The sequence below is a fragment of the Aeromicrobium sp. PE09-221 genome (assembly GCF_002174305.1).
GTDB lineage: Bacteria > Actinomycetota > Actinomycetes > Propionibacteriales > Nocardioidaceae > Aeromicrobium.
In genome coordinates, this window is sequence record NZ_MIJB01000006.1 from 1 (window position 1) to 55,124 (window position 55,124).

59 protein-coding genes and 1 pseudogene (1 of these 60 running past the window's edge) are annotated in these 55,124 nt (G+C 67.0%); 30 read left to right on the forward strand and 30 right to left on the reverse strand.

The window, feature by feature from the left end:
• Both BHE97_RS20575 and BHE97_RS03350 read left to right on the forward strand, forming a co-directional pair.
• A partial coding sequence (locus BHE97_RS20575; protein WP_236757507.1) for an integrase core domain-containing protein occupies nt 1-219 on the forward strand: 219 nt, incomplete at its 5' end.
• Between the two features lie 995 nt (nt 220-1,214).
• On the forward strand, nt 1,215-2,381 hold the full coding sequence (locus BHE97_RS03350; RefSeq protein WP_087622612.1) for a nucleotide sugar dehydrogenase: 1,167 nt from the start codon (nt 1,215-1,217) through the stop codon (nt 2,379-2,381).
• 41 nt (nt 2,382-2,422) lie between these two features.
• Here BHE97_RS03350 and BHE97_RS20005 read toward each other — a convergent pair whose 3' ends face one another.
• Together BHE97_RS20005 and BHE97_RS03360 are read right to left on the reverse strand one after the other, a co-directional pair.
• Nucleotides 2,423-2,644: an IclR family transcriptional regulator C-terminal domain-containing protein gene (locus BHE97_RS20005; RefSeq protein WP_087622613.1), complete on the reverse strand. Its 222-nt coding sequence runs from the start codon at nt 2,642-2,644 to the stop codon at nt 2,423-2,425.
• A 517-nt stretch (nt 2,645-3,161) separates the two neighbouring features.
• Nucleotides 3,162-4,412 (reverse strand): DUF4143 domain-containing protein, encoded by a 1,251-nt coding sequence (locus tag BHE97_RS03360; RefSeq protein WP_087622614.1) that lies wholly within the window; start codon nt 4,410-4,412, stop codon nt 3,162-3,164.
• A 113-nt stretch (nt 4,413-4,525) separates the two neighbouring features.
• Between BHE97_RS03360 and BHE97_RS20580 the strand changes: the two are divergent.
• Nucleotides 4,526-4,673, forward strand: a pseudogene (locus BHE97_RS20580) (IS3 family transposase); the annotation flags it as partial.
• Nucleotides 4,674-4,761: 88 nt separating this feature from the next.
• Here the strand turns inward: BHE97_RS20580 and BHE97_RS03365 are convergent.
• The 10 genes from BHE97_RS03365 to BHE97_RS03410 all read right to left on the reverse strand — a co-directional run bounded on the left by BHE97_RS03365 (nt 4,762) and on the right by BHE97_RS03410 (nt 13,542).
• The gene (locus tag BHE97_RS03365) at nt 4,762-4,992 is read right to left on the reverse strand and encodes a hypothetical protein (RefSeq protein ID WP_087622615.1); all 231 of its coding nucleotides are present in this window, start codon (nt 4,990-4,992) and stop codon (nt 4,762-4,764) included.
• Nucleotides 4,993-5,153: 161 nt separating this feature from the next.
• Nucleotides 5,154-5,741 (reverse strand): MarR family transcriptional regulator, encoded by a 588-nt coding sequence (locus BHE97_RS03370; RefSeq protein ID WP_087622616.1) that lies wholly within the window; start codon nt 5,739-5,741, stop codon nt 5,154-5,156.
• Between the two features lie 92 nt (nt 5,742-5,833).
• Nucleotides 5,834-6,769, reverse strand: a complete 936-nt coding sequence (locus BHE97_RS03375; RefSeq protein WP_170931241.1) for an NADP-dependent oxidoreductase — start codon at nt 6,767-6,769, stop codon at nt 5,834-5,836.
• A gap of 48 nt (nt 6,770-6,817) precedes the next feature.
• Nucleotides 6,818-7,753 carry a carbon-nitrogen hydrolase family protein gene (locus tag BHE97_RS03380; RefSeq protein WP_087622618.1) on the reverse strand — a complete coding sequence of 312 codons (936 nt, stop codon included), beginning with the start codon at nt 7,751-7,753 and terminating at the stop codon, nt 6,818-6,820.
• Complete coding sequence (locus BHE97_RS03385) at nt 7,750-8,712, reverse strand: LysR family transcriptional regulator (protein ID WP_087622619.1); 963 nt, start codon at nt 8,710-8,712, stop codon at nt 7,750-7,752. Before BHE97_RS03385 ends, BHE97_RS03380 begins: the two co-directional genes overlap by 4 nt.
• Nucleotides 8,709-9,773, reverse strand: coding sequence for a phenylacetaldoxime dehydratase family protein (locus tag BHE97_RS03390; protein ID WP_087622620.1), 1,065 nt, complete (start codon nt 9,771-9,773; stop codon nt 8,709-8,711). Before BHE97_RS03390 ends, BHE97_RS03385 begins: the two co-directional genes overlap by 4 nt.
• Nucleotides 9,770-11,059, reverse strand: coding sequence for an MFS transporter (locus BHE97_RS03395; protein ID WP_201791295.1), 1,290 nt, complete (start codon nt 11,057-11,059; stop codon nt 9,770-9,772). Before BHE97_RS03395 ends, BHE97_RS03390 begins: the two co-directional genes overlap by 4 nt.
• 206 nt (nt 11,060-11,265) lie before the next feature.
• A complete protein-coding gene (locus BHE97_RS03400) occupies nt 11,266-11,697 on the reverse strand; it encodes an organic hydroperoxide resistance protein (RefSeq protein ID WP_087622622.1) in 432 nt (143 codons plus the stop codon).
• Nucleotides 11,698-11,761: 64 nt separating this feature from the next.
• Nucleotides 11,762-12,847 carry an acetamidase/formamidase family protein gene (locus BHE97_RS03405; RefSeq protein ID WP_087622623.1) on the reverse strand — a complete coding sequence of 362 codons (1,086 nt, stop codon included), beginning with the start codon at nt 12,845-12,847 and terminating at the stop codon, nt 11,762-11,764.
• Complete coding sequence (locus BHE97_RS03410; protein WP_087622624.1) at nt 12,844-13,542, reverse strand: FCD domain-containing protein; 699 nt, start codon at nt 13,540-13,542, stop codon at nt 12,844-12,846. The genes BHE97_RS03405 and BHE97_RS03410 overlap by 4 nt, the downstream gene beginning before the upstream one ends.
• A 100-nt stretch (nt 13,543-13,642) precedes the next feature.
• Here BHE97_RS03410 and BHE97_RS03415 point away from each other — a divergent pair, with 100 nt between their 5' ends.
• From BHE97_RS03415 to BHE97_RS03470, 12 genes are all read left to right on the forward strand, one after another.
• A complete protein-coding gene (locus tag BHE97_RS03415) occupies nt 13,643-14,332 on the forward strand; it encodes a YoaK family protein (protein ID WP_087622625.1) in 690 nt (229 codons plus the stop codon).
• The gene (locus BHE97_RS03420; RefSeq protein ID WP_087622626.1) at nt 14,329-15,276 is read left to right on the forward strand and encodes a carbohydrate kinase family protein; all 948 of its coding nucleotides are present in this window, start codon (nt 14,329-14,331) and stop codon (nt 15,274-15,276) included. Before BHE97_RS03415 ends, BHE97_RS03420 begins: the two co-directional genes overlap by 4 nt.
• Nucleotides 15,273-16,220, forward strand: coding sequence for a hypothetical protein (locus BHE97_RS03425; protein ID WP_087622627.1), 948 nt, complete (start codon nt 15,273-15,275; stop codon nt 16,218-16,220). Before BHE97_RS03420 ends, BHE97_RS03425 begins: the two co-directional genes overlap by 4 nt.
• 35 nt (nt 16,221-16,255) lie before the next feature.
• Nucleotides 16,256-17,080, forward strand: a complete 825-nt coding sequence (locus BHE97_RS03430) for a BMP family ABC transporter substrate-binding protein (protein WP_087622628.1) — start codon at nt 16,256-16,258, stop codon at nt 17,078-17,080.
• Nucleotides 17,081-17,234: 154 nt separating this feature from the next.
• Nucleotides 17,235-18,302 carry a class I SAM-dependent methyltransferase gene (locus BHE97_RS03435; RefSeq protein WP_170931235.1) on the forward strand — a complete coding sequence of 356 codons (1,068 nt, stop codon included), beginning with the start codon at nt 17,235-17,237 and terminating at the stop codon, nt 18,300-18,302.
• A 40-nt stretch (nt 18,303-18,342) separates the two neighbouring features.
• Nucleotides 18,343-19,425 (forward strand): hypothetical protein, encoded by a 1,083-nt coding sequence (locus BHE97_RS03440; protein ID WP_087622630.1) that lies wholly within the window; start codon nt 18,343-18,345, stop codon nt 19,423-19,425.
• A 12-nt stretch (nt 19,426-19,437) separates the two neighbouring features.
• Complete coding sequence (locus BHE97_RS03445) at nt 19,438-20,511, forward strand: ABC transporter substrate-binding protein (protein ID WP_087622631.1); 1,074 nt, start codon at nt 19,438-19,440, stop codon at nt 20,509-20,511.
• A 13-nt stretch (nt 20,512-20,524) separates the two neighbouring features.
• Nucleotides 20,525-21,301: an ABC transporter ATP-binding protein gene (locus BHE97_RS03450; protein WP_087622632.1), complete on the forward strand. Its 777-nt coding sequence runs from the start codon at nt 20,525-20,527 to the stop codon at nt 21,299-21,301.
• Complete coding sequence (locus tag BHE97_RS03455) at nt 21,298-22,083, forward strand: ABC transporter permease subunit (RefSeq protein WP_140399946.1); 786 nt, start codon at nt 21,298-21,300, stop codon at nt 22,081-22,083. The genes BHE97_RS03450 and BHE97_RS03455 overlap by 4 nt, the downstream gene beginning before the upstream one ends.
• Nucleotides 22,080-22,913 (forward strand): ABC transporter permease subunit, encoded by an 834-nt coding sequence (locus tag BHE97_RS03460; RefSeq protein ID WP_087622634.1) that lies wholly within the window; start codon nt 22,080-22,082, stop codon nt 22,911-22,913. The genes BHE97_RS03455 and BHE97_RS03460 overlap by 4 nt, the downstream gene beginning before the upstream one ends.
• Nucleotides 22,910-23,860 (forward strand): carbohydrate kinase family protein, encoded by a 951-nt coding sequence (locus BHE97_RS03465; RefSeq protein WP_087622635.1) that lies wholly within the window; start codon nt 22,910-22,912, stop codon nt 23,858-23,860. Before BHE97_RS03460 ends, BHE97_RS03465 begins: the two co-directional genes overlap by 4 nt.
• A gap of 25 nt (nt 23,861-23,885) precedes the next feature.
• Nucleotides 23,886-24,761, forward strand: a complete 876-nt coding sequence (locus tag BHE97_RS03470; RefSeq protein ID WP_170931236.1) for a MurR/RpiR family transcriptional regulator — start codon at nt 23,886-23,888, stop codon at nt 24,759-24,761.
• Nucleotides 24,762-24,769: 8 nt separating this feature from the next.
• Here the strand turns inward: BHE97_RS03470 and BHE97_RS03475 are convergent, their stop codons facing one another.
• A complete protein-coding gene (locus BHE97_RS03475) occupies nt 24,770-25,816 on the reverse strand; it encodes a hypothetical protein (RefSeq protein WP_087622637.1) in 1,047 nt (348 codons plus the stop codon).
• A complete protein-coding gene (locus BHE97_RS03480; RefSeq protein ID WP_087622638.1) occupies nt 25,813-26,982 on the reverse strand; it encodes a methylenetetrahydrofolate reductase C-terminal domain-containing protein in 1,170 nt (389 codons plus the stop codon). The genes BHE97_RS03475 and BHE97_RS03480 overlap by 4 nt, the downstream gene beginning before the upstream one ends.
• A 221-nt stretch (nt 26,983-27,203) precedes the next feature.
• Here BHE97_RS03480 and BHE97_RS03485 point away from each other — a divergent pair, with 221 nt between their 5' ends.
• Nucleotides 27,204-27,926, forward strand: coding sequence for a GntR family transcriptional regulator (locus tag BHE97_RS03485; RefSeq protein ID WP_087622639.1), 723 nt, complete (start codon nt 27,204-27,206; stop codon nt 27,924-27,926).
• 104 nt (nt 27,927-28,030) lie between these two features.
• On the opposite strand, the gene BHE97_RS03490 is transcribed toward BHE97_RS03485, so the two are convergent.
• The 4 genes from BHE97_RS03490 to BHE97_RS03505 all read right to left on the reverse strand — a co-directional run bounded on the left by BHE97_RS03490 (nt 28,031) and on the right by BHE97_RS03505 (nt 32,382).
• Nucleotides 28,031-29,572, reverse strand: a complete 1,542-nt coding sequence (locus BHE97_RS03490) for an AtzH-like domain-containing protein (protein ID WP_201791296.1) — start codon at nt 29,570-29,572, stop codon at nt 28,031-28,033.
• Complete coding sequence (locus tag BHE97_RS03495) at nt 29,572-30,438, reverse strand: ABC transporter permease (RefSeq protein ID WP_087622641.1); 867 nt, start codon at nt 30,436-30,438, stop codon at nt 29,572-29,574. Before BHE97_RS03495 ends, BHE97_RS03490 begins: the two co-directional genes overlap by 1 nt.
• Before the next feature lie 16 nt (nt 30,439-30,454).
• Entirely contained in the window at nt 30,455-31,234 is a 780-nt protein-coding gene (locus tag BHE97_RS03500) for an ATP-binding cassette domain-containing protein (RefSeq protein WP_087622642.1), read from the reverse strand.
• Between the two features lie 65 nt (nt 31,235-31,299).
• Complete coding sequence (locus BHE97_RS03505; RefSeq protein WP_087622643.1) at nt 31,300-32,382, reverse strand: ABC transporter substrate-binding protein; 1,083 nt, start codon at nt 32,380-32,382, stop codon at nt 31,300-31,302.
• Nucleotides 32,383-32,738: 356 nt separating this feature from the next.
• On the opposite strand from BHE97_RS03505, the gene BHE97_RS03510 reads away from it, so the two are divergent.
• The 5 genes from BHE97_RS03510 (at nt 32,739) to BHE97_RS03530 (ending at nt 37,335) form a co-directional block, all read left to right on the forward strand.
• Nucleotides 32,739-33,200, forward strand: coding sequence for a cupin domain-containing protein (locus tag BHE97_RS03510; RefSeq protein ID WP_087622644.1), 462 nt, complete (start codon nt 32,739-32,741; stop codon nt 33,198-33,200).
• Nucleotides 33,197-33,997, forward strand: a complete 801-nt coding sequence (locus BHE97_RS03515; protein WP_087622645.1) for a creatininase family protein — start codon at nt 33,197-33,199, stop codon at nt 33,995-33,997. Before BHE97_RS03510 ends, BHE97_RS03515 begins: the two co-directional genes overlap by 4 nt.
• Nucleotides 33,994-34,743: an isochorismatase family cysteine hydrolase gene (locus BHE97_RS03520; RefSeq protein WP_087622646.1), complete on the forward strand. Its 750-nt coding sequence runs from the start codon at nt 33,994-33,996 to the stop codon at nt 34,741-34,743. The genes BHE97_RS03515 and BHE97_RS03520 overlap by 4 nt, the downstream gene beginning before the upstream one ends.
• A 55-nt stretch (nt 34,744-34,798) precedes the next feature.
• The gene (locus BHE97_RS03525) at nt 34,799-36,187 is read left to right on the forward strand and encodes an amidohydrolase family protein (RefSeq protein ID WP_087622647.1); all 1,389 of its coding nucleotides are present in this window, start codon (nt 34,799-34,801) and stop codon (nt 36,185-36,187) included.
• A 158-nt stretch (nt 36,188-36,345) separates the two neighbouring features.
• Nucleotides 36,346-37,335 carry a patatin-like phospholipase family protein gene (locus tag BHE97_RS03530; RefSeq protein ID WP_087622648.1) on the forward strand — a complete coding sequence of 330 codons (990 nt, stop codon included), beginning with the start codon at nt 36,346-36,348 and terminating at the stop codon, nt 37,333-37,335.
• Between the two features lie 46 nt (nt 37,336-37,381).
• On the opposite strand, the gene BHE97_RS03535 is transcribed toward BHE97_RS03530, so the two are convergent.
• On the reverse strand, nt 37,382-39,412 hold the full coding sequence (locus BHE97_RS03535) for a serine hydrolase (protein WP_087622649.1): 2,031 nt from the start codon (nt 39,410-39,412) through the stop codon (nt 37,382-37,384).
• A 421-nt stretch (nt 39,413-39,833) separates the two neighbouring features.
• Here BHE97_RS03535 and BHE97_RS03540 point away from each other — a divergent pair, with 421 nt between their 5' ends.
• Nucleotides 39,834-40,079, forward strand: coding sequence for a superinfection immunity protein (locus BHE97_RS03540; RefSeq protein WP_087622650.1), 246 nt, complete (start codon nt 39,834-39,836; stop codon nt 40,077-40,079).
• Nucleotides 40,080-40,250: 171 nt separating this feature from the next.
• Here the strand turns inward: BHE97_RS03540 and BHE97_RS03545 are convergent, their stop codons facing one another.
• The 4 genes from BHE97_RS03545 to BHE97_RS03560 form a co-directional block, all read right to left on the reverse strand.
• Nucleotides 40,251-40,616 (reverse strand): type II toxin-antitoxin system VapC family toxin, encoded by a 366-nt coding sequence (locus tag BHE97_RS03545; RefSeq protein WP_087622651.1) that lies wholly within the window; start codon nt 40,614-40,616, stop codon nt 40,251-40,253.
• Nucleotides 40,613-40,864 (reverse strand): AbrB/MazE/SpoVT family DNA-binding domain-containing protein, encoded by a 252-nt coding sequence (locus tag BHE97_RS03550; protein WP_170931238.1) that lies wholly within the window; start codon nt 40,862-40,864, stop codon nt 40,613-40,615. Before BHE97_RS03550 ends, BHE97_RS03545 begins: the two co-directional genes overlap by 4 nt.
• A 117-nt stretch (nt 40,865-40,981) precedes the next feature.
• Nucleotides 40,982-41,764 carry a DeoR/GlpR family DNA-binding transcription regulator gene (locus tag BHE97_RS03555; protein WP_087622652.1) on the reverse strand — a complete coding sequence of 261 codons (783 nt, stop codon included), beginning with the start codon at nt 41,762-41,764 and terminating at the stop codon, nt 40,982-40,984.
• A gap of 65 nt (nt 41,765-41,829) precedes the next feature.
• Nucleotides 41,830-42,576, reverse strand: a complete 747-nt coding sequence (locus BHE97_RS03560; protein ID WP_087622653.1) for an SIS domain-containing protein — start codon at nt 42,574-42,576, stop codon at nt 41,830-41,832.
• Between the two features lie 131 nt (nt 42,577-42,707).
• On the opposite strand from BHE97_RS03560, the gene BHE97_RS03565 reads away from it, so the two are divergent.
• From BHE97_RS03565 to BHE97_RS03595, 7 genes are all read left to right on the forward strand, one after another.
• On the forward strand, nt 42,708-43,610 hold the full coding sequence (locus BHE97_RS03565; RefSeq protein ID WP_087622654.1) for a sugar isomerase: 903 nt from the start codon (nt 42,708-42,710) through the stop codon (nt 43,608-43,610).
• A gap of 1 nt (nt 43,611) precedes the next feature.
• On the forward strand, nt 43,612-44,790 hold the full coding sequence (locus BHE97_RS03570; RefSeq protein WP_087622655.1) for an amidohydrolase family protein: 1,179 nt from the start codon (nt 43,612-43,614) through the stop codon (nt 44,788-44,790).
• Nucleotides 44,787-45,707, forward strand: coding sequence for a hexose kinase (locus tag BHE97_RS03575; protein ID WP_170931239.1), 921 nt, complete (start codon nt 44,787-44,789; stop codon nt 45,705-45,707). The genes BHE97_RS03570 and BHE97_RS03575 overlap by 4 nt, the downstream gene beginning before the upstream one ends.
• 4 nt (nt 45,708-45,711) lie before the next feature.
• Nucleotides 45,712-46,563 carry a class II fructose-bisphosphate aldolase gene (locus BHE97_RS03580; RefSeq protein ID WP_087622657.1) on the forward strand — a complete coding sequence of 284 codons (852 nt, stop codon included), beginning with the start codon at nt 45,712-45,714 and terminating at the stop codon, nt 46,561-46,563.
• A gap of 61 nt (nt 46,564-46,624) precedes the next feature.
• Entirely contained in the window at nt 46,625-47,113 is a 489-nt protein-coding gene (locus BHE97_RS03585) for a PTS sugar transporter subunit IIA (protein WP_087622658.1), read from the forward strand.
• Nucleotides 47,110-47,391: a PTS sugar transporter subunit IIB gene (locus BHE97_RS03590; protein WP_087622659.1), complete on the forward strand. Its 282-nt coding sequence runs from the start codon at nt 47,110-47,112 to the stop codon at nt 47,389-47,391. The genes BHE97_RS03585 and BHE97_RS03590 overlap by 4 nt, the downstream gene beginning before the upstream one ends.
• Before the next feature lie 50 nt (nt 47,392-47,441).
• Complete coding sequence (locus tag BHE97_RS03595; protein ID WP_087622660.1) at nt 47,442-48,866, forward strand: PTS ascorbate transporter subunit IIC; 1,425 nt, start codon at nt 47,442-47,444, stop codon at nt 48,864-48,866.
• A gap of 73 nt (nt 48,867-48,939) precedes the next feature.
• Here BHE97_RS03595 and BHE97_RS03600 read toward each other — a convergent pair whose 3' ends face one another.
• The 7 genes from BHE97_RS03600 to BHE97_RS03625 form a co-directional block, all read right to left on the reverse strand.
• Nucleotides 48,940-49,245, reverse strand: coding sequence for a DUF3618 domain-containing protein (locus BHE97_RS03600; RefSeq protein ID WP_087622661.1), 306 nt, complete (start codon nt 49,243-49,245; stop codon nt 48,940-48,942).
• Nucleotides 49,235-49,639: a phage holin family protein gene (locus BHE97_RS20340; protein ID WP_201791298.1), complete on the reverse strand. Its 405-nt coding sequence runs from the start codon at nt 49,637-49,639 to the stop codon at nt 49,235-49,237. Before BHE97_RS20340 ends, BHE97_RS03600 begins: the two co-directional genes overlap by 11 nt.
• A gap of 3 nt (nt 49,640-49,642) precedes the next feature.
• A complete protein-coding gene (locus BHE97_RS03605; protein WP_201791299.1) occupies nt 49,643-50,752 on the reverse strand; it encodes a YihY/virulence factor BrkB family protein in 1,110 nt (369 codons plus the stop codon).
• A 410-nt stretch (nt 50,753-51,162) separates the two neighbouring features.
• Entirely contained in the window at nt 51,163-51,600 is a 438-nt protein-coding gene (locus tag BHE97_RS03610) for a PTS sugar transporter subunit IIA (protein WP_170931240.1), read from the reverse strand.
• A 170-nt stretch (nt 51,601-51,770) separates the two neighbouring features.
• Complete coding sequence (locus BHE97_RS03615; protein WP_087622663.1) at nt 51,771-53,234, reverse strand: PTS fructose transporter subunit IIBC; 1,464 nt, start codon at nt 53,232-53,234, stop codon at nt 51,771-51,773.
• Nucleotides 53,235-53,247: 13 nt separating this feature from the next.
• On the reverse strand, nt 53,248-54,234 hold the full coding sequence (locus tag BHE97_RS03620; RefSeq protein WP_087622664.1) for a 1-phosphofructokinase family hexose kinase: 987 nt from the start codon (nt 54,232-54,234) through the stop codon (nt 53,248-53,250).
• Entirely contained in the window at nt 54,231-54,986 is a 756-nt protein-coding gene (locus BHE97_RS03625) for a DeoR/GlpR family DNA-binding transcription regulator (RefSeq protein ID WP_087622665.1), read from the reverse strand. The genes BHE97_RS03620 and BHE97_RS03625 overlap by 4 nt, the downstream gene beginning before the upstream one ends.
• Before the next feature lie 100 nt (nt 54,987-55,086).
• Here BHE97_RS03625 and BHE97_RS03630 point away from each other — a divergent pair, with 100 nt between their 5' ends.
• Nucleotides 55,087-55,124, forward strand: the start of a protein-coding gene (locus tag BHE97_RS03630; RefSeq protein ID WP_087622666.1) for a class II fructose-bisphosphate aldolase. The gene runs 784 nt beyond the window's last position; the window shows 38 of its 822 coding nt (coding positions 1-38); it begins with the start codon at nt 55,087-55,089; the stop codon falls past the right edge of the window.

Consider the following 55,124-nt stretch of genomic DNA (forward strand, 5'->3'; position numbering starts at 1 on the left):
ACACGGCCATACCGGCCCCAAACCAACGGCAAGGTCGAACGCTTCAACCGAACCCTGATGGACGAGTGGGCATACGCCCAGATCTACCTGTCTGACGAGGACCGCTCAGCGACCTACGCCGACTGGTTGCACTCCTACAATCACCACAGACCCCACACCGGAATCGGAGGCTTCGTCCCCGCCGACCGCGTTCACAACCTCCCGGGGAACTACAGCTAGCGATCGGATGTTCAAAGGCCGCGGCATCCAGAATACTGAGCGGAAATCCCTCGTAGCGAGCGGTGTGGAAATACAGTGATGGGCGAGCCAGCACAGCGGCCATTTCAGATTTCGAGAGCCAACCAGTTACCTCGACTCCCGTCTCTTCGAGGTGCTTTCGCGTTGCAGTATCCCCATCGCCAACCCACAAAAAACGAACATCGTCCAACTCGCCACGCACGTGGTGAACCATTTCCGCGAAGAAGTGGGGGTCCTTCTGACGGCTGAGGCGACCGATCATCATCACGTTCCGTTCGGTACGGTATCCGGTCAGAGCCTCACCTCTCGTGGGGCGCACCGAAGCAACGTTGGGGAGAAACCAGGTCGGGACGTCCCGGCCGAGTGACCGCGCGAGCTTCTCTTCATGCGGCGAGAGAACCACCGTGCAGTGGGTCCTTCGCAGAAGCATTTTTTCCGCAAGACGATAGGAGGCACGGAGAAATTTCGGCTGCGTCGCGTCGTCAAATTTGTAACAATGCGGCTCATACAGAACCGGAACCCCCAAGTCGGTGACACGGGAATAAAGACCTGCCCAACTTGAGTGAACATGAACGATATCTGGTCTCACTCGTTTCACGGCGCGCCGAACCGTCGACACAGCAGCCCAGGGCGGCCTTGGCATGCCCTCAATACTTCGATACGAGACCGCGGTGCTGGGTGATTCGTCACCACTCCAAACAAGATGGTGCTCGACATTCCCCGCGAGGGCGACCAGCGTCTCTATGGCCTTGCTCACACCACCCGCGTAGCACTCCGTCACATGCAGAACCCGTCTAGCTCGCGCCACAACCCACCTCCAGTGCGAGGACGCACAGTACCACGGCAAAAATAGCGTCTCTTTACGATCAAGGGACGCCCCGGCCCAAGCCACGATGGCGCACCTGAGTGCACGAGCCGCGGCTGAGATTCTGCGTTCTTCGTTCATCGCGACCACACGGAGCCTCTACGGTTGGACCATGAAGATCGCCGTCGCCGGCTCCGGGTATGTGGGTTTGTCGAATGCCATCGTGCTCGCGCAGCAACACCAGACATACCTCGTCGACATCAACGAGGCGAAAATCGACCAGGTCAACCGGCGTGAGTCTCCCATCGAGGATGCGGACATCGAGCGCTACCTGGCCGAGATTCCACTGAAGCTCACCGCAACCCTCGATCCAACCGAGGCCTACACCGACGCCGACTTCGTCATCATCGCGACACCGACCGACTACGACCCCGAGACCAACTACTTCAACACTCGCTCCGTCGAGGCTGTGATCGACGACGTACTGCGCATCAACCCCGGCGCACACCTCGTCATCAAGTCCACCGTCCCGGTGGGTTACACCGCCGCGCTGCGCGAACAGCACCCCGGCGCGTCGATCATCTTCTCGCCCGAGTTCCTGCGCGAAGGCAAGGCTCTCCACGACAACCTCCACCCCTCGAGGATCGTCGTAGGCGATCGCAGCGAGGCAGGGCAGCGGTTCGCCGACCTGCTCGTCGAAGGCGCCCTCGACGAGGACGTCCCCGTTCTCCTCACCGACTCCACCGAGGCCGAGGCCATCAAGCTCTTCGCCAACACCTACCTGGCCTTGCGCGTCGCTTACTTCAACGAGCTCGACACCTACGCCGCCCACCACGGCCTCAACACCCAGCAGATCATCGAAGGCGTCGGCCTCGACCCCCGCATCGGCAGCCACTACAACAACCCGTCCTTCGGCTACGGCGGTTACTGCCTGCCCAAGGACACCAAGCAACTGCGCGCCAATTACGACGAAGTCCCCCAGAACCTCATCCAGGCCATCGTCGACGCCAACACCACCCGCAAGGACTTCGTCGCCGCCGACATCCTGCGCCGCAACCCCACCACCGTCGGCGTCTACCGACTCGTCATGAAGGCGGGCTCGGACAACTTCCGGACCTCCTCCATCCAGGGCGTCATGAAACGCATCAAAGCCAAGGGCGTCGAGGTCATCGTCTACGAACCCACCCTCGACGACGACCTCTTCTTCAACTCCGAAGTCGTGAACGACCTCGACGAGTTCAAGAAGCGCGCGGACGTCATCATCGCCAACCGCCGCACCGCCCACCTCGCCGACGTCAGCGACAAGGTCTACACCCGCGACATCTACGGAACGGACTGAGCGGCTCAGTCGTCAGCGGGCCCGCCGCGCTGGTGAGACGCTCAGTGACCTGTTTGATGTAACGCTGCTCTGATCGCGGCATCGGAACGACGACCGCCAGCGCACCCATCCACGATCCGGTTGCGGAACACCGGCGCCGCCACGGACCAGGACTCCACCGTGGACTCACGACCGCTGAACGCATAACCCTGCTCGCGGATCGTCACGCACTCCGCCGTCAGCTCCACCAGCATCCGCGTCGCACCCGACTCGGTCCGCGCCATCCGCCGACGACGTGTCGGCGAACGGCGGCGAGGTGTGGCCGTGAAGGACCCGCCCGCCGCAGCCACAGCGACGTGCTGAACCGGGCCACCTTGATGCAGCACGACGCCGAGTCGCCGGCAGCCAATGGAAGTAGCCGAACCGCTCAACCGGCGGGCTTTCACGGATAGAGTTACGGTATCGACTCCAGGAGGTGCCTCGTGTCCCCTCGCGTCGAGGTCTCCCCGATATGCTCCGGTGGGCTGTCGCATGCGCCGGATGGGATCACCGCCTGCTCGTCAACGCGTTCCCCGTTTCGAGGCGCGGTTGAGCGGCGAGACATCGCCCACCCTGAAGCAGCTCGAGAAGCTAGGCCCATTCAGTGTCGGCACCACCCGGGCTCACCGGCACCAGTACGAGCTAGTCTCGGTCCTCGCCTGCGCGGAAGGACAGCTTTACCGCCATCGGCGCGCGTCCCCGTTTCCTATGCCGCCCAGCTGGACCCGGACATACGCAAGATATGCGACAAGGGCCCGCGCATCAGGGACCGAGGCAACCTATCGGGATGACGTGGACACCGTCCTCGCGTAGACCGCCTGCGCCGGTGCTCGTAATGACACCCAGGCAGGACGGCTCGCCGTGTCGAGACGTGTCGATATTCGCCGCGAATCGCAACAGCGCCGCCGCAGCCTCGTCAACAGCATCGGGGCTGAGCTTGACCTCGAATGCCGCCCATCTGCCGGACCCCGCTGTGACGACGGCATCGATCTCATTGCCATTGGAATCACGCCACGCGTCGACCCTCGCATCAAGCAGCTGTGCGTAGACACGAAGGTCCCGGATGACGAGCGCCTCGTAGTGCAAACCCAAGACGTTGAGATCGGAGGACAACTCCCTCGTGCCTACACCCAGCGCGGCGGGACCGAGGGACGGGTCGACGAAGTACCGGACTGGCGCAGTGCGAAGGCGCGCCCGCGAACGCATGTGCGGACGCCAGGCCTGGGAGTTCTCGATCAGGTGCAGACGTTCTAGCGCGTTCACGTAGGCCGACAACGTCTCCTTCGCGATCGGGCCAGCCTCGCCTCCGACATCCTTGGCAAGCTCAGCCGCCTTGGTTGCCTGTCCCACGGACCGCCCAAGCGACTCCAAGAGTCGTCGTAGATTGCCCGGATCACGTCGCGACCCGAGCTTCTGAATGTCGACCTCGACGATATTCGCGAGGTAATCGCGCAACCACCGGCGGGCACTCGTCTCGTCGGCGTCGATGAGCCCCGGCCACCCGCCGATCACGATGCGATCGAGGAGCTCATCGAAAGAAATATGTGTGCCTAACCCGGTCTGCCGCTCACCGTCCAAGAGCTTGGCCAGCGACATCTCGCCATTGGAGTGCCCGGACTCGAAGAGACTCATCGGGCGCATCGACATCACCGAGAAGCGTCCCGAGCCCGAGTGTCGAGCGGCATCATCCGAGGGTGTCGCCGAACCGGTCAGGATGAAGACGCCTTTGCCGTCGCGGTCGTCGACTTCACGGCGCACCTTGTTCCAGATCGCCGGCTCGACCTGCCATTCATCGAACAGGATCGGAACGGGATTGCCGAACAGCCGTTCGGGGGCGAGCTTCACAAAGCTTCGGGCGGTCTCATCCTCGTCGAGCCGGAACACAGTCTCGGCGTGTTGGGTAGCCGTCGCGGTCTTCCCACAAGCCTTCGGACCCTCGATCAGGACGGCACCGATATAGCCGAGCCGCGCGTCGAGTTCACGATCGGCGATTCGTGATCGATAGGTAGCCATAGCCATATTCTACTGTTTGCATATCCTCCAGTCGACCTTTTGCATGCATCGTAGTCGACCTTTCGCAAGGCAGTCGTTCAAACATAGGCCGCCGAGCTCCCGCAGACGATCATGGTGACGAGACGCCGGGGCAGAGGATCGCCCGACTCGAAGCCGAGAACACGGCGCTGCGGGCAGAGACCACGGAGCTGACCACCGAGCGGCGGAGCATTTCGCCGGGGACACGCGCTGAAAAGCAAACTCACATACCTGCTCGCCGATTACACGCTCGTTCGCGAGCACGTATTCGCCGATGAGTTCATAGGAATGCGGCCAAGTCAGAACGGCCCCACGGGCGATACCAGTTTCCTCATCGCCTCGACGATGTCGCTTGCCGCAGGAAGATCGGGTAGTCGGCCTCATGTCTCGTGATGCGCATGCGGTTGAATGCCCCAACAACATGACGCAGCCTTCCGAGCTGGGCTTCAATCGCATGCTGCGCAGCCAGATGCCCGCCCTGTGAGGTCGCCCGCAGTCCCTGCTTCGCCAGAACGGCCGCCAACGCCTTGCGGGCCGCCGCATAGAGGGAGTCGTAGGCCATGGGCGGGTCGCCATCGGCCAACAATCTCAGCAGACCGCAGATGACGCTCGGACTCCGTCAACAATCGCTCCGCGTGCACCTCGGAGGCCGCAACCCTCTCAAGCTCACCCGATTCGATCATCGACACAATGGTCGCGGCGCCTTCGGCCCACCGTCCCGGCTCAGCCATGCCCTCTCACATCCAATTCGATCAGCGGACGCGACTTAACCGTTGCCACAAACGGATCTGATTCCTCACCCCAGACCTCCGGCGAGATCCGACGGATATTGACCTCACGCCGCACGCGCCGGCTAGCCTCCTCAGCCACATCGAACAAGGCCTCGCGCGGAACCCGCCCGACCACGAGCACGTCGATGTCCCGTGGCGTACGCCCCTCGTCCCCCGCCCGTCGAGCGGCATAGGAACCATAGACATAAGCCCGTTCGATACCCGGAACCTCCGACAGCAAGCGCTCGACCACAACCACCGGCCCGTACGTCACCGCCAGCAATTCAGCCAACGGCTGGAATGCGGGATTGGACTGGTCCGCACGCACCAGCCGAGCCGTGCCCACTCGCCGCTCAGTCACCAGCCCCGCCCGAACCAGCCTGTCCACCTCACGCATCGCCGTAGCTGGAGTAACGCCCGCCTCACGCGCGATCTCCGTCAACGAGCGCTCCTGCTCCGGGTCCAGCATGATCCGCGCAATGATCTCCCCCTGCGCCTCAGAGCGCAGTAACGGCAGGAGCACCGGACCAGCTGTTTTCATAAAACAACATTAGCAGATCAAGTAATGAAAAGATTGCCTCGGCGGAGACTCAGGGACCGCCACCTCGGGCCTGGCTGCGCCCGGACCGGCGCTCAGTCCTCGCTGATGCGGAGGACGACCTTGCCGCCGCCGTGTCCTTCCTGATTGGCGCGCAGCGCGTCGGCGGCCTGCTCCAGCCCCTCGAACTCGCGGGTGATGTCGATCTCGACGCGGCCCGTTGCCACCAGCTCGACGAGCCACTGCAGCTGCTCACCATCGGGGCGCACCCAGACGATCTCATCCTCGATGCCCGGCACATCGTGCTCGGCGATCGACGCGTGCCGGCCACCGCCGGCGAGCACCGCCCGCGTGACGTCATAGACACCGCCGACGAAGTCGGCCACGGCGTCGACACCCTCCGGTGCGATCTCGCGGACCCGCTCCGCAAGACCATCACCGTAGACGACCGGCACCACGCCGAGCTCCCGTAGACGATCATGGTGACGCTCCGACGCCGTCCCGATGACCGTGCTGGCACCCAGCACCCGCGCGAGCTGCACACCGATGCGCCCCACACCACCGGCCGCGTTATGCACGAGCACGACATCTCCCTCACCCACGTCCAGACGATCACGGATCGTCCGCGCAGCGGTCTGACCCGCGAGCGGCAGGGCTGCCGCCTGCTGCCACGTCAGCTCGCGCGGCTTGTGCGCGATCGCCCGCACCGGCACGGAGACCAGCTCGGCGAACGTGCCCGCCTGGACCCAGTCCTTACGCCCATACGCCAGCACATGGTCACCCACCTGCACCTCGGGCGTATCGGGACCGACGGCTCGCACGACACCCGCGACATCCCACCCCGGTATCACCGGGAACCGGACCTCCATCAAAGGATCCAAGCCTCCGGCCATGACCTTCCAGTCGACGGGATTGATGGACACCGCACGCACCTCCACGAGGGCCTCCCCCGGACCCACCCGAGGGTCCGGCAGCTCCCCGACCTGCAGCACATCGACGTCACCGTACGATTCATAGAACGCAGCACGCATATCCATCACAGCGCAACACCATCCGTCAGAATTCCCCGGAGCACCTCGTCAGCCGGCGGTCCCCTCCGCCCGCTGGACCGCCCGCTGGGGGCGGGTATCGACCTCGACCGAGAAGATATCGGCCCGCGCATAGTGGCCAGCGACATCGAAGTCGAGGCTCTGGCGCACCAGCTCACGCGAGTCGATTTCGGCGTACAAGAGGCACTCCTCCCCGAACACCGGACCGGCGAGGACCTCACCGGTCGGCGCGATGACCGCACTGCCACCGCGCATCATCAGGTCATCGGGGGCCGCGTCGATCGCGGAATCGTAGTCGTCCGGGTAGTCACGGCGCCGCATGACCTGACAGGCGGAGAGCACATAACAGCGCCCTTCCAGTGCGATGTGCTGCATGCTCGGCACCCAGGTGTCGCGATCATCGGCCGTCGGAGCACAGTAGACCTCGATGCCCTGGCCGTACATCGCCGTGCGCAGCAGCGGCATGTAGTTCTCCCAGCAGATGACCGTGCCGAGCCGGCCAGCCGGAGAATCCACAACCGGCAACGTCGACCCATCACCGAAGCCCCATACGAGGCGCTCCGCCCCCGTAGGCATCACCTTGCGATGGTGGCCCGCGAGCTCACCGTTCTCATCGATCATGACCGCCGTGCAATACAGGGTCCGCCCCCACCGCTCGATGACACCCACCACCACGAAGACCCCCGCGGCCCGGCAGGCCTCTGCCAACTGCGCGATCTCGGGACCGTCGAGAGCGATCGCGCCCTCCCAATACCGGAGGTACTCGTCGCGGCCCTCCTCCGTGCGCCGCCCGATCGGGCTGCCGAAGGTCAGGCCCTTCGGGTAGGTGCCGATGAATGCCTCGGGGAAGACGACCACGCGGGCGCCTTCGGCGGCCGCCTCGGTGATCGCGTCGACTGCCTTGTCCGCGGTGGCCTTCGGATCGAAGGCCACCGAGCCGAGCTGAGCGATGGCGATCCTGGTCATGCTGGTCCTCCTGGGAGATCGAGACCGTTCGGGCGCATGCATCCGGCCGAGCTCCTGGCTTGCTCCCGGAGCCACGCGATCCGCGGGTCGTTGTCGTCACTGCCGTGCCACACCATCGACACACCGAAGCGGGGCAGGTCGATGGGCGGCGTCGTCACCTCGAGGCCGGACATAGTCGCGAAGACCTCGGCGGCGTGTCGGGGGATCGTCGCCACCGCGGCAAGCCCCGACAGCAGCAACGGCACCATCGCGAAGTGCGCCGTGGACGCCACCCGCCGGCGGCGGTGTCCGGACTCCGCCAGCACGTCGTCGACGATGCCACGCGTCGCATCGGCCGACACCATCAGGTGGTCGACCGCCAGATACTCCTCGAAGGTCAGGGCACCGGCGCGTCCGAGAGCTTCACGGTCGTAGACGCAGGCATAGCCGGACTCGAATAACGTGGAGCTGCGGATACCCGACCCCCACGACGACGAGGCCGCAACACCCAGCTGGACCTGCCCCGACTCCAGCAGATCCACCAGGGTCATGCGATTCGCCTGGACGCAGAAGACCGAGGACCCCGGACTCGCCGCGGTGACCCCCCGGATCATCGCCGGGAGCAACAGCGCCTCCAGATCATCGGACATCGCCACTCGAAACTCCATCGGATCGGCAACCGGGTCGAAGACCGGCTCACCCGCGATCGCCACACGCAGACGTCCCAGTCCCTCACGGACCGGATCCACGAGCCGCAAGGCCTTGACCGTCGGCTCCACCCCGTGTGACGCACGCACGAAGAGCGGATCGTCGTGCATCTTCCGCAATCTCGCCAACGCCGCGCTCACCGCTGCCTGGCTCATCCGCAGACGTTCCGCCGTACGGGTCACGTTCCGCTCCTCGATCAACGCGAGAAAGACCACGAACAGGTTGAGATCGTGCCCTCGCAGCTCGACGGGCACATCATCGGACGGGGTCATGGCTCCACCGACGACACCGAGACCGCATACGGGAGGATCCCCGTCTCCTCGTGGCAGTTGACATACTCATAGGCCGTCGACGCCACCATCGCGAACACCTCATGCCAGGTGACCACGGAGCGCTCATCACCGTACTCGCGCTTCTTCTCGATCGCGTGCTCGTAGATCGCGGCATGGGTCTCATGGCCCTCCGCCCAGCGCTCCAGCAACTCCATCTCCGCGAAGTGGCCGAGCACCGAAGTCTCCCGGCGGGGGCGCAATGTCTCCACATCCAGACTCGTCATGATCCGCAGCGACATCACCCCCTGCTGATCGGCGTGCTCCTGCAGGAATCTCATGCCGGTCATCAACTTCGACTGCAGATTCTCCTCATAGTCCACGAGCTGATCTCCCTCGGACTCCTCCCAGTACTGCCCCGAACGGATCGCGATCGCATTGTGCCCGGACTCCGCCCGCAGCCGCCGACCTCGCGAGGGAGCCAGCGGCTCCCTGCGTCGGTGCGGTGTGGGCGCCTCCAGCCGATCGATGGCCGAGACCGGGAAACGGTCGCGTGCCGCGCCGAAGTACCCGTTGGTCGTCATCGGGACCCGCTCGGTACCCGGGCACCCCGCCATCCCGAAGGGCCGCGCCGGATCGGAGTAGATCGTCTCGAACCTGTCCATCGGCACCTGGATGACCTCATGCCACATCCCGAACGACAATGTCCTCGGCTCGAGGCCGGCGAACCACCGCGGCAGATCCGCCGTCAGGCACCAACGCGCATGCTCCGTCGCATCGCGCCAATAGCCGAGCGACACGAGGTTGAGGGCACCCTGCGCGTCGACGAAGGCCAGCAGCTCATACGACTCCGGCGCATGGTCCTGACCCCAGGAGGCGCGTGCCGCCGCGAGGAACTCCTCGACACCCGCCGCCTCCATGGAGTCGACCTGGATCGCGAGATAGTCGCTGGTCAGCAATGACGTGGGCTCGTCGAAGCTCAACGTCCACCGCGGCGCTCGCGGCGTATGGCCCTCGGGACGACGGGCCGGAACCCTCCGCGGATACTCGGTCTGCCAGCTCATGAGCTCTCCCGATCCTTCGTCAGATCCCTTCTGAACGGGCTCCGCACCGCTCCGAGGTCCACGCCCTTGGTCTCCCGCACGAGCACACCTCCGATGATGGCCATCGACGACAGCACACCCACCCAGACGAAGAAGACCCACTCGACATCGTTCTGGCTGAACCATGTCATCAGATAGGGCGCCGTGCCACCGAACAGTGCCACCGACACCGAGGTCGCGAAGGCGACGCTGGTAGCCCGGATCTTGGTCGGGAACAACTCGGAGCTGAAGGCGGGGTACATCGCCGCACCCATCGCCCAGATCGTCATGCCGGCGGCCTGGGCCACGAACAGCGTCCACGGCGCATCGCTGATCAGCAACGACAGCGGGTAGTAGAACAGGATCGCCGCGACACCCATCGCGATGATCATCGGACGCCGACCGACCTTGTCCGAGAGATGTCCCCACACCGGCAGCATGACCAGAGCGACCGCCTGAGCGAGGAGGCTGGCCACGAAGGCGCTCTGCGCGTCCATGCCACGAGCCGAGATCGCGAAGGAGGCCGCGAAGGTCGCCCACACGTAGTATGCACAGTTGTGCCCGCAGGCGAGCATGATCACCAGGAGACCGGATTTGAACGCCAGCGACGGCGAGACCTCTTCCTCCTCGTCAGCCTGCGCGAACTCACTGGTCTCCTCCGCTGTCCGGCGGAGCCACAGGACACCGAGACCGAGCACTGCCCCCACGACGAAGGCCAGACGCCAGCCCCAGTCGTCCATCGCCTGGTCACCCAGGGCCACATTGAAGATCGCGCCCAGCGCGGTCGCGAACATGACGCCCATCGTCACGGCGAAGAACACCGAGCTGGACCACAGGCCACGTCGTGCAGGAGGGGCGATCTCCGAGACATAGGTGTAGGCGACCCCCGACTCACCACCGTGCGCGAGGCCCTGCAACAGCCTCAGGACCACCAGGATGACCGATGCCCATACACCGAGGCGTTCATATCCGGGTGCCACTGCGATCCCGAGGCTCGCCAGCGACATCAGCGAGATCGTCACGATCAGCACGAACTTGCGACCGCGCCGATCGGCGATCCGTCCGAACACCAGTCCGCCGACAGGGCGGGCGAGGAAGCCGACGGCGAACACGGCCAAGGTGGAGAGCAAAGCCGAGGACGGATTATCGTCATTGAAGAAGTGCGCCGCGATATAGGTCGAGAACACGGCATAGAGAGTCCAGTCGAACCATTCGAGGACATTGCCGGCGACGGCGGCCCGCAGCGAGGCGAGCTGCCCTCGGCTCACCGTCGTAGATCGCTCAGGGGCGGATGAATCAGCGCTGGTCGACATGTGATCGTCTCCGGGATCGAAGTTCGTCTGAGTCGAAGCCCTCCGTCGAGCACCGACCTGGCGAAGCTACCCCGCACGCCTGGTTTCAGGGAAACAAAAGATTCGAATCCACATCATCGAGCAAGCTGATAACAGTGCGGTGATCGGCACCGCACCCGCGACTAGGCGATGTCGACTGTGAGCGTGACCTCGATATTGCCGCGGGTGGCATTCGAGTAGGGGCAGACCTGGTGTGCGGCCTCCACGGCACGCTGCGCCTCCTCCTGTGAGACACCTCCGCCGAGTTCGACATTCAGCGTCACCGCGAGTTCGAAGCCCCCGCCCTCCTTGGGCCCGATACCCACCTCGGCGGTCACCGCCGAGTCCACGATGTCGACCCCATGCTGCTTGCTGCTGGCTTTCAAAGCCGAGTGGAAGCACGCGGCATAACCGGCGGCGAAGAGCTGCTCAGGATTCGTCGCACCGCCCTCGCCCCCCATCTCCGCCGGAGTACGCACCTCGGTGTCGATATGACCGTCGCTACTGCGGACGTGGCCATTGCGGCCATCGCCGGTGGACGTGGCGGACGCGGTGTACACGATCTTCTCGGGCATAAGCGATCTCCCCTCTCCGATGGACGTCCCATCGATCCAAACACGGATATCGCTGCTCGGCAGGTCACCGAAAGTCCGCCTTACGGATGCGGGCGTGGACCCCCTTGACGAGATCCACGACTTGAGAGATGTCGAAGTCCGTTGCGGCGCTCAAGTAGGCGTACGCATGGGCCTCGTCCATCCCGTACGCCACCTGCAACAACCCGAGCGCGGAGCGCACGCAGTTCTGAACTGCCACATCGAGGTCCTCATCCAGGCCCGTCGGGATCAGGAAGTCGACCGTCTCCCCCAAAGGCCCAGCCACCTCACCGAAACGCTCCGTGGCCTCACCCGCTGCGAGCACATCGAAGCGCAGCGTCGCACGCAGCGATGCCTCCATCGCGGTCAGCGCCACCTCCCCGTCGCCCTGGGCAAAGTGCGGATCACCGACATAGGCCAACGCTCCCGGCACCCGGACCGGCAGATACAGGGTGCTGCCGACGGTGAGCAGATTGATATCGATATTGCCGCCGTGAGCCCCGGGCGGCACCGAGTGGGGGCGCTCCCCACCCGGGACCGCCACCCCCATGATCCCGAGGAACGGCCGCAACGGAATACGGACGTGCTCCGAACCGCCCGACCGCCGCAGCATCCGGGCGAACGCGGGAGCCGAGCCATCGTCACCAGGTGACTGCTCGACCTCGGCGTAGACGCTGAACGTGCCCGGCGCCCGGGGCAGCTGACCGGGCAGAGCCCCACGGCCATGACGATTCGACACGATGCCGTATGGCACGCGACGGTGGGTCGAGAGGACCGTGATCGCCAGCAGATCACCGGGTTGCGCCCCGAGAACCTCGACAGGGCCCGTCACCACATGCGGCCCGTCCTGGACGCCACGACGCACGAAACGCCCGGAGGCGAGATCACGAGCCTCCGGCAAGACAGCGTCGGGAGCGACCCCGGAACGCCCGAAGAATGCCACCGGATCGCTGCCCTGGTCCTCGAGGATCCCCTCATGCGAGACCGTGTCGACCGTGACCGATGTCCCCGCCCGTACCGACAGCACAGGGGTATCCGCGGCACAGGGGAGGCGGCCCCAGAAGAGCTCCTGGGGCCGGGCTGGGAGGTACTCCTGTCCGGGACAGGGACCCTCACCCGATCGCAACATCATCGGCCATCCCCGAGTATTCCGGACCCGAGAGCGGCGACCTCACCGAGGTGCGCGACCATCGCCTCGCAGGCCGCATCGGCATCCCCTGCCCGCACCGCCCGGTAGATGATGCGGTGCCCTTCGAGGGACCGCTCTCGTCCCGCCGTGGTCCGATGCGAACAGGTCCGCACCTCGCGCACCCACTCACTGGTCAGAGCGCACAATGGCTCCAGCAAGGGATTGCGACTCGCGGTTGCAAGCTGCAGATGGAAGCGGATATCGAGCTCCAGAGAGGTCTCCGCCGTCAATTCGCCAGCCGAGTCGGCGAGGATCCGCTCCAGCGCGAGAAGGTCGCTCTCCCCCGCGCGACGGGCCGCCAGCGCGGCCACCTGGGGTTCGACGATCAACCGCAATTCGGCAGCATCAGTATGCCGCGCAGCCTCCTCGGCGAGTCTCTCTTCCAACTCGCCGACATGCTCCGGCGGTGCGAGGACCGTCGTACCGCGCCCGGGCCGCCGATCCACCAAGCCGCGCTGGTGCAACTCGGCCAGGGCGTCACGGACCGATGTGCGCGAGACACCCATGCTCGCGGCCAACTCGCGCTCCGGAGGGAGCCGATCCCCGGGCTTGAGCTCCGTAGCGATGAGCTTCAACAGGTGGGCGCCGACCACACCACCGATGGTGCCGACCGGCCGTTCGATCCGTGGGATCTGCATGAAGGCACCTCCAGATGACGGCCACGGCGGGTCCGCAGCGATACAGCCGTACTTGGTCTTGTTGGTACTTTGGTTGGACCAAGTGCATACTAGCATCACCATGAGTGCTCCCCCCCGACCCGCGCACCTCCCTCTAATGCTCGCGCTGACTTTCTCCGCCGGAGTCGTCGATGCCATCGGCTTCCTCGGCCTCGATCGCGTCTTCACCGCGAACATGACCGGAAATATCGTCATCCTCGGCATGGGCCTCGCGCAGGCCGACGGCCTGCCCGTACTCGGCCCGGCGTTGGCCCTCGCCGGGTTCCTGGCAGGAGCCACGGTCGCCGGTCGGGTACAGCGCCAGAACCCCGCCGGGTGGACCGTTCAGAGCTCCGCGATCTTCACCTCGGTCGCCACCCTCCTGGCCATCACCGCGACCTGGTTGCTCATCGCCCCCGGATACGACGAGATCGGTGCCGCCACGATCACCGGCAGCCTCGGCATCGCCATGGGACTCCAGGCCGCGACCGCCCGGCAACTGGCCGTGAAAGACGTCACCACCGTCGTGGTCACCTCCACCATCACGGGTCTGGCCGCCGACTCCAGCCTCGGCAACCGCCGAGGCGCCCCCCACGCTCGGCGCCGCATAGCGGCGGTGCTGTTCATGCTCGCGGGCGCGGCCACAGGCGCGCTCCTGCTCCAACTGCACCTCGGAGTGGGTCTCGCCGCGGCCGCCCTGCTGACCGCGGCGGTCACGATTATCGGCGAGGTCGAGAGGCGACGCTCGATACCACCGAAGGGAGCACCGTGACGGCCCCGCGCGAGCAACAGCCCGACCCGCGAACGTCGCGGCCCGAGATCCTCGTGATCTCACGGCTGGTCCTCGACGAGTTCAAGGACTCCGGACAGGTCGCGCTCGGAGGATCGGGATTCTGGGCCGCCTTCGGTGCCGCGGTCGTATCGGACTCCGTCCAGCTGGCCTCACGTGTCGGGGACGACCTCGATCCATGGCGCGACGACCTGATCGGACTCGGCATCGGTACCGACGCCCTCCTGCTCGACGGCGCCCAGACCTCCAGGACCCTGATCAGCTATCCCGAACCCGAACAGCGCCTGGAGGAGCCGCTACCGGATTGGACCGCCCACGTCCGTATGCGAGCCATGCTCACCGATCTCCCCGAGCCGATCCGCTCACCGCTCGCGTATTACGTATTCCGTGACCACCATCCGGGTTTCTGGCCTCCGCTGCTCCAGCACGCCGAGCACACAGGCACCCCGATCATGTGGGAGCTCCCCGCGACCCTCTGCACCCCCGGGCTCGACGAGCGGACCCGCGATGTCCTCGCCCAGACCACGATCGTCTCGTTGAACGAGCAAGAGGCCCATGCCATCTTCGGCGACCTCGGCCCCGAGGCCGTCATCACCGCTCTGCGCACACTCGGACCCCGCGTGATCGTCCTGCGACGAGGTGCTCGCGGATCGATCATCGGCGATGACGATCAGATCCTGCACGCCGGCCCCGCCGATGTCACCGCTGTCGATCCGACCGGTGGAGGCAATGCCTACTCCGGCGCATTCCTCGCGGCATGGGTCCGCGGCCACGGGTTGGCCGACGCCGCCCGGATCGCCACCGGGGCGGCGGCATGCGCCATCGAACAGACCGGCCATCCGGCCGATCGCGCCACCGCCCGGTCGCGAGCGACCACGCTCGCCGCAACAGTTGAGATCAGACCCCTCGAAGGAGAGCACGGATGACGGGATACCACGATCCAGCCGGGATCGACGATGCCGACCTCGTCGCGGCGACCAAGGTTCGGCGCCGCATCGCCGAGGAATACCCCTACCGCGACGTCATGCCCGAACGAGGGCTGTCCATCGACGGGCGCCCTGCGCTCACGGGTATCGAACCCTCGAAGGTGGGCCGCTACGTCGTGCTCAGCGTCCGCGATCCGCTCGGCGGCCACGAGGGCAGCAGCCATGCGGACACCCTCGCCTCCCGCTTCGGACCTGCCGAATCGGCCGGCTCCTCCGGCCTCTTCCAGGCAAGCACCGCTCCCCTCGGCGAGAGCCGCGTCACCGTGGTGGCCACCGGCAGCGGTTGCCCGGAGATGGAACTCGCCCTCGTCGAGCTCCTCGAGCATACGCAGGCCGATGTGTTCATCTACTTCGGCACGGGCGCGGGACTGCACCCATTCGTGCACCCGGGGGATGTCGTGGTCTCGACCGGAGTCGTGCGCGAGGACGGCATGAGCCGCACATATGTCGATGCCGCCTATCCGGCCGCGGCCTCGTACGATGTCGTGACCGCCTTCGTCGGCGCCGGTCAAGACCTGGGAGCTTCCCTGCATGCGGGGACCACACGCTCCACGGACTCCGACATCCTCGGCAACGGACGGCCGTCGGTGGGCGGCTATCTACAACCCCGGCACGCCGAGGCAGTGGACTACTGGATCCGCGCGGGTGTACTCGCCAACGACCGCGAGGCCTCCGCCGTCGTCACCCTCGGCTCGCTATTCGGCCGACGTACCGGCGCCGTGCTCGGCGTCACCGACACCTATCCCTCGGGGCGGACCCTGCACGTGGGAGCCGGCATCGAGGACGCCACCTCCACCCTGGTGAACGGGCTGCAGCGGCTGGAGGCCATGGACCGGGAACGCTCGGCCGCCGGCCAGCGCTACTGGGCCCCCTCCGCACCGTGACCGACACCAATCGACCCCACATCCCCGGAGGACCCATGACCCGTGTCGCCGTTCTGCTGCCCGTTCCCCCCGGAGACGGCAGCTGGGCCGACGCCGCCGTAGCGGCCGCCCGCACCCTGCCCGCGGAGGTCACGACCGACTACATCGTCGGCCTGCCCGATGCGTTGCCCGAGGCAGATGTCATCCTCGCCCATGGCATCCAGTACGAAGCCCTCGTCCGCGCCTCACCCGCGGACGCGACCATCATCCTCAGTGACCGTCCGGTCGAACTGGAAGGCATGGAGGGGGTCACGGTCGTCGACTGGGCGTGGGCCGAGGCGGCCAGGCTGGCCGGTGAGATCGGTGCGCTCGCCGCGGCCGGCGCCCCCGTCGGCCTCATCGCCGGACCTGCCGTACGGACCCAGCGGCGCCTCGCTGCAGCATTCAGTTCCGGGGTGGAGGCGGCGGCGACCGGGGGCACGACCCACCTCGTGCACCTTCCGTCCTTCGATGCGGTCGATACCGCGCGCCGTAGTGGACGCCAGCTCGTGGCGGACCTCGGCTGCGCGGTACTGCTGACCAGCGCAGACGCCGCGGGAGACGCCGCGGCCGCCGAGGCACGCCGTCTCGGCGCGTCGACATTCGGCTTCCTGAAGCTCCACGACCACGACATCGGTTATGTGCGCAGCGATATCAGCGGTGTCCTGGCCGCGCTGCTCGCCCGGGCGATCGAGGGTGAGCAGCTCCCGTCCCTCCTGGAGGCCGGACTGGCATCGGGTCATCTGGGTCTCGAACTGCGCGAGGACGTTCCTGCCGGTCTCCACCGGCGGCGTGACATCGCCTGCCACGAGATCATCGCGCACCCGGGCCTGCTGGCCTGACCCAGGGATCGCTCTCCCCAAGAAACGGCGATTCGAGGCACGTACCGGCAGTCCACCCCCGATCCGCGGGCCTCGCGTTGCCGTGACGTAACGATGGAGTAAAACTCCATCACACAATGTCCATAATGGAGTTTTGCCCCATATCCTCATGGACATGACACCCACCGAGCACGTCGTGCGGATCATGAACGACGCCTGGCTGGGCCTCCTGCTGTCCTTCGGAGAACGGCTCGGACTGCACGAAGCCATGGCTGACGGCACACCCCGCACGGCCGAAGAGATCGCCCTAGCTGCGGACGTGAACGCTCGTTACGTCCAGGAGTGGGTGTGGGCCCTCGTCGCCGGTGGCATCGCCGATCACACCTGCAGCGGCCCGCAGGAACCGACCCGCTTCCACCTCCGCCCCGGTTACGCTGCTGTGCTGACACCTCGAGGCGGCCCCGAACACTGGTCCAGGATCACGACACAGATCACCGCGCTCGGTGCGCTGGAGGACGAACTGGTCGAGGCGGCCCGCACCGGAGGCGGTCTACCGACGTCGGCCTATGAGGGGCGCATCGTCGAGGTACTCGCCACGGAGAGCGGACCGATCTTCGCCACCGCACTACTCGACGAGGTGGTGCCGCTCCTCGGAGTCCACCCGGCGCTCAGCTCCGGAGTCCGCGTGCTCGACATCGGCTGCGGAACCGGTCAGGCGCTGTGCCTGCTCGCCGAACGCTACCCGACCTCGACCTTCATCGGCTGCGACCAGTCACCGGACTCCCTGGACATCGCACGGGAACGTGTCGCCCGACTCGGCCTCACCAATGTCACCCTCCACGTCCTCGACGTGGAGGACGGTGATGACCCCCTCAACACATTCGAGGCCCCCTTCCACCTGGTGATGGCCGCCAATGTCGCCCACGACCTCGCCGATCCCGGGACATTCTTCCGGCGCATACGGCCTCTCCTCGCCGAAGACGGTGTGCTGTACCTGCACGAGCTCGGCTTCGTCCGAGACATGGCCGTCAACATCACCGATCCCCACGCCATCGGCGTCCTCGCCTTCGGCCTCTACCACTGCCTGCCCCTCGCGATGCGTCGACCGGGGATCGCCCCGGGCGGCATGTGGGGATGCGAGTCCTGGGTCGAAACCCTGAACGCGGCGGGCTTTCCGAACGTGCGCGTCGAACGCGCGCCGTCCGACCCCAATAACGACACCATCATCGCCCGCCTGCACTGACCGCCTCATCACGGCAATCCCGACAACCCAGAAGAGGATCATGACATCGCATCACCCCTCATCAGCCGTCACCGACTTCGACCGTTTCGTCGTCGTTGACTACATCGACGAGCTGCGCGACCTTCCCGCGACGTACGCGGCGGCTGCCCGCGCCGATGTCTCCGAACTCGCCGCATGGCTTCGCGAGCACGGAGACCGGCCGCTGGTGTCCCTCGGTGCCGGCGGCTCCCTGGCCATCGCCGAGCTCGCGGCAACGCTGCACCACCGGGCCACCGGCCAGGTCGGCGTGAGCCGCGAGCCCATGGACCTCTACCTCCTGGGTGAGGCCACCAACACCGCCCTGCTGCTGGTGACAGCCAGTGGAGGTCACAGCGATTCACTCGCCTGCTGCCGGCTGCTGCCACAGACAGGTGTCGACACGGCCGTCTTCTGCGGCAAGTCGAGCTCCAACGGGGCCGACCTGTTGTCGGGCACCAGCGTTCCCGTCTTCGCCTTCGAATTGCTCCCCGATGTGCACGGCTGGGTGGCCGTCAACGTGCTCCTCGCCCAGGCGGTGGTCCTCGCACGCGCCTTCGCGGAGGCCTATCCGAGTCTCGGCGACGTACCGGCCGACCTGTCGGCCTTCCTCTCCTCCGGGGACGTCGACTCCTTCCTCGACGAGCTCACCGAGACCCTGCGCGGGCCCCTCAGCCGACAGAACCTCATCTTCCTGCACGGGCCGGATACCCGGAGCGCGGCAATCGACCTGGACTCCAAGTTCGCCGAGTCCGGGATCGGCTCACTGACCATGTCGGAGTACCGCAACTTCGCTCACGGGCGCTATCAGATGATGCTGCCGCAGTTGTCCGATGTCGGCGTCCTCGCACTCTACGGACAGCGTGAGACGACCTACGCCGACTCGTCTCTGGCAGTCTTGCCCCCCACCGTGCCGCATGCCGGCCTTCCCGTGCCCGGCGGCTCTCCCGCGGCCGAACAGGTCGGCTCGCTGGTGTACCTGCTGTTCATCATCGGAGCTCTCGGCCGAGTTCGCGGCATCGACATCGGGTGGGGCAGCCGGAACACCTTCGGCGATCTGCTGTACGACCTCGACCCCATGTCCCTCCTCCCCCATCCCCCGAAATGAAAGGCACCTCTCATGTCTTTGACCACTTCCTTGTGGCGCCGCGGCGCCACAGCAGCCGCCAGCGTCACACTCCTGGCCGGGCTCGCCGCATGTGGCGGCAGCGGTGACGACTCGGCAAGCGGAACCGACCAGGTGGGACTCCAGTTGAACTGGATCACCAACGCGACCTGGGCGGGCTCCTACCTCGCCGACGAGAACGGATACTACGAGGAAGCCGGTCTCGACGTCGACATCCTCACAGGCGGTCCCAATGTCGACTTCATGGCGGCGCTGAGCTCAGGTCAAGCGCTCGCGGCCTTTGCCGGACTCACCGAACCCGCGACCCTGAACCAGGACAACGGCGACTATGTCGTCGTCGGCACGATGTACCAGAAGAGCCCGCTCTCGTTCATCTCCCGAGCCGAGGACGACATCACCGAGCCCGCGGACCTGGAGGGCAAGCGCGTCGGCATCTCGGCCACATCCCAGTCAGTGTGGGAGCAATTCTCCAGCACAGCAGGTATCGACACCTCCACCGTCGAGGTCGTCCCGATCACCACCGGACCCGAGGCCATCGCCGCCGACGATGTCGACGCCTACCTCGGCTTCATCACCGAGGGCCCGGCCCTCCTGGAAGCCCAGGGCATGGAAGCGAACGCCTTCCTGCTCCAGGACTTCGGCTACGGCTACTACGTCGACGTCTACACCGTGCGACGTGAGGATCTCGAGGACGAGCAGAAGCGCGACCAGATCAAGCGCCTGCTCAAGGCTGACCTCCAGGGCCAGCTCGACATGATCAATGACCCCGAGGCCGCCGCCGAGCTGACGGTCGAGCGCTACGGACAAGAGCTCGGTCTGGACTACGAGACCGAGCTCGCCACCGCGAAGGCCGCCGCCGAGCTCTTCTACTCCCCCACCACGGAGGAACGGGGCATCGGCTACATGGCCGGCGACGAGCTGACTCTGTCGATGGAGACGCTCAACTCGATCCTCGGAACCGACCTGCCCCTCGACGGGGAGGGTTATGTCGATATGTCCCTGCTGGATGAGATCTACGAGGAGGACCCGGACTTCGGCCAGCTGCCACCTATGGACAGCCTGGGCTGAGGACGACATCGGCATGGACCACACGATCGACATCGCGGTGGCGAACGTCAGCAAGACGTTCGCCACCGCGGCGGGGCCCGTCGAGGCCCTCCGCGACATCTCCTTCACCGTTCCGCCCGGGGGTTTCGTCTCCCTCGTCGGGTCGAGCGGCTCCGGCAAGTCAACCCTGCTCCGAGCACTCGCCTCACTCGAGACACCCTCCGCCGGCACCATCGAACTGGGCGGGCAGCCACCCTTGCAGCGCGTCAGAGCCCACGAACTGGGCATGGCCTTCCAAGACTCGGCTCTACTGCCCTGGCGCACGGTCGAACGCAATATCGCCTTTGCCCTCCAGACCGCGGGACTGCCGAAGGATCCCGACTATGTGCGACATCTGATCGAGTTGGTCGGTCTACGCGGTTTCGAGAAGGCTCGCCCGGCGCAGTTGTCCGGCGGTATGCGCCAGCGCGTGTCCATCGCACGTGCGCTGGTCACCCGACCACAGCTGCTCCTCTTGGACGAACCCTTCGGCGCTCTCGACGAGCTCCTCCGCGAGAAGCTCAACATGGAACTCCAGCGCATCTGGATGCACGAGGGGATCACGACCGTCATGGTCACCCACTCGGTGGCCGAGGCCGTGCTGCTCAGTGATGCGATCGTCGTGATGAGTCCTCGCCCGGGCAGGGTCGTCGACATCATCGAGGTGCCCTTCCCCCGACCACGAGGCACCGAGCTGTTGCGCAGCGAGGAGTTCTTCCGTCTGTGCGCGACAGTCAGCGACAGCCTCCGCAGCGCGGAGCCGGCGGCATGACGACGCTCGTCTCGACCCTCGGCGGATTACCGCGCCGACTACGCGATCACCTGCCCGGGACGCTCGTCGTCCTCGCATTCCTCCTGCTCTGGCAGTGGTACGCCGGCATCGCCGCGGGGGGTGGACTGCTGCTCCCCACCCCCATCGAGGTGCTGGCCACCCTCGCGGAGGACTGGAATATCATCGCGCCGGCCTTGGGCGTGACGCTCGGCTCGGCGGCTCAGGGCTTGGCGTGGGGGGTCGCCGTCGCTTTCGCCTTCGCCTTGATCGCGGTCGCCCTACCCATCCTGCGACGACCGTTGACACGACAGCTGACCATCGTCTTCTGCCTCCCCCTCGCCGCCATCGCACCCCTGCTGTTCCTCGTACTGGACCTGCCGGGCCCGCACATCGCCCTCGCCGCGATCTCGGTCGTCTTCCCGGTCTACATAGCCCTCGTACAGGGCCTCACCGCGCGCCATCGCGAGTGGGAGGACCTGCGAGCCGTCCTCGGAGGCGGCCGCCCGATGTACTTCCTACGGGTCCAGATCCCCTCCGGCACGCGCGAACTGCTGGTCGCGGCGCGCATCGCCATCCCGACCGCGATCCTCGGCACCACCCTCGCCGAGTACTTCGGCGGAGCGCGGGGAGTCGGTGTCCTGATGATCAACAGCCTGGCACAGCTCAACGCACCGCGTGCCTATGCACTCGGTGTCGTGATCACCCTGGTCTGCGCCGCCTCCTTCCTCGCCATCGAGCTGATCACCCGTCTCCTTCCCTGGACTGAAGAGCTGACCCGATGACTTCCACTCCCCGGCCCCGCGCCTTCGCCCCGCTGCGGCTCCTCGCCACCGAGCTGTCGGCCGGCCTCGGCCCCGTCCTCGTCCTGCTGCTGTTATGGCAGGTCGCCTACCTCGCACTGCCGACCAATCAGTTCCTGCGCGGCCCCCTTCAGGCTCTGGGATATCTCCGCACACCGGAGAGCCTCTCCTCGCTCGGGACGGCTCTCGTCAGCACCTTCATGCTGCTGACTCTCGGCTATGTGATCGCGATCCTGATCGCCATCGGCCTGGCCGCCGCCGTCACCTCACATCCCGCAGTCTCCCGCGCCATCACTCCTTTGGCGGTCGCCCTCGGCGTGATGCCCGTCATCGTGATCACCCCCTTGGTCATCATGCTGGTGGGACGCGGACCCGCGACCACGGTCAGCGTCTGCGTCCTGATCACCTTCTTCTCCTGTTTCGTCAACCTGACCGCTGGCATGCGTTCGGCATCGCGCGGAGCTCTCGACCTCACCCGGGTGCTGGGCGGCAGAGCGTGGCGCACGCTCCTATGGGTGCGTCTTCCCAGCGCCGTCCCCGGGCTCATCTCGGCCTCCAAGCTCGCATTACCCGCCTCACTCAGCGGCGTGATCCTGACCGAGTACATCGCGACCGGCGAGGGCATCGGCACGTTCATCAACCTGGCTCGAGCGAACTTCCGTTATACCGAGATGTGGGCGGGGATTCTCGTCATCGTCCTGCTATCCGTCCTGGCCTATACGATCCTCGGTCTGCTCGAGATCTGGCTGACCGAGCGCTACGGTGCCGACGGCACGAGAGCCACGAGGCCGGCCGCGGAGGCCGCGCGATGAGCCCGCGGGCCGTCGTGGTCGGCACCGTCTCGATGGATCTCGTAGCCACCAGCACGGATGCGTCCACCGCCAGCGCAGCCGTCGGCAACTCGGGTGCCAATATCGCCGTCAGGCTCGCCGCGGCCGGCTGGGAGGTCGACGTGGTCTCCCTCATCGGACCGGACTCGGTCGGCGACATGATCATCGAGGACCTGCGCCGGTGGGGGGTGGGTACCGAAGGCCTCGTGGTCCGTGAGGGGTACCTGAGCCCGCGGGTCTTCCAGATTCTCGACGGTGTCGACCGCGGAACAGCATCGTTGTTGTTCACCTGCCCGCGGTGTGGCCGACCCCGCGGCCACCGGCTGGAGATCCCCCGACCCGATGAGCTTCCCCCGGCGTTCTGGAATCGCGCCTCCACCGCGGATGTACTGCTCGCCGATGTCGCCGCACCGCTCAGCACGGAACTGGCGGCCGCCGCTCACGGCATCGTCTGGTTCGAGGCGAGTCTGCGCGAGTCCACCACAGCAGCCATGCGGGCCCTGGCCGGGCACGCCCAGGTCATCAAGGTCTCGAGCGAAGACCTCGAACACTTCCTCCCCGCGCTCGAGACCACGGCACCCGATGCGCGACTGCAGATCATCACCGAAGGCGCCGCCGGGGTACGCTATCGCAGCCGTGACGGCGGATCCTGGTCGTCGTGGCACCGCGAGCCCAGCCACCTCATGCAGGAGCCGCTGGATACGATCGGTGCCGGCGATGCCTTCACGGCGCGCGCGGTCATCGAGATGCGCGGCGGCCAACCGCCGGCCACCGCCGTGGCTGAAGGCAGCACGGCAGCGGCTCGTGCCTGCCTCGCCGCTGGCGCCCGCGGTGACATGGAGGGCGACGGCGCCCCAGCCGACACCTGGCTGGCCCACGGCGTGCCCTTCAGGTGTGGACGATGTGAACGTGACGACAGCGAAAGGTGACGGCCCCCGCGGGCCAGGTGACACCGTGACACGACCGACCCAGGGCTCGGCCGCATCCGGCCAGAGCGCGCTCGCGCGCATCCGCGCCCGGATCGGGAGCCTCGCCCCCAGCGAGGCCCGGGTGGCCGATTTCGTCCTCTCGCATCCGGCCGAGGCGATCCACATGACCGTCGGGGAGGTCGCCGAGGCGGCGGGTTCCGGCGAGTCGACCACGATCCGGACCTGCCGGGCCCTCGGTTTCAGCGGATTCCAGGATCTGAAGATCGCCCTGGCCCGTGAGACGACCTCACTGACGCACTATGCCTATGACAATGTCGATCCCGGGGACGCGCCCGGAGACGTCCTGATGAAGGTCATGGGGTTCTCAGCCCAGGTCATCCAGGACGCTGCCAGCGGTGTCGACACCGCTGCCTTCGAGCAGGCCGTGGCCACACTCTCATCGGCCTCCGAGATCATCATCATCGGTTATGGTGCCTCGCTCAATGTCGCTCGAAGTGCTCGTGACCAGTTCGCCGCGATCGGCCTACCGGTGAGCGCTCCGGAGGAGACCAATCTTAAATACCTGCGGTGCCGGACCGCATCGGCCGACGCCGTCGGCCTCCTCATCAGCCACACCGGCGCGACCCGTGACTCCATCCGGTGCGCCGAAGCGCTCAATGCGCAGGGCGCGACGACGATCGCCCTGACCAGCTTCCCGCGGACTCGGCTCACCGAACAGGTCGACCACTCCCTCGTGGCCAGCGGCCGCGAGCTGATGTTCCGCTTCGAGGCACTATCGGGACGACTCGTCCACCTCGCCGTCATCGACGCACTCTACGTAGCCCTAGCCCGAGCCGATCCGGAGCGGGCCAGGGCCAGTCTCGACGTGTACTTCGAGGTCGACTCTTCCTGGCGGATCTGAGAGCAGCCTCAGACCCCCAGCATCCTCCCCGGATTGTCACGCACAAGCCGCAGGAATAGGTCCTCGTCGACCCCTCGCGCGAAGAGTTGGGGCCGGATATTGACCAGCAGGTGACGCAGCCCCCAGCCGCCGTGGTGGGTGAACTGCGGCTTCATCGCGATGTCGTGGCTGACCAGGATCCGGTCCTCGTAGCCCTGGTCGAGCAGCTCCAGCAGCAGATCGATCCGGTCATGGTCGAAGGCCCTGCGGGGGTAGGAACCGTCGGGGCGACGGGCCGAGGTGGCCCACTGCTCCATTCCGAAGGTGTCGAGCTCCACCCAGCATCCCCGACGAGCGAGCTCGAGGGCGAACTCACCCTCGGGCCGTTCGTCGCAGTGGCTCACCACGAGCTTGGCCGGATCCACGCCGAGGCTCAGCACCTCGTCCACGAGCGGCAAGGTGGCCATCGGGTCGGGAAAGATGGTGCGGTGCAGATTGAGCGCGAGACCGGTCGCCACCTGCGCCATCGCCGACCCTCGCACCACCTTGTACTCCTCCTCGGTCGGGGGATTGCCGGTGCCGATCTCGCCGATGATGCCGGGCCGGACGCCCGTGGCTCCCACGCCGTTCTCGATCTCATCGAGCAACACGTCGCGGACGACCTCCGCGCTGCTGTGTCTGACATACGGAGAGTGCGAATGCTCGACGTACTCACCACAGCCCATGACGATCGTGGCACCGGTGAGTTCCGATAGCGCCCGCAAGGCCTGCGGATCGCGGCCGAAGCCTGGGATGCCCAGGTCGACGACAGTCTGTCCGCCGGCCTGCTGGAAGGACTCGAGCTCGGTGCGGGCGACCTGTAGATCGAGCTGTTGCATCGCGGAGCGGAAGGAGAACGGCTCGACCTGCACCTGGCCGTGCAGTGCATCGGTGTAGGGCTGGGTGTGCCGCTCGAGATCGTCGCGGGCGGGGTAGATCCACTGGGTGTTGGCATTGCCGATCAGATGCTCATGCGGCATGGTCACGCCGAGCTCCGCACAGTCCACGGGACCGGTGACCGACATGACCCGGCTCATCGGCTACCCGCCTGCTGCGGCGCCGCGACCGGGATGCCCGCACGGTGACGGAGTTCGGCGATGAGCTCCCGCTGCTCGATCGACGCGGTCAGCGCATTCTGCCGGCCGGTGACCGGGGCGATCAACGCGCCGTCCACCCCCTCGGTGTCGATCAACTCACGCAACAGTTCGGCGGCGATCTCCAGACCCTCGTCCTGAGGGTCGCGGGCCTGCCGCAGGCGCAGGAGCAGATCCTCGGGGATCGAGAAGCCGCGCAGTCCGGCGTTGACACGTCGGGCGATCGTCTCATCGGGCATGATGGCGATGCCGCCGAGCAGGTGGAAGGGCCGCTCGGCGCCCCGTCGGGCGTTGACCTCGGCGACGAAAGAACGCCAGCGCGGCAGGTCGAAGATGTGCTGGCTGATGATGAAGTCCGCGCCGGCGCGGACCTTGCGCGCTACATGCTGGGGCCGCTCGGCATAGGGCGGAGCGAAGGGGTGCGCGACACTACCGAGGTAGAGATCAGGCGCGGTCTCCACCGCGCGGCCGTTGTCCAGCAGACCCTCGGTGCGCAGGCGATCGGCGATCGCGAGCAGCCGGGGGCTGTCGACATCGAAGACGGGCCGGGCATCGGGAGAGTCACCGACAGCCACGTGGTTCCCGGTCACGATGAGGGCATTGCGCGCGCCCAGGCTCGCCGCCCCGAGCAGATCGGCCTGCAACGCCATGCGGTTGCGGTCGCGGCAGGCGAATGTCGGCATGACGTCCAGGCCCGCCGCGCGCAGGTGCGCGGTGGCGGCGATATTGCCCATGTGGATGTTGGCACCGGAATTATCGGTGATCGAGACGATGTCGACCGCCTCGGCGACCTTCTGCGCCGCTGCCACGAAGCCGACCGCGTCCGCGCTGTCGGCGCCGTTCACCTCCGCGATGGTCGCGAAGTCCCCCCGCTCCAGCACCTCGCGCAGACGGCTCGAGCTCTGGGGACGTTCGGGACGCTCGCCCGTGGCCTCTAGGAGCGCCTGCTCTGCACGCCCGAAATCGTCGCTGCGCCGTTCGTCGAGGAAGACGCACGCCTCCTGTGGTCTGATCTCACAGCCGCCGTCTGCGAAGACCCCTCCGCAGGGTCCGACGCGCATCGTCTTCGGGCAGTCATCGAGCATCGGCAGGGTCGTTGCTGTCATCATCGAGAACGTCCTTCGTCGTGGGTGACACGAGCGTAGGACAGCGACGTAACACCGGTTTTTCCCTTGTGTGACGACTGCGTATCGCTCCCAGGCGACCGTCGCCGAAGGGACATCTCCTCCCGGCCAGGCCGCCGACCCGGCAGCGCCACCAGGAGTTGAGACGTGGTTAGACTCAGGCCCAGCTGGCGCAGCGGTGCCGGTTCTCGACCCTCAGGAGTGCGATGTCGTCACCCGGCTCACGGACCACCGATGTCCGCGGACGTCTGACCGACATCTGGCGTGCGGCCGCGGATCGCGCCCTCCCTCTGCCGACGGAGTTGGAGCTGGCCAAGGAGCTCGGCGTCAGCCGCTCCGTGGTCCGCGAGGCCCTCGTGGATCTGGAGGCCCAGGGCCTGGTGGCCCGGCGGGCCCACCAGGGCACATTCCCCAATGTCGCCGCGCTCTCGGTGCCGTTCCGGATCGACCAGAGCTATGAGCTGACCTCCCGCCTCGAGGCAGTCGGGTTCGACGTGGAGGTCCACGTAGTGGCGGCCGACTGGTCCTCCCTGAGCCCCCAGGAGGCGGCCGACCTGAACGCCACCGCGGGCTCCTCGTGCTTCCGCGTCGTCAAACGCTGGCTGGGTAACGGCCGTCCCCTGATCACCGCCGAGGATGTGGTGCCGGCGCGCCGTCGGGAGATCGAATTCGATCCCGAGTACTCGGTCTTCGACACCGTGCAGCAGCTGCGTGGCGAATGGGTGGAGTGGGAGTCCGCGACTCTGGCTCCCGTGCTACCCGACGAGCAGGCACGCGAACTCCTCGACGCCCCCAGGCGCCAGCCGCTGCTGGCGATCACCATCGTGGGCGTGTCGCTGCACGGGGACCGTTTGTATCGCGCCCATGAGGTCCACACGACCCACGGGGTGCGGTACGGCATGGTGCGCCGGGCGCTGCCCAACGATTGATCGCGAGGCGCGGCGGAACGGCGTTGACCTGTCACGCACGCGCGCACCACACCGGCGAGCCGCCCGGCGGGTGCGATGCGTGACAGCTCGACGTGTGAGAGGGCTCAGCCGATCGCGGTGGCGAGTTCGACGGCGCGGCGCAGCAACGCGTGCTCCCTCCCCGGCCCGCCGACGAGGCTGAGCCCGAACGGAGCACCCCCCACCCTCCCCGCGGGAAAGGCCACCGCCGGCAGACCCGCCATCGAGGCGATGGTCGTCAACCGAAGGGTTCCGGCCCGGTGCCGCTCCAGTGACTCGTCGTCGGTGTTGAGACGCGGCACCGTCGAGCTGACCGCGGGCAACAGCAGACATCCGTCGCCGATCAGGCCGATCAGCTGCGCCCGAGCCGTACGCAGAACCGCGCGGGCACGTGCCTCCTGCTCGGCGTCCACCCCCCGGCCGAAGGCGAAGCGCCCGGCCACATCGGCAGCCACCGCATCGGGATGATCGCTCAGCCACGGCCCGTGCTCCCGCCACGCCTCCGCCGCCTGCACCACCCGGAAGGCCGCGGTCCATTGCTCCAGATCCGGCAGTTCGGGCGCCTCGATCACCGAGGATGCCATCGCGTAACGGTCCACGACCGCGCGCACCGACTCCTCACAGGTCACCTCGGCGCTGCGTGAGCGGATCACCCCGGTGACGTCTTCGGTCGCTGTCGCCGGCGGCAGCAGGACATCGGCCACCCGGCGCACCGTGTCCGCGTCACGAGCCAGCCATCCGACCGTGTCGAAGGACGGCGCGAGCGCAAGGACGCCACGGCTGTCGACGGTGTCGTGCGTGGGACGCATCGCCCACAACCCCTGATAGGAGGCGGGGACACGGATGGAGCCTGCGGTGTCGGTACCCAGCCCGATACTGGCCCAGCCACGGCTCACCGCGACCGCCGGGCCGGACGTCGACCCCCCGGGCAACCGGTCGGGGGCCGCGGGATTGGCGGGCGTTCCGAAATCAGCATTCCGTCCAGACAACCCGAAGGCGAACTGGTCGGTATGCGCGACACCGGCGACATCGGCACCGGCCTCGAGCAGTGATCGCACCGCGGCCGCGTGCTCCTCGGCGGGACCTTGCCCGGCCAGCATCTGCCGGACCCCTGCGCTGCGTACCACTCCCGCGACGGCGAACAGGTCCTTGACGGCGATCGTCTCATCGCGCAGCGGACCGTCGACGCCGCCCTCGACCAAGGGAGTGCCGGCGACCCTCCAGACCGTCGGGTCGACGGCCGGCCGCGGAGCCGTGACGTGCGCCGCCGCGATATGCCAGCGGCCGTCCGAACGCGTCCACAGCTGGGTCTGCAGACCCTCGGCACCACCCGGAGAACGCACCCGTGCCGTGGTGTACACCTGCCATTCGGACAGCACACGCATCCAGAGGGCGGTGATCCGGCGGCGCGGGATCTGCGTACGCGCGGCCCGGAACTCGGCAATGGCGTCGTGGCCGGTCAGTACGCCGTCGTCATCGGCCCGGAGGGTGTCCGGGCCTGGGGCGAACAGCGCGTCGAGGACCTCGACATCGTTGGCGAGCAAAGCCCGGTCGTACTCCCAGAATGCCTCGAGTAGGCCGCCGGGAACCGGCCGATCGGCGTGCACCGGGACCGCGATAGGACTCACTACTCCTCCTCCGGAGTCGCCGACTCGTGCCAGCGATGCAATAACAGCCATTCGACGAAGGTGACCGCGGCGAACAACAACAAGGCGACCACGCTGGCAAGCACGACACAGGCGAACAACTCGGCGGTCTGCAGCTGATTGGCGCTGCGGGTGATCGCATAGCCGAGCCCGCCCTGTCCGCCGCCGACACCTGCGGCGAACTCCCCCACGATCGCACCGATCGCCGCCGAGCTCGCGGCGACCTTGAGTCCCGTCATGATCTCCGGCAACGCATGCGGGATGCGCAGGGATAAGATCTGTACCCGCGGCGGAGCTCCGGCCATGCGATACAGCTGGATCAGATTGCGGTCGGTCGATTTCAGGCCCGTAAGGGTGTTGGCCGCCACAGGGAATACCGCGATCATCGCGGCCACCAAGGTGTTGGTGGCCACACCGGCGCCGAACCAGACCACGAAGATCGGGGCGACGGCGATGATCGGGATGGTCTGCAGGATCACCAGGTACGGATAGCCGCCCAGTTCGAAGAACTTCCAGCGGGCCATCAGCAGCGCTGCCGCGAAGCCGGTCACGGCCGCAAGGGCGAACCCGCCATAGGCCTCCTGCATCGTCACGAGCGTCGGCTCCACGAGGTCCGGGGCCCCGTCGCGCAGCGCCACGAGGATGTCTAGCGGCCCTGGGACGAGATAGGCCGGCACATCGGCGAGGGTGACCCACGCCTGCCAGGCTCCGAGCACTACGACCGCGAACAACACTGGGACACCGACCCGCGCCGGCCAGCGATAGGACGTCGCTGCCGCGCGTGGCTCCTCGCCGGCCGGTCGCTCCCCGGCGGCCTGAGGCGCCGGCCTCTCGATCACATCGGTCATGCCTGTCTCCTCAGATCTAGTGGTGGGAGCCGAGCTGCGCGCTGATCGCGCGGACCAGATCGGCGAGCGCGTCGGCGTCTCGCGGGGCGTGCGGATCCAGGAGCGGAGGACTCGGCGAGTCGATGACCTGTTCGACACGGCCCGGATGTGCCGCCATCACGACGACCCGGTGGGCGATCTGGACGGCCTCCTCGATGGAGTGGGTGATGAACAATGCGCTGAATCCCTCGCTTCGCCACAGGTCGAGGAGGACCTCGGCCATCTTGGCCCGGGTGAACTCGTCGAGGGCCGCGAAGGGCTCGTCGAAGAACATGATGTCCGGTGAGCTGCTGATGGCCCGGGCCAGTGAGACGCGCATCTTCATGCCGCCGGAGAGTTCACGCGGGAGCGCATCGGCGAACTGGGACAGCCCGACCGTCTCGATCGCCGCGGTGGCCGCAGCCCGGCGGCTGGCTTTGGGCACGCCCTTGAGCTTGGCCACCAGTTCGACATTGCTGCGTACGGAACGCCACGCCAATAGCGTCGGATCCTGGAACACATAGGCCTGCTCCCCGACATTGCGGGCCAGCGTGCCAGCCGTGACCTCGCTGAGGCCGGCCGCCATGCGCAGGACGGTCGTCTTGCCGCAGCCGGACGGGCCGACGATCGAGACGATCTCGCCACGTTCGACCCTCAGGTCGATCGGGGTGATCGCCTGATACCCATTGCGAAAGACCTTCTCGACCCCGCGCATCTCGAGTACCGGCTCGCGGGGGCCGGCGGTCGGCGCGTACACCGGTACGGACACGGTGTTCATGGGGCTCTCCTCTCTCGGCAGTGCGGCGACGGGCACGGGACCCGCCGCCGCACGGCCCGGTGGCATCAGTCGGACAGTTCCTCGTAAGAGCCCTCGGGAGCATCGGGGAGCTCACTGGGCACCGCGATATCGGGAGTGACCGTGAGATCGGCGACATCCTCGACACCGATGTCCTCGTTGTCCAGAACGCCTAGGGAGATCATCTGATCGATCAGTGTCTGCCAGCGTTCCTCGGTCATCGCGCCGATCTTCTGCGCGCCCTCGCCTGCGACGATCGACGGCCGCTGGGCCGCCCATTCGAACCAGGTCAGCTCCGGCGACAGCTCCTTGTCGACCTCCTGCGTCAGGTGATCGTTGATCTGCGTGGCGATGTCGATGTCGGACATGTAGTCGACCCACCCCTGGTTGCTGGCCTCGACGAACTTCTCGACGATGTCACGATTCTCGGCGAGGTAGTCCTTGGTGGTATAGGTCACCACGTTGTACGGGTTGAAGCCGGTATCGGCGAAGGGCATGAAAGTCACGTCAACACCCTCTTGATGGGCCACATACGGCTCATTGGCGAGAATGCCCTGCTGTACCAAGTTGTCATCGCGGATGAAGTTGGCGATCGATCCGTTGTACTGCATCGAATCGAAGTCGATGCCGTACTCCTTCTTGACCCATTCGACGCCGAGGACACCGGCCGAGTTGACCCAGGTCATGCCCTCCGTGTCCTCGAGCGAGGTGATGCCGGTGTCCCGGTGGACCATCATGCCGGTCAGGCTGTCCTGCAAGATCGCGTTGACCGCGACGAGCGGAATGTCCTCGTCGTTGGCCTGAACGATCTCGTTCGCACCGCTGCCGGTGACACCGAAGTCCGCCCGGCCCGAGGCGACGAGCTGCGTGCCGGAGACCTGAGGACCTCCCGGTTCGATCGTGACGTCCAGACCCGCGTCCTCGTAGTAGCCCAGCTGCTGGGCGGCATAGAAACCGCCGCTCTCCGCCGTGGGCAGCCAGCCGAGGACGACGGTCACCTCGGTGAGGTCATCGGATGCGCTGTCGTCAGCACCGTTCGATCCGCAGGCTGCGAGAACGAGACTCGTCGCGATCGCGATCGCGACGGTGAGGCTCCCGCGTCGGCGGACGCTCATCTGAGGGATATTCATCGGGGGCGTGCTCCTTACATTGCTCGGTCCCGCCAGCCGGTGGCGGTGTCAGCATCGGCCGCCGCGCTCTGCGTCAGCGTCACCACCGACGGTACGACTGCGATGTAACAGACATTCGTCCGCGACGATGACATTCATGTGACATCCCGCCAGATGGTCTTCCGCTCGCCATCACAGGCTTTTTTCGGTGACCTGCGGGCATGGCGCGCTCGGGAGGAGGCCTAGGACGGTGTCTCTGGCGCGGAGGGCATCACACCGGCGTTAAATATCGGTAACACATCAGTTACCGGGCTGTCCGGCAGAGGCTCTGGGGACCTACGGTTGCCACACCCCTACCCCGGACACGAGGAGCACTCATGGCTCAGCCACCCGTCGTCAAGAACATCGAGGACCTCACGGCACGTCTGATCGCACCAGATGACACGGTCAAGCTGCTGCCTCTGGCCGGTCCCTCCGATGGCTCACCAGCCAGCGTCTTCCTGGAGATCTGGGAGCCCGGCGGTGCCCAACCGGACAACTCCCATCCCGACTCGGTGGAGATCTTCCTCGTGCTCTCCGGCGAGGCGCAGGCGGTCAGCGACGAGCACACCGTCGCGCTGCGCCAGGGCGACGTCCTGGTGCTGCCCCCCGGCTCGGTGCACCACATCCAGAACACATCGGCGACCGAGCGGCTGTACACCGTCACGGTGATGGCCACCGACAACGAAGGGTCCATGGCCGACGGTTTCGAGGCGCTCGTCACCAATGGCACGCCGACGCTGCTCGATGAGACCGATAAGGCGACGATCTTCACCCGGTACGCGGCCGGGATCGCATGAGTCGCTGGGCCGACGTGACCACGACGGACCTGGCTCGGTCCGCCGACACCATGACGGCCATCTGCCCCGTCGGCGCCATCGAACAGCATGGACCGCACCTGCCCCTGGTCACCGATGCCCTCATCGCCGAACGCACCGCCGAACGCGCCATCGAGTTGCTGGACGATCCGGGATTCCGGGTTCTGCCCACGCTTTCGTATGGCACCTCCGGTGAGCACCTCGAGTGGCCGGGCACGATCTCGTTGTCGACCACGACGATGATCGCGGTGTGCCGGGACGTGGCGCGTTCGGTGGCGACCGCCGGGTGTCCTCGTCTGATCTTCGTCAACGGACACGGTGGGCAGATCCACCTGCTCGACATGGTGGCCCGCGATATCCGCATCGAGACCGGGCTGATGGTCTTCACCGTCACCCCGTCCCGGCTGGTGGAGCCGAGCGAGGCCGGCGCCTCCGACCGTTTCGGGGTGCACGGCGGACAGGAGGAGACGAGCCTCATGCTGCATCTGCGCCCCGATCTCGTGCACGCCGATAGATTCGCTCCGGGGGGTGAGGCCGCGGCATCGGCATTCGAGAGGCTCGACATGCTGACATTGGAGAACGGCGTCTCACCGGCGTGGGTCACCAGCGATGTGAGCTCCACCGGCGTCATCGGCGACCCCACTACGGCGACGGCGGAAATCGGCCGATCTCTGCACGACCTGGCCGCATCCCGGCTAGCCGACGCCCTGCTCGAGATCCGTGACTTCCGCTTTCCCGAGGACCCTCTGCCACCCCTTTCCACAGGAGCATCCCGATGAGCGTACGACAACACTGGGCCCGTTCCGGCGATCACGTGGACCTCCACCCGGTGCACGCCGAACCACGCCCCGTCACTCTGACGGCCGAGCCGCAGCGCGTCACCCTCGACCTCGAACGCACCGCGCTCCTCGTGGTCGACATGCAGAACGACTTCTGCCACCCCGACGGCTGGCTGGGCTCCATCGGGGTCGACGTCGCGGGGGCGCGCGCGGCGATCGAGCCCTGTGCCCAGCTGACGACGGCCGCACGGGCCGCCGGCGTTCCCGTGACCTGGGTGAACTGGGGCAACCGCCCGGATCTGGCCAATCTCCCCGCCGGGGTCATCCACGTGTACGACTCCGACGGCACCGGCGGGGGCATCGGGGATCGTGCCGGTCGCAGCGAAGCGGTGCTCACCGCCGGCAGCTGGGGCGCCAGGGTCGTCGACGAGTTGGTCGTGGCCCCTGCGGACATGGCGGTGACCAAGTACCGAATGAGCGGTTTCACCGATACCGATCTGGACTCGATCCTGCGCCTGAACGGCATCGACACCCTGTTATTCGCCGGTGTCAACGCGGACCAGTGCGTCCTCGCCACGCTGATGGAGGCGGCAGCTCTCGGGTACAACGTGCTCATGGTCGAGGGAGCTGCGACGACGACCTCGCCGGACTTCTGTCTGCAGGCGACCCTCTACAACACACGGCAGTGCTTCGGATTCACGGTCGACTGGGCCGAGCTGGTCGCCGCTCTGCGGGACGCCACATGAGCGGGCGACCGATGGGATGCGGTGCATGGCGGGGTCTCATCGGGGGGGCGCTGGCATGAATCCTCAGCATCGCGGGACCTCGTCCGTGCTGGTGACGAATGCCCGGCTCATCACCTGTGCGGAGGATGAGAGCGTCCCAGCCTATGTTGAGTCCGGATGGATGCTCGTCACCGAAGGCATGATCGAGGACATCGGTAAGGGCACTCCACCCGCGGCCGGCTCCGTCGACACCTTCGACGCGGCCGGGTGTTATGTGGCACCGGGCTTCGTCTCCTCGCACAGCCACCTGTTCACCAGCGGACTGCGGGGTCTGGCCGCCGACGAGCCGCTCTACGCGTGGGCGCGGTGCTCGATGGGCGCCACCGCGCAGGCGACACCCGAGGACATGTACTGGGCCACATTGCATGGGGCCTTCGATTTCCTCAATGCCGGTGTCACCACCGCCTTCGACTTCCACGACTCCCGAGAGCCCTGGTCGGACATCGTCGACGGTCGCCGGCAGCGCACCGATCCGGCAGCACTGCGACCGGTCGATCACGTCCTCCGCCAGATCGACGCCAAGATCGATGCCGGACTGCGGTTCGTCGGCGCCACTCGTCCCGACTCCGATGTCGGGACCTTCGAGGAGATCCGCGAGCGCTTCGCGCAGACCGTCGAGCACCTGCGCGGCCTAGATCCTCGCTATGCCCTCGGGGCGGCGGTCATGGGCGGCGTCCAATGGGCGGAGAACCTCGACGCTGCACGTCACGAGGCCGCGCTCATGCACGAGTTCGGCGTCATCAACCAGGCCCACTTCCTGGAGACCCCCGAAGCGATCGAGCACCAGCGCTCCAAGTTCACCTGGTACGAGGAGGCCGGTGCGCTGGGGCCGGACTTCATCTTCGGGCACTTCGTCCATCCGACTCCCGACATGATCACGCGGGCGGCCGCGGCGGGTTGCGCGATGAGCTGGCAGGCCACGGCCAACGGGCGGCTCGGATCGGGGATCGCCGATATCCCGGCCCTGGAGGCAACCGGGATGCCGATCGGTCTCGGACTGGACGACCAGGCATGCTCCGACCTGGCCGACCCATGGCAGAACATGCGCTTCGCGGCCTACAGCGTGCGCGCCGATCGCCGAGACGCCACGGCGATCACGATGCGGAGGGTCCTGCACATGCAGACCCTCGGTGCAGCGCGGATCCTTGGCGTGGCCGACCGTGTGGGCTCCCTCGAGCCGGGCAAGTACGGGGACTTCCTGGTGGTCGATCCTTCGGCCCCCGATATCGGCCCCATCCGGCATCCGGTCGATTCATATGTGCTGGCGTGCGGACTGCGGAACCTCGTCGGCGTCCACGTCGGCGGCGAGCTGGTCGCCGACGGCCGCCGGGCGCTGGATCCGCTGGCCAGACAGGCCTCGACCGAGATCGCCTCGCGCCTCGAGCGATTCGTCGTCCCGCAGTAACGATCGCCCCCACGCCTGTGAGAAAGCCGGTACGCAGCTCAGCCCGGTGCTGAAGGGTGCGATCCTGACAGGATCGGCGAGCGCGATCACCGAACGGCGGTAGGTCTGAAACGCTGTGAGACCGCTCAGACATCGGTCACGCCGTTAGGCTGAAAACCATGAGCGAAGGACGTCGGGTGGCGCTGTCACTGGGCTCTGGAGGAGCACGCGGCTACGCACATATCGGCGTCATCGAGGAGTTGCGCGAGCGCCGCTACGACATCGTCACCATCGCGGGCACCTCGATGGGTGCCCTGGTCGGCGGGCTCACCGCCGCCGGACGCCTCGATGACTTCTCCGACTGGGCACGCGGATTGCGCCAGCGCGACGTGCTTCGCCTCTTCGATCTGCGGTTGTCCGGCCCCGGAGCCATCGCCGCAGAACGCCTCTTCGAGCGGATGGCTGAGTTCTTCGACGAGGCCGTCATCGAGGATCTGCCCATCCCGTTCACCGCTGTGGCCACCGATCTCGGTGCCCGTCGCGAGGTCTGGTTCCAGCAAGGACCACTGCAAGCGGCCGTCCGGGCCTCGATCGCCATCCCTGGACTCTTCTCGCCGGTCATGATCAACGGCCGTCTCCTCGTCGACGGCGGTCTGACGAACCCGGTACCACTCGAACCCACCACCGCCGTCCCGGCTGATATCACGCTCGCGGTCTCGCTCCTAGCACCCCGGAACCGCCGCGAACTCACCTCGCCGGTCCACACCTCGTCGGCCCCCGACCGGAGCGTCGCCTGGCGCGAGCGCCTGAGGCGCACCCTGGCAGGCCTGACCGGGCGGGACTCCGATCCGGCCGACGACGAACAGCCCGAGATCTCCGCAGAAGTGGACACCGACCCCCATCCATCGTCCCTCGCCGACGGGCTGCCCCCCGGGCTGCGCAAGGTCGATGTCACCGCCCTGTCCTTCGAGACCATCCAGAGCGCCCTGGCTCGCTATCGCATGGCCGGGCTCCCCGCCGACATCCTCATCGAGATCCCGGTGGACGCCTGCAAGACCCTCGACTTCCACCGCGCCGAAATGATGATCGACCTCGGGCGTTCGCTAGCCGCCGAGGCGCTCGACCAGTTCGAGGAGCAGCAGACACTGTCGCACGATGAGTCGACATGATGGTGCCCACCGGCCGAGGACCCGGCGGGCACCATCATCTCATTTCTCACTCCCTGAGCAGCGCAGATCGCCGGTACCAGGTGAGCAGACCACTACCCGCCAGCACCAGCATCATCGCCAGCGCCACGAGGGTCATCGAGTCCTCGGGCGCGCCGAGGTCCGGCAGATCCCGGTCACCCGCGACCGGACGATCGGTCTCCCCCCGGTCCACCCCGTCCGGAGTCCCACCCGTGGGCGGCGGCGTCGGCTCCGGCTCCTGCGGGCCGGTGTCCAGCGCATAGGCGTACACCGCGGCGCCGATCCGCTGGAGATACGGATTGGCCGTGGCCTGTACGTCCCCGCCGAAGCCCTCCACTCCTCGCGAGAACACCGAGAGCGTCATCTCCTGGCCGGGCACCAGCAGCATGCCCACGTCGTGGCTCACCACATCGTTCTCACCCGTCTTGTGCGCCAGCACCTCCGCGGGCACCGTCGCGCCGAGCTTGGTCTTCACCTGCTGCGCGAGCATCAGCTCGACGATGTGCTGCGCCGACTCCGCGCTGAGGAACTCCGGCATCTCCTGCTGGCCCGACGCGATGTCATAGAACAGCACCATCAACTGGTTCATCCCCCGCGGGGTCAGCCACACGTCGCCGTCCGGCGGGACCACGGGGCCGAACATCTTGCGGCCGAAATGCAGATCGCGCTGCGGGATACCCGAGCCCTGCGTGAGCGTGTTGATCGCCTCGAAGCCCCCCACCACGTCGACCAGCTTGTTCGTCGCCGTGTTGTCGCTGACCGTCACCATCAGGTCGAGCATCCTGCCGACACTGACGTCCTGCGGGAACGGGTTGTCCTTCAACGTCCCCGATCCGCCGTAACGCTCATCCTCCGTGATCGTCACGACATCATCGAGGGACAGCTGTCCTCGCTCCACCTGATGCATCACCGCGGCCGCCAGCGACATCTTGATCGTGCTCGCGGTCGTGAACCGGTCCTGCGCCCCGAGGAAGAGCTGACGATCCTCGTAATAGCCCGACAGGTCCTCGATCGCCACGCCGATCTCGATGCCCTTCGTCCGCGCCTCATCGATGATCGGCTGCACCACTGCGGTCAGTTCCGGCCAGTTCTCCGGCGTCGGCTGATGCTCCGGCACCAACCGCTCGCGCGTCGCGTCGTACACGATCGACGCCGCGCGCTGCACGTAGACATCGACCTGCGGACGCTGGATCACGGCAGGGTCGAAGGACGTGGTCACCGTCAGCGCCACCTCGCGACCGGGCACCAGGATCAAGCCCGAGTCGTGTGACACATCGGCCAGCTCACCCGTCTTGTTCGCCAGCACCTCGCGCGGGATCACGGCGCCGAACTTCGTGTCGACCAGCTGACCCTTCATCAGCGAGATGATGTGCTCGCTCGACTCCGGGCTCAGCACCTCGTGCTCATAGAGCATGCGCACCAGCTCGTTCACCTCGCCGCTGGTGATCCAGTTCTCCTGCAGCGGCGGCGAAGCCGGATGGATCATCTTGCGACCCAGCCACAGATGCTCGAACCCCAGGCCCTCGATGTACTCATTGACTCCGTCGAAGCCGCCCGCCCGGTCGATGAGCACATTGGTCGCCGTGTTGTCCGACACCTGCACCATCAGCTCCATGAGCTCGGCGATGCTGATGTCCAGAGGGAACTCGCGATCGCGCAGCGTCCCCGAACCGCCCACGATATTGCTGCTGCCGGCCTCGATGGTGACGACCTCATCGAGGCTCAAGCGACCCCGGTCGGCCTCGTCCATCAACGCCGCCAGCAACGGCAGCTTGATGATGCTCGCGGCCTTCACCGGCTCCTGGCCACCGATCTGAAAGGTCTCACCCGAGAACTCGCCGCCGAGATCCGTGACTGTCGCGCTGAGGTCGACCCCTGCCTCGGCGGCCTCGGCCGACAGGTGATCGAGGCTGGCGCTCATGTCGTGCCAGGCCTCGTCGGCGGTCGACTGCGCCATCGCCGGCACGGCGGCGATCAACGGAAACGCCACCAGCCCGGCAGCGGCCGCGGCGATGCGAGCGCGGCCCCTCCCGGACCGCACTGGAGATGAAGAATGCATCGGAACCTCTCGTCAGGGGCGCCGCTCCCTCCGCGACGCATCCTGACGAGGCTATGGACGCCGTGCTTCGTCCCGATGACGACGAGTTCTCATGCTCGTGACGAGATGCGAGTGTCCTAGAGATTCCTCGTACATCGGTCACCGCGCCTCGGTGGTTTCACGGCTCTCTCCTCGTCGACAAATCGAGGCCGACGCAGAGGTGCTGGCCGACAGCTCAACCAGACCAACGACGACACCTCGCCGTGCAGCGGGCGCGCGTCATCGTCACGACACCGAGGATCCTCTCCGCGGCGCGAGCACCGTACGTCGGCTGCGCTACCTCCACGACGCCGCGCCTCGCCCAGCCCCTCACCAACGCCTCGGCGAGGCCCACCGCCAGCGCGAACCGCTGATATGACCGCAAAGGACCTATCCTGGAGACATGAGCCGCGACTTCGTGACCGACCGCCGGGCGCGCCCCATGCAGTTCGTCGTCAGCTGGATCGTCACGATCCTGACCGTCGGCTACATGCTGCCGTGGGCCATCGCCGCCACCCGCGGCAAGTCCAATACCGGTGCGATCTTCTGGCTCAACCTGCTGCTCGGCTGGTCCGTCATCGGATGGGTGATCGCCCTGGTGATGGCCTGCACCTCACATCAGGTGCTCGGGATCAAGAACCCGCGCTGAACAGGCCCGTCGGCTGAGTCACCACGGGCGAGGCTGAGCCGTCGGTCGTGCGGATAGAGATCTACCCACCATCGCCGGGCCGGAACCTGGCGTCACCCCCCGTGACCTACTTCGACCTTATGACCGGACTGGTGATCGTTCACCCCGCCGAGGATCCCTGACTGCACGCAGTCAGGAGCGGAGCTGATCGATCCGCCCCGAAGACCCCCAGGCACGATCCGCCGTGAGAACGCGAGCGTCCCGGCGGTCGCCGAGGGCGAGACAGAGACGATCGCCGAGGGACAGACCCGAGCCGGCTCGCCACAGCCGCGCTGCGTGTTCGGCGTCGTCGAGGGTGACGGGTTCGACCGTCAACCCGTAACTCTCCAGGAGGCCGCGCGCCAAATCCCAATCGCCGGCACGTGCCATCACCTTCTGCGCCACCTCGGACCAGTTCGCCGCCCCGATGACACCCCGCGGCAATTCCTTTTCCACTTCGTCGGCGCCTGCCTCACCCTGGAGAAAGGCCAACAACGCGGAAGCGTCGAGGACGGTCATGCCACCCCATCCTCATCTCGCTGGGCCGCCGCTCGACGATCGGCGATCAACTCTTCCACGAGACTCTCTCCGGCGAGTTGATCGCGCAGGAGCCGTTTCGCCTGATCCCGAGTGGCCAGCACTACTCCGTGTGCCGTCTCGATCAACAGCAGCGGGGTCCCTTGCTCCCACTTCTGACGGGCACGCAGATCCGAGGGCACGACCACCCTCCCGCGGTCTCCCATCAAGACAGTGAAGGTGGTACTCATGCTTCAACGATACCACCGAGCTCGTACCGGTGACACTGGCGAGACGCTCACTCCGACAGAGCATGCCGCACTCCATCGTCTACGTACCGCCGGCGGCGTCGTCACCGGCTGACGGCCTCAGGTCCGGTACACCTCGACACCACGCTCGACGATCTGAGCGATGACCTCCGGGTCGGCGGACTCATCGGTCACCAGCGCGTCGATGGCGTCGATCGAGCAGATCCGCACGAAGGCCGCCTGCTCACGGACCTTCGACCCGTCAGCGACCACCACCACACGCCGCGCTCGCGCCGCCAGCGCCGCATTGATGCTGGCCTCACCCTCATGGTGAGTCGTGGCACCGGCCTCGGCCGAGATCGCGTCGACACCGAGGAAGACCAGATCCAGGTTCAGCTGCTCGATCGTCGCCTGGGCGAGCGGGCCGATGAGCTCATAGGACTGCGCTCGCGCCACGCCACCGACCACCACCAGCTTGATGTGCTGGCGCACCGTCAGCTCGTTGGCGATATTGACAGCATTGGTGACGATAGTGACCTCACCGCCATCATCATCGACAGCCGGATCGCTGCGACGCGCGATCGCGCGGGCGACCTCGCTCATGGTGGTGCCGCCGTTCATGCCCACCGTCATGCCCCGGGACACGAGCTCCGAGGCACGAGCGGCGATGCGCTCCTTCTCGGTCGCATGTCGCGCCGACTTGTAACGGATCGGCAGGTCGGCCACACCCGAGGCGACCGCGCCACCGCGGGTACGCATCAGCAGCTGCTGGGACGCCAGATGATCCAGGTCGCGGCGCGTCGTGGCGGGCGATACGCCCAGCTCGGCGGAGAGCTCCTCGACGCTCATATGGCCACGGTCGGCCAACAGTTCCAGCATTTCGTTGAGCCGTTCGTAACGCATGGGTCGCTCCTGCCTATCGCCGCGGGCCTGCCGAAGATATCAGGGCGACCCTCCCCGCGGCCCGGTCAGAGGTAGAAGATCCGATCCGCATTCGCCGCGAGATGCTCCGCATTCCACTCCTTGCCGCCATCGACATTCGCCGCGAGAAAGACCGGTGGCTCGACATCGTGGTCCACCAGGTCGGCGATCGTCTCGGCGACCAACGCGTGCAACAGCGCTGTACTCGTGACACCTGACAACGCGCAGAAACGCTGCGGAACACCCGGCAGGGACAGGACCGCGTCACCGGCCGCCACCTTGTTGTCGAGGACGTAGTCGGCGAAGTCCTTCATCTTCTTGCCCGATACATGGCGAGAGTCCACGGCATCGGTGTACTCCTGCGAGGTCACGGCAATGACGGTGATGCCGCGTTCCGAGGCGAGCTGAGCGATCTCGATCGGCACCGCATTGCGCCCCGACACCGAGACCACGATGAGGACGTCACCGGAGGTGAGCGGTGAGTTGTCGAGCAAAGCCTTCGCATAACCCGGCAGTTTCTCGATATCGCTGCCCAGCGTGGTCGGCCTCGTATCGAGTGCGGCGATGCCGGGGCCGTACAGCGGATTGACCAGCATCAGTCCGCCGGCCCGGTAGACGATGTCCTGGACGGGAAGCGACGAGTGCGAGCAGCCGAAGGCGAAGAGCCGGCCGCCCTCGCGCAGTGTCGCGCCGATCGCCCGCGCTGCCTCCGTGATCGCATCGGTCTCCTCATTGCGCAGCCGCTGGAGCAGCTCGATCGCGGCGTCGACATAGGTGGTCGCGAGGCGGGTCATGGGGTCTCCTTCACCGAGCAGGGAACTCAGACAACTTTTGCATATATATGAGCATTACGTCAACGATTTGATCATCTTCAATCATTCATGGCATGCTCGGATCGCACCTGCCGTGTCACCTAGGAGGAACCATGACCGTCTCCGCACACCAGACCCACCTTGAAGCGGAGATCACCGCGCAGCCCGGCGACTGGATACGGGCGGCCGCGAGCATCGCGAGCCATCGCCCCCTCCTCCCCGCGGACGGCGAGCGCGTCGCCGTCATCGGCTGCGGCACCTCGTTGTACATGGCCGAGGCCTATGCCAGCCTCCGCGAAGAGAGCGGACACGGGATCACCGACGCCTGGACTCCCACCGAGGCACGACTGGATCGTGCGTACGACCGGGTGCTCGCGATCACCCGGTCCGGCACCACGACCGAGATCATCGACCTGCTCTCCAGCATTCGCGGCACCACGGCGGCGACGGTCATCACCGCCACCCCCGGCTCGCCCGTGGTGGATCTCGCCGACGCGATCGTGACTCCCGAGTTCGACGAGCAGTCGGTCGTCCAAACCCGGTTCGCCACCAGCACCCTCGCCCTCCTCCGTGCCCAACTGGGCCACGACCTCACCCGTGCGGTCGAGCAGGCTCGCGCCGCCCTGGATGCCGAGCCGCCTCACTGGAGCACGCTGTCAGATGCCGAGCAGTTCACCTTCGTCGGGCGCGGCTGGACCAATGGCCTGGCGCACGAGGCGGCGCTCAAGCTCCGCGAGGCCGCCCAGCAGTGGACCGAGGCCTACCCGATGATGGAATACCGTCACGGCCCCCTCAGCGTGAGCGCCCCCGGGCGCGTGGTCTGGGCCTTCGGCGAGCCGGTCGAAGGATTCGCCGAGGATGTAGCCACCACCGGTGCCCACTTCCAGACATCCACCGACGACCCGATGGCCGAACTGGTCAAGGTGCACCGCTTGAGCCTGGAGATCGCACTACGCCGAGGCCTGGACCCGGACCACCCGCGCAACCTCAGCCGCTCGGTTGTGCTCGACTCATGACATGACGCCCACCACCAGCTCAGCTCCCCACGCCGTCCGTGGCCGGGTGATCGTCCCCGGCTCCGTCCTCGACGACGCCGTGGTCTACATCGACGGTCAGCAGATCGATGATGTGCGGGCCACCGCCGAGTCCGATCGCGAGCTGCCGTTCCTCGGCACCGTCGCACCGGGATTCATCGACATCCACTGTCACGGCGGGGCAGGCGCCTCCTTCAGCAGCGGAGACCTCGACGAGGTGACCACCGCCGCCCGGCACCACCGCGCCCGAGGCTCCACGACCGTCCTCGCGGGACTGGTCACCGATGCCGCCGAGCGCCTCCTCCGCGCGGTCGAGACGGCCGCCGAGGCGGCCGAACGGGACGAGGTCGGCGGGATCTATCTCGAGGGACCTTTCCTCAGCCCACAGCGATGCGGAGCCCAGGATCCCACCCACCTGCGGTCTCCGGATGTCGGGCTCACAGCCGAGCTCGTCCGAGCCGGTCGCGGTCATGTCAGGGTGATGACCCTCGCCCCCGAGCTGCCCGGCGCCGACGCGGTGGCCGACCTTCTCCTCGAGAACGGGGTGATCCCGGCCGTGGGGCACACCGCTTGCAGTGCCGCGCAGACGGACCGGATCCTGCGGCGGGGCGCACCACAGGACAACCCTGGCCTGGCGACCCACCTGTTCAACGGAATGCCCCCGCTCCATCACCGCGAGCCCGGACCTGTCGGCGCGTCCCTCGGTGCCGCTGCGGACGGCCATGCCAGCGTGGAACTGATCGTCGACGGCGTCCACCTCGACGACTCGATCGCCCGGCTCGTCTTCCAGGCACTCCCTGGCGGCGGCATTCTCCTGGTGAGCGATGCGATGGCCGCGGCCGGCATGTCCGATGGCACCTACCGCCTCGGCTCCCAGGACGTCCGCGTCGAATCGGGCGTCGCACGGCTCATCGTCGACGGACAGGTCGTGTCGATCGCCGGCAGCACCATCCATGTGGCCGATGCGGTGCGCCGCGCTCATCGAGATGCCGGAATCGACCTGGCGACGGTGGTGGCGGCTGCCACGGAGGCACCGGCCCGGGTCATCGGCGCCCGCTCGTCACTCGGCGTGATCTCCCGAGCCGCGCGCGCCGACCTAGTCATCCTCGACGATGACTCACGCGTCACCCGCGTCATGCGTCGAGGGCGGTGGTTGCCGTGATCGTCACCGTGACGTGCAACCCCGCAATCGATCTCACCTACCGGATTCCCCATCTCGTGCCCGGCTCGGTCCACCGAGTGGCGAGCGTCGAGCGTCGCGCCGGCGGCAAGGGCGTGAATGTGGCGCGTGTCCTGCACCGCCTCGGTCGCCCCGTCGTCGCCACCGGATTCGCCGACGGACACTTCGCGGACGAACTCGAGGCGATAGGTCTGACGACACGTTTCGTCTCCGCTATGGACCGGGTGCGGCAGACCCTCGTCGTCCATGACAACCAGCAGGTGACCTCCCTCTGGGAGCCCGGGAACCCGATCCACGATGGCGCCGAGGCCCGCTTGCTCGGCATCGTGACCGAATTGCTGCAGGAGGCCAAGGCTCTGGTCGTCTCCGGAAGCCTCCCGGCGGGCGCGGCGAACACCCTCCCCACTACCCTCGCGCACCTCGCCCGTGATGTCGGCGTGCCCGCGGTCCTCGATCTGGACGACGAGCCCCTCGCCATCGCCGCGCAGCGCTCCGCGGCGGTCCTCACACCGAACCACGAGGAGCTGGGCCGGCTGCTCGGCACCGCTGAGAATGCTTCGGCGGCTGCCGCGACACTGGCGACCACCACCGGTGCGCCCGTCGTCGTCACCCTCGGTGCCGATGGCATGCTCGCGAGCACCGGGACCCAGACCTGGCGGGTGCGCCCACTCGAGGTGCTCAGCGGCAATCCCACCGGCGCAGGTGACGCCGCCGCGGCCGCGATAGCGGCCGGGTTGAGCGAGGCCCAGCCGTGGCCCGACATCCTCATCCAGGCCGTCGCACTGTCAGCATCCGCCGTCAACGCACCGGTCGCGGGCGAGATCGATCTCGACACCTATCGATCCTGGCAGTCACGCCTGGAGGTCGAACCTCTCCGAACGCCCGGCGACGAAAGGTAGATCCATGCCCCAGGCACCCCTGACTCGGCTGCTGGAACGAGCCCGCGCCGAGGGAACAGCCATCGGCGCGATGAACGTCATCACGCTCGAACACGCCGAGGCGATAGTGATCGGTGCGGAGGCGGCCGATCGACCCGTCGTGATCCAGCTGTCGGAGAACACCGTGGCGTACCGCGGGAGTCTGGGCCCGGTCGGGCTCGCCTGCCTGCGAATCGCCGAGGAGTCAAGCACCGAGGTCTGCGTGCACCTCGACCACGCGACCGACCCCGAGCTCGTACGAGCGGCGGTGGACCTCGGCTTCGACTCGGTGATGTTCGATGCCTCCACTCGGCCCCACGCCGAGAACGTGCGAACGACGGCGGCGATCGCTGCCTGGTGTCACGACCACGGCATCGCGGTAGAAGCCGAGCTGGGTGAAGTGGGCGGCAAAGACGGGGTCCACGCTCCCGGAGTCCGCACCGATCCCGGTGACGCTCGTCGCTTCGTGGAGGCGACAGGCGTCGACGCCCTCGCCGTCGCCGTGGGCTCGTCCCACGCGATGGTCACCCGCGACGCCCGCCTCGACGATGACCTGATCGCCCGCCTTCACGCCGCGGTACCCGTCCCACTCGTCCTGCACGGTTCGTCCGGCGTGCCCGACGACGGCCTGCGTAGCGCCGTGCGCGCGGGGGTGCGCAAGGTGAACATCGCTACCCATCTCAACCTCCAGATGACACGGGCCATCACGACTGTCGTCGATGAAGGGCGAGCCGACCCGCGCATCTACCTGGGGGCTGGACGCGATGCCATGGCCCTCGAAGTGCAGCGGATTCTCATGCTCCTGAGCATCAATTCCGAGGCATCCATTGACAGGTAGATGACCAATAGCGTTCCATAATAGTCATATTCAATCAGTTTTGATCATCAGAGGATCCCCCATGACCGCGACGCCCGACCCGGTTCCCTCGCCCGAGCTCCTCGGCACGCGCATCGCCGCGACCGACTGGACCGATGCCGTCCGCGCCGCCGGCCAGCTGCTCGTCGATGCCGGACGCTGCACCACGGGGTATGTCGAGGCCATGCAGGACGCCGTCCGCGATCTCGGCCCGTACATGGTGGTCGCACCCGGTGTCGCGATGCCTCACGCACGTCCCGAGTCCGGTGTCCTCGCCCCCGGCGTCGCGATCGTCACCCTCGCCTCCCCGGTCGCCTTCGGCCACGCGGCGAATGACCCCGTGGACCTCGTCATCGCCTTCGCCGCGATCGACAAGGATGCCCACCTGGCGACCCTGCAACGCATCGTGTCACTCATCCAGGACGACGCGACCCTCGGCGCCCTTCGCTCCGCGCCGGACGAGACCACCGCGGCCGCGATCCTCCGCGACCATCACGATCCAGCCCTCAACCCCTCAAGGAGCCAGCAATGAAGATCGCCACCGTGTGCGGCATGGGTTTCGGCACCAGCATGATGCTCGCCATGCAGGTCCGCGACATCCTCGCTGACGAGGGGGTCCAGGCGTCCGTGGATCCGGTCGACCTCGGCTCCTTCAAGTCCATGCAGGCCGATGTCGTCATCGCCCCCCGCGACATGGAGTCGCAGGTGACGGCCGGGCCCGCCGAGCACGTCGTGCTCATCGACAACCTCGTCGACCGCGACGAGGTCAGCTCGAAGGTTCTCGAGCTTCTTCGGTCCCTGGCCGACTAATCCCCAGGTGGCCCGGCCACCGCCCTCCCCTCACCCCACAGGAGAAGTTCATGACAGCCTTGAACTTTGTCGTCGAGCTGGTCCAGGTCCCGGCCATCATCATCGGCCTGATCGCCCTCATCGGCCTGCTCATCCAGCGCAAACCCCTCGGCGACACCGTCTCGGGGACCATCAAGACGGTGCTGAGCCTGTTGGTCATCGCCGGCGGCATCACCGTCCTCATCAACGCCCTCACGCCGATCCAGGCCATGTTCGAGCGCGCCCTCCCGACCGGCCGCGTCACCACCTTCGTCACCTTCGACGAAGCGGTGGTGAGCGCGGTACAGACCGCGGACGTCGGCCGCCTCGGCATGTTGATCGGGCTGACCCTGTTGTTCGGCTACGCCTTCCACCTGCTGCTCGCCAGGGTCACCCGCGCCCGGTACGTCTACCTCACGGGTCACATGATCTGGGTCAACGCCGGTGCCTTCGCCATCTTGTTCCACAGCCTCGACCTGGGCGATGCGACCACCGTCGCCGCGGGCTCGATCACCTCCGGGGCGTACATGACCTTCGCCCCGGCTCTCGCACAGCCGATCATGCGCAGGATCACCGGACGCGACGACGTGGCCTTCGGGCACGGGCAGACGCTCCTCAATGTCGCCGCCGCCGGTCTCGGCAAGCTCATCGGCGACCCCGGCAAGAGCACCGAGGACATCAAGGTGCCGCAGAAGCTGAACTTCTTCCGCGACGTGGCCGTCTCGACCACACTGGTCATGCTCGTCGTCGCCTTCGTGGCAGCCGTCAGCGCGGTCTCTCAGATCGGCATCGCAACCTTCACCGAGGAGATCTCCGAGGGTCAGAACTGGTTGGTCTTCACGCTGCTCGCGGCCCTCGGGTTCACCGCCGGCATGCTGATCATGCTCTACGGCGTGCGGATGCTCATCGCCGAGATCGTCCCGGCTTTCCAGGGCATCGCCCGCCGCCTCATCCCGACGGCGAAGCCCGCGTTGGACGTGCCGGTGATCTTCCCCTTCGCGCCGAACGCGCTGGTCATCGGTCTCGTCGCCGGTGTCATCGGCCAGTTACTCGGCATGGCCGTGCTCGCCGCCATCGGCTGGCCGGTCCCGATCCCCAGCATGATCGTCGCATTCTTCGCGTGCGGTGCCGCGGCGATCTTCGGCAATGCGACCGGTGGACGACGCGGCGCCTGGGCCGGTGGTTTCCTCTGGGGCTTCGTCGGTTGGATCATGATCAGCTATGCCTACAAGTTCGAGATCTTCGGCGACCTGACCGCACTGGGAGCGACCGGCCTCGGTTTCACCGTCCCCGATGTCATCGTGCCCGCGATCATCGTTCACGCGATCAGTTCGCTACTCGGCTCGTGGTGGGCAGTCGCCGTCACCGGCGCCGTGGTGGTCGGCCTCGTGGCGTTCACCTGGCAGCCACGCATTCCCGATGACGAGCCGGCGGAGAGCGCCACCACGGACGCCTGACCGCAGATCGCCACCGCTGCGAATGCCCCACCCGCCATCCCGGGTGGGGCATTCGCAGTCTCAGGCTGTCGAGTCAGCGCGAACGACGCCCCATCAGCACTGCGACCACGGCCACCAGGACCACCACCGCGCCGGCCCCAGCGAGCACCTTCGGATCGGGTCTGCCATCGGCTGTGGTACCGGCGTCCTTGGCGTGCTCCGCGAATGAGGCCGCCTTCGCCTTGGCCTCCTCGGCCTTGCGTTTCGCCTGAGCCTTCACATTCAGCCGATCGGTCAACGCATCGACCGTCTCGCCGAGATCCTCTCGCGTGCGCTCGATATCGGCCTCGATATCGTCCATGCTCGCGCCCTGTTCCGGTTCGGGATGCTCACTTGTCATGGTGCATCGCCTCCTTGATCTCGTCGATGTCGTCCTTCACCGTCTCTACCGTGCGCTCCGGAGTCGGCGTGGCCTGCTGGATCTCCTTCTTGCCGACCAGCGCCGCCACCCCCGCGGCGACGAACAGCACCGCGGCGACGATCAGCGCGGCCGCCCAGGCCGGGAGAACCAGGGCGAGGGCGAGGACCGCCGCGGCGATCAACGTGCCCAGCCCGAACAACGCCAGCAGGCCGCCGGCCCCGAACAGGCCCGCGCCGATCCCGCCGTGCTTGGCCTTCTGCGACATCTCCGCCTGCGCCAGCCGCAGCTCGTCGCGCACCAGACGCGAGGTCTGCTCCGACAGCCGGGTGACCAGTTCCCCGGTCGACAGCCCTTGTGGTCGCTCTTCGCTCATCGCTCATCGCTCCTTCGTCGTCGAGGACCTGTCATGGTCGTCTCCGCGCGACCGGTCGCCTTCGCCGGCCCGCTGCTGCGCCTGCCGCCGCAGGCGGCGACCGCGCACCCGATCCTTCTCGTCCTTCTTCTGATCCTTTTCGATCTGCCGGGTATCGCGCGGCGGCAGCTGGATGCTCTCCTCGGCGGCGATCCCGGCCTGCAGCTCGCGCCCTCGCTCGACCTCGGCATCGAACTCCGCCCCGAACAGCAGGGCCAGGTTGGTGATCCACAGCCACAACAGGAAGACGATGACGCCGCCGAGGGAGCCGTAGGTGCTGTTGTAGTTGGAGAAGTTCAGGACATAGACGGCGAAGCCCGCCGATGCGATGATCCAGGTGATGATCGCCAGGACCGCGCCGATGCTGATCCAACGGAACTTCGGCTGCCGGACATTCGGCGTGGAGTGGTAGAGGAGCGCCACGATCACCACGACGATCGCGAGCAGGACCGGCCACTTGAGGATGTTCCAGGCCGTCACCACTCCGCTTCCGAGGCCGAGCGCCGATCCCACCGAGCTGGCCACCGGGCCCGACAACGCCAGGAGGAGCCCCGCGGACCCGACGAGCAGCACGATCACCACCGTGAGCACGAGCATCCAGGGCCGCAGCTTCCAGATCGGCCGGCCCTCGTCGACCTCGTAGACACGGTTCATGGCCCGGCCGAAGGCACCGACATAACCCGACGCCGTCCAGAGGGCGCCGAGGATGCCGGTGATCAACGCGAGACCCGCGGTCGGGGCGTTGGCGAGGGTCTCGATCGGACCACGCAACGTGTCGACGGTCGAGCTCGGCAACAGATCGCCCAGCACATCGAGCACGGCCTCGGTCGTCCGCTCGGCCTGACCCACCACGCCAAGCAGGGACACCACCGCGAGCAGCGCAGGAAATAGGGACAGCGTCGCGTAGTAGGTAAGGGCCGCCGCGAGATCCAAGCACTGGTCCTTGGAGAACTCGCGTACGGTCTTGCGGGCGATATAGAACCAGGAGGGCTTGGTCAGGTCCGTCGGGTCATCCGGCTTGCGCGGATCCTCCGGCGGCGGCTCGCCACGGACATGCTGATCTGCCGAGCTCACACGATCCCCCACGTCGATATCGAAAGGCCACTGCCCGACCTGTCTTCACGATAGAGCGACCGCGGCCTTATCGCGCGGCAACGGAGGCGAGCAGCCACCCGCGGTATCGCTGTACCGAACTCCCGATATCGATCTCGATGATGGCCTCGTGCTCTCCGAGATCCATGACGTCCGCGCCTCCCTGGCAGGCGTTCTACGCGCGCCGCGTCGTTGGAGCGGCCTTCTGCGCCGCACCGCCTCCGCGCGCGCCGTCCAGGGCTCGAACACCATCCGTGGACTGCTCGAGCCGGCGCGCCGCTACGACAGATCCACACTGAGATCCGCTCGGCCCGGCCGGCCCTCACCGATCCCTATCCCACGCTCCTCACCGAGATCCGGCGAGCCCTCGGCTGACCCCGCCGGGATCGTCGTTACGCGAGCTTGGCGCTCAGTTCCGCATAAATCTCCTCCGCCGAGCCGCCGGTCAATACAGCGCGCAGATCCTCGTCGATCAGCGCCCGCGAGACCTGCGCCAGCAACGTCAGGTGCGTGGTGCCGGCCTCTGCCTCCGGGACGAGCATTGCGAGGGTCACCGAGACATCCTCGCCGGACCAGTCGACGGGACCGTCGAATCGCTGCACCAGCAGCGCCGCATGCTCGACCGCCGCGTGCTTGGTGTGCGGGATGGCGATGCCGTCCATGAGCGCCGTCGACATCTCCGTCTCCCGCGCTTCGAGCCCGGCCACCACCCCGGCGGCATCGGAGGCGTAACCCCGTTCGACCGCGAAGGCAGCGATCTGCGCCAGCACATCCCCCTTGCTGCCGGCCGAACCGCCGATGCGGACATTCTCCGCAGTGAAGATCTCCATGGTCATTCTCCTTCTGAGTACTGCTGACACGACGTAAGGGGTGGCTGGCACTGGATGACGTTCCTCGTCCATCCTGTCGTGTCACGGCCTCCGACGAACCGATGATGATGCGTTGTGGCTGCCATAACCGCCGTATCGCATCATCATCGGTGCGGAGGCGCGGACGTCGTTCAGGCCGCGGACGGTGCCGTGGCGGCGGACTTACGGGCCCGCGTGAGTCGGTAGAACCCGTAGATGACGCCCGCGATCGCCGAGCCGATCGCGATCGCGACCACCCAGCCGACCGGGTTGCCGACGATCGGCAACACCAGGAATCCCCCATGCGGGGCAGGCGATGTGACTCCCCAGAGCAGCGTGAGGACCGCGGCGATCGAGCTGCCGAGCATGAGGATCGGAATCACCACGAGCGGGTTGCGGGCCGCGAACGGGATCGCGCCCTCGGTGATGTGCGTGGCGCCGAGCGCGTAATTGACGTAGCCCGCGCGTCGCTCACCGGGCTCGAAGCCCTTGGGGAACAGCGTCACGGCGATCGCCGTGATCATCGGCGGTGCGATGCAGGCCGCCGACACCGCCGCCATGAACTCGAGATTCCCCTGGCCCAGCAAGGCCACGCCGGTGACATATGCCGCCTTGTTGACCGGACCGCCCATGTCGAAGGCGCACATCACGCCGAGCACGATGCCCAGCACGATCGGGTTGGCGTCCTGGAAACCGCTGAGGAAGTTCTCCAGGCCCGAGGAGATGTCCGCCATCGGCGCAGAGATGAAGAAGGTGATGCCGCCGAAGAGCAGCGTGCCGAGCACCGGCATCAGGAAGATCGCCTTCAGGCCGACCAGCGACTTGGGCATCTTCTCGAAGACCTTGCCCAGCAGGAGCATGCCGTAGCCGGCCATGAAACCGGTGACGATGCCTCCAAGGAAACCGGTCCCCATGTCGGAGGCGACGAGACCGGTGATGAGCCCGACCGTCAGACCCGGGCGCGAGGCGATCGAATACGCGATGAAGGCCGAGAGCACCGGCACCATCAGTCCCAGTCCGGTCCCGCCGACCGTGTTGAGCATCTCCGCGAAACGGTTGTACTCATCGGACGAAGGATCGGCCGAGTAGATGCCGAACAGGAAGGAGACCGCGACGAGCACACCGCCACCGACCACGAACGGCAGCATGTAGGAAACACCGTTCATCAAGTGCTTGTAGACCGCGCGACCGACCTTGCGCCAGCCTTCCTCGCCCGAGGTGTCGATGGCCTGGACATTGAGGAAGTCGTTCTCGTCGGCGGGCTCGTCCTCGACACCGCCACCGGCGCCGACGGGCACCGCGCTCTTGGATTTGGCGAGCACCCGGTCGATGAGATCGTCGGCGTGGTGGATGCCCTCCTTGACCCCGACCTCGACCAACGGCTTGCCGGCGAAACGCTTCTGATCGACATCCTTGTCCGCGGCGATGATGACACCGTCGGCACGCTCGATCTCCTCAGGCGTCAAGCCGTTCTCGAGCCCCACCTGTCCGTGCGTCTCCACACGGATCTCGATCCCCCGTTGCTCCGCGGCCTTCTTGAGTGCCGCCTCGGCCATGTACGTGTGTGCCACACCGGTGGGGCACCCCGTCGCAGCGATGATGAACTCGCCAGCCATGGTGTTTCCTTTCTCAGACGTCGTTCGCGGCGGACGCGGACGACACGGTGGACACCAGAGGAGCCGAGGGCTCCCCCAGTGGGGTGTCACGATCGACGAGGTCGGCGACCGTTATCCGAGCAGCGAGCTCGGGACGAAGCGGGAAGAGGGTCGAGTCGTGCGCGACGGCGCTCGAGGCCCAGAGCACAGCCGTGTGCAGACGCTCGGCGGGATCCGCCGACGAGGCCATGAAGCCCGACAACAAGGCATCACCCGCACCGACGGAGTTGACGAAGGGGATGTCTCGACTGGTGGCGAGCAGCGCGCGTCGAGGATCGACGTACATCGCCCCGTCGGCGCCGAGGCTCGCGAGCACCGAGCCGGCACCACGATCGATCGCCTCACGGGCAGCGACGACGACATCTCCGAAGGTGCGGATCTCGCGGCCCACGAGCTCGGCCAGTTCATGCACATTGGGCTTGATCAGATCGGGCCCCGCGGCCAGCGCCAGCGAGAGCGCCTCCCCTGAGGTGTCCACCGCGACATAGACGCCGAGCCCGAGCAGTCGGTCGACGAGCTCATACAGCTTTCCCGCCCCCATCGACGGCGGAAGGCTCCCGCAGATCAGCACCGCCGACGCGTCACGTGCCGCCTCGAGCACCGCGCTGGTGAACTCCGCCGCCTGATCACCGTCGAGCGGCACGCCCGGCTCGTTGATCTTGGTGGAGTGCCCGGGCGTGATCAGGGTGATATTGGTGCGGACCTCACGGCCGGTGTCGACCCTCACGAAGGGCAGGCCCGCCTCGGCGAAGGCCTCGTCCATGAAGCGGCCGGTCTGTCCCCCACCGGGGAACACCGTCCGGGTCGGAACCCCCGCGCGGTGCAACGCCCAGGAGACGTTGACGCCCTTGCCCGAGGCCTCGCGGGTGGAGCTGCGCGCCCGGTTGACGGCATCGAAGTCGAACGTGTCGGTGGCGACGGTCCAGTCGATCGCCGGCGAGGGGGTGACGGTGACGATCATGCGAACTCCACTTCCACGTCGATCTCGGCGAGCTCGGCGCGATGCGTCTCATCGAGCTCTGTGCCGGTGATGATGATGTCCAGGTCGGTCACCTCGGCATAGGTGACGAGTGAGCGCTGCGCGAACTTGGTGTGGTCCGTGAGCAGCACCGCACTCTCGGCATGGGCGATGAGCGCCGCCTTCATGGCCGCCTCATCCGGGTCGGGAGTAGCCAGCCCGTGCGCGGCGGAGATGGCGTTGGTGCCGACGAAGGCCATGTCGAAGTGCATGCTCTCGATCGCGCGCATCGCGATCGGACCGACCTGCGCGGTGGTGCTGGGCCGCACGAGTCCGCCGAAGGTCGACACGCTCACCCGGCTCAACGGGGCGAGGGCCGTGGCGATGGCCAGAGCATTGGTGTAGACGGTCAGCGGCAGGTCGGGGATCCGCTCGACGAAGGCACGCGTCGTGGAGCCGGCATCGATGACGATCGCGCCGCCCTCGGGGATGTGGGCTACTGCGGCCTGGGCGATGCGCTCCTTCTCGTCCACATTCTCGTTGCGCGTGGCGACATCGGGTTCGAAGGTCATCGGCGCGAGGTGGAGCGCGCCACCGTGGACGCGCCGCAGCAGCCCGCGGTTCTCCAACAGGATGAGGTCCTTGCGGATGGTCTCGGTGGACGTGCCGAGCACCTCCGCGGCGTCCGCGGCGGTGATGCGCCCGAAAGTACGCAGATCATCCAGCAGGCGCTGTTGACGTTCAGCGGCGAGCATCGGCCGTCCTCTCGTGACGTGGCTCTCGTGGTTGCGTGTGTTTAATTGTACAAACTTGGGTTACGTTGCGCAAGGTTGTGTTTGCTGGCAGACTGGCGGCATGCTCTCCAGCGCTCACGATCTCTTCCGGGGCCTGCC

What these genes read in the sequence shown, in the direction of transcription:
- BHE97_RS03350 (WP_087622612.1), top strand. Translation starts at nt 1,215, where the DNA reads ATGAAGATCGCCGTCGCCGGCTCCGGGTATGTGGGTTTGTCGAATGCC.
- BHE97_RS20005 (WP_087622613.1), bottom strand. Translation starts at nt 2,644, where the DNA reads ATGGCGCGGACCGAGTCGGGTGCGACGCGGATGCTGGTGGAGCTGACG.
- BHE97_RS03360 (WP_087622614.1), bottom strand. Translation starts at nt 4,412, where the DNA reads ATGGCTACCTATCGATCACGAATCGCCGATCGTGAACTCGACGCGCGG.
- BHE97_RS03365 (WP_087622615.1), bottom strand. Translation starts at nt 4,992, where the DNA reads ATGGCCTACGACTCCCTCTATGCGGCGGCCCGCAAGGCGTTGGCGGCC.
- BHE97_RS03370 (WP_087622616.1), bottom strand. Translation starts at nt 5,741, where the DNA reads ATGAAAACAGCTGGTCCGGTGCTCCTGCCGTTACTGCGCTCTGAGGCG.
- BHE97_RS03375 (WP_170931241.1), bottom strand. Translation starts at nt 6,769, where the DNA reads ATGCGTGCTGCGTTCTATGAATCGTACGGTGACGTCGATGTGCTGCAG.
- BHE97_RS03380 (WP_087622618.1), bottom strand. Translation starts at nt 7,753, where the DNA reads ATGACCAGGATCGCCATCGCTCAGCTCGGCTCGGTGGCCTTCGATCCG.
- BHE97_RS03385 (WP_087622619.1), bottom strand. Translation starts at nt 8,712, where the DNA reads ATGACCCCGTCCGATGATGTGCCCGTCGAGCTGCGAGGGCACGATCTC.
- BHE97_RS03390 (WP_087622620.1), bottom strand. Translation starts at nt 9,773, where the DNA reads ATGAGCTGGCAGACCGAGTATCCGCGGAGGGTTCCGGCCCGTCGTCCC.
- BHE97_RS03400 (WP_087622622.1), bottom strand. Translation starts at nt 11,697, where the DNA reads ATGCCCGAGAAGATCGTGTACACCGCGTCCGCCACGTCCACCGGCGAT.
- BHE97_RS03405 (WP_087622623.1), bottom strand. Translation starts at nt 12,847, where the DNA reads ATGATGTTGCGATCGGGTGAGGGTCCCTGTCCCGGACAGGAGTACCTC.
- BHE97_RS03410 (WP_087622624.1), bottom strand. Translation starts at nt 13,542, where the DNA reads ATGCAGATCCCACGGATCGAACGGCCGGTCGGCACCATCGGTGGTGTG.
- BHE97_RS03415 (WP_087622625.1), top strand. Translation starts at nt 13,643, where the DNA reads ATGAGTGCTCCCCCCCGACCCGCGCACCTCCCTCTAATGCTCGCGCTG.
- BHE97_RS03425 (WP_087622627.1), top strand. Translation starts at nt 15,273, where the DNA reads ATGACGGGATACCACGATCCAGCCGGGATCGACGATGCCGACCTCGTC.
- BHE97_RS03430 (WP_087622628.1), top strand. Translation starts at nt 16,256, where the DNA reads ATGACCCGTGTCGCCGTTCTGCTGCCCGTTCCCCCCGGAGACGGCAGC.
- BHE97_RS03435 (WP_170931235.1), top strand. Translation starts at nt 17,235, where the DNA reads ATGACACCCACCGAGCACGTCGTGCGGATCATGAACGACGCCTGGCTG.
- BHE97_RS03440 (WP_087622630.1), top strand. Translation starts at nt 18,343, where the DNA reads ATGACATCGCATCACCCCTCATCAGCCGTCACCGACTTCGACCGTTTC.
- BHE97_RS03445 (WP_087622631.1), top strand. Translation starts at nt 19,438, where the DNA reads ATGTCTTTGACCACTTCCTTGTGGCGCCGCGGCGCCACAGCAGCCGCC.
- BHE97_RS03450 (WP_087622632.1), top strand. Translation starts at nt 20,525, where the DNA reads ATGGACCACACGATCGACATCGCGGTGGCGAACGTCAGCAAGACGTTC.
- BHE97_RS03455 (WP_140399946.1), top strand. Translation starts at nt 21,298, where the DNA reads ATGACGACGCTCGTCTCGACCCTCGGCGGATTACCGCGCCGACTACGC.
- BHE97_RS03460 (WP_087622634.1), top strand. Translation starts at nt 22,080, where the DNA reads ATGACTTCCACTCCCCGGCCCCGCGCCTTCGCCCCGCTGCGGCTCCTC.
- BHE97_RS03465 (WP_087622635.1), top strand. Translation starts at nt 22,910, where the DNA reads ATGAGCCCGCGGGCCGTCGTGGTCGGCACCGTCTCGATGGATCTCGTA.
- BHE97_RS03475 (WP_087622637.1), bottom strand. Translation starts at nt 25,816, where the DNA reads ATGAGCCGGGTCATGTCGGTCACCGGTCCCGTGGACTGTGCGGAGCTC.
- BHE97_RS03480 (WP_087622638.1), bottom strand. Translation starts at nt 26,982, where the DNA reads ATGATGACAGCAACGACCCTGCCGATGCTCGATGACTGCCCGAAGACG.
- BHE97_RS03485 (WP_087622639.1), top strand. Translation starts at nt 27,204, where the DNA reads ATGTCGTCACCCGGCTCACGGACCACCGATGTCCGCGGACGTCTGACC.
- BHE97_RS03495 (WP_087622641.1), bottom strand. Translation starts at nt 30,438, where the DNA reads ATGACCGATGTGATCGAGAGGCCGGCGCCTCAGGCCGCCGGGGAGCGA.
- BHE97_RS03500 (WP_087622642.1), bottom strand. Translation starts at nt 31,234, where the DNA reads ATGAACACCGTGTCCGTACCGGTGTACGCGCCGACCGCCGGCCCCCGC.
- BHE97_RS03505 (WP_087622643.1), bottom strand. Translation starts at nt 32,382, where the DNA reads ATGAATATCCCTCAGATGAGCGTCCGCCGACGCGGGAGCCTCACCGTC.
- BHE97_RS03510 (WP_087622644.1), top strand. Translation starts at nt 32,739, where the DNA reads ATGGCTCAGCCACCCGTCGTCAAGAACATCGAGGACCTCACGGCACGT.
- BHE97_RS03515 (WP_087622645.1), top strand. Translation starts at nt 33,197, where the DNA reads ATGAGTCGCTGGGCCGACGTGACCACGACGGACCTGGCTCGGTCCGCC.
- BHE97_RS03520 (WP_087622646.1), top strand. Translation starts at nt 33,994, where the DNA reads ATGAGCGTACGACAACACTGGGCCCGTTCCGGCGATCACGTGGACCTC.
- BHE97_RS03525 (WP_087622647.1), top strand. Translation starts at nt 34,799, where the DNA reads ATGAATCCTCAGCATCGCGGGACCTCGTCCGTGCTGGTGACGAATGCC.
- BHE97_RS03530 (WP_087622648.1), top strand. Translation starts at nt 36,346, where the DNA reads ATGAGCGAAGGACGTCGGGTGGCGCTGTCACTGGGCTCTGGAGGAGCA.
- BHE97_RS03535 (WP_087622649.1), bottom strand. Translation starts at nt 39,412, where the DNA reads ATGCATTCTTCATCTCCAGTGCGGTCCGGGAGGGGCCGCGCTCGCATC.
- BHE97_RS03540 (WP_087622650.1), top strand. Translation starts at nt 39,834, where the DNA reads ATGAGCCGCGACTTCGTGACCGACCGCCGGGCGCGCCCCATGCAGTTC.
- BHE97_RS03545 (WP_087622651.1), bottom strand. Translation starts at nt 40,616, where the DNA reads ATGACCGTCCTCGACGCTTCCGCGTTGTTGGCCTTTCTCCAGGGTGAG.
- BHE97_RS03550 (WP_170931238.1), bottom strand. Translation starts at nt 40,864, where the DNA reads ATGAGTACCACCTTCACTGTCTTGATGGGAGACCGCGGGAGGGTGGTC.
- BHE97_RS03555 (WP_087622652.1), bottom strand. Translation starts at nt 41,764, where the DNA reads ATGCGTTACGAACGGCTCAACGAAATGCTGGAACTGTTGGCCGACCGT.
- BHE97_RS03560 (WP_087622653.1), bottom strand. Translation starts at nt 42,576, where the DNA reads ATGACCCGCCTCGCGACCACCTATGTCGACGCCGCGATCGAGCTGCTC.
- BHE97_RS03565 (WP_087622654.1), top strand. Translation starts at nt 42,708, where the DNA reads ATGACCGTCTCCGCACACCAGACCCACCTTGAAGCGGAGATCACCGCG.
- BHE97_RS03570 (WP_087622655.1), top strand. Translation starts at nt 43,612, where the DNA reads ATGACGCCCACCACCAGCTCAGCTCCCCACGCCGTCCGTGGCCGGGTG.
- BHE97_RS03580 (WP_087622657.1), top strand. Translation starts at nt 45,712, where the DNA reads ATGCCCCAGGCACCCCTGACTCGGCTGCTGGAACGAGCCCGCGCCGAG.
- BHE97_RS03585 (WP_087622658.1), top strand. Translation starts at nt 46,625, where the DNA reads ATGACCGCGACGCCCGACCCGGTTCCCTCGCCCGAGCTCCTCGGCACG.
- BHE97_RS03590 (WP_087622659.1), top strand. Translation starts at nt 47,110, where the DNA reads ATGAAGATCGCCACCGTGTGCGGCATGGGTTTCGGCACCAGCATGATG.
- BHE97_RS03595 (WP_087622660.1), top strand. Translation starts at nt 47,442, where the DNA reads ATGACAGCCTTGAACTTTGTCGTCGAGCTGGTCCAGGTCCCGGCCATC.
- BHE97_RS03600 (WP_087622661.1), bottom strand. Translation starts at nt 49,245, where the DNA reads ATGACAAGTGAGCATCCCGAACCGGAACAGGGCGCGAGCATGGACGAT.
- BHE97_RS20340 (WP_201791298.1), bottom strand. Translation starts at nt 49,639, where the DNA reads ATGAGCGAAGAGCGACCACAAGGGCTGTCGACCGGGGAACTGGTCACC.
- BHE97_RS03610 (WP_170931240.1), bottom strand. Translation starts at nt 51,600, where the DNA reads ATGGAGATCTTCACTGCGGAGAATGTCCGCATCGGCGGTTCGGCCGGC.
- BHE97_RS03615 (WP_087622663.1), bottom strand. Translation starts at nt 53,234, where the DNA reads ATGGCTGGCGAGTTCATCATCGCTGCGACGGGGTGCCCCACCGGTGTG.
- BHE97_RS03620 (WP_087622664.1), bottom strand. Translation starts at nt 54,234, where the DNA reads ATGATCGTCACCGTCACCCCCTCGCCGGCGATCGACTGGACCGTCGCC.
- BHE97_RS03625 (WP_087622665.1), bottom strand. Translation starts at nt 54,986, where the DNA reads ATGCTCGCCGCTGAACGTCAACAGCGCCTGCTGGATGATCTGCGTACT.